We start from the raw sequence: 57,671 nt of genomic DNA on the forward strand, positions 1-57,671 counted from the left end.
GGGACGATCAAGATGGAAAGTCCACTTTTTGGCATTCTTCGGCACACTTAATGGCTGAAGCTGTTGAATCGCTGTTTCCCGGAGTGAAATTCTGGGTAGGACCGGCAATTGAAAAAGGGTTTTACTATGACATGGATCTGGGAGATAAGAAACTATCAGAAGAAGATTTGGCTGCATTGGAAAAGAAGATGAACGAACTAGCCAAACAGAACAATGCCTATGTTCGGAAAGCGATGCCTAAAGCAGAAGCGATTCAATTTTTCACTGAAAAAGGAGACGAATATAAATTAGATCTTCTTCAAAATTTGAATGACGGCGAAATCACTTTTTATACTCAAGGGGCTTTCACTGATTTGTGTCGTGGGCCACATATTCCTGCAACCGGAGCTATCAAAGCCATTAAATTAATGAGCATTGCCGGCGCCTATTGGAAAGGGGATGAAAAGAATAAAATGCTGACACGTGTGTATGGTGTTACATTTCCTAACCAAAAGGAATTGGATGAATACCTCCAATTATTGGAAGAGGCCAAGAAACGAGACCATAGGAAACTTGGTAAAGAGCTAAGCATTTTCACTATGGATGACGATGTAGGGCCCGGTCTACCTTTATGGTTGCCCAATGGTACTATTATTATCGAGGAGTTAGAACGTTTAGCGAAAGAAACTGAGGAAGATGCGGGTTATAAGCGCGTGGTAACCCCTCACATCGCAAAAGAAAGCATGTACCTAACTAGCGGTCACTTGCCATATTATCAAGATAGTATGTATCCTCCAATGGAATTGGAAGGTCAGAAATACTACTTGAAAGCGATGAACTGCCCGCATCACCATAAGATTTTTGCTGCAGAACCCAAAAGCTACAAAGACCTTCCCCTTCGTTTAGCAGAGTACGGTACATGTTATCGTTACGAACAAAGTGGCGAATTGTTTGGATTGATGCGCGTTCGCTGTTTACACATGAACGACGCTCATATCTATTGTACCAAAGAACAGTTCTACGAAGAATTCAAGGCTGTGAACGATATGTACTTGAAATACTTCAAAATTTTTGGAGTAGACAAATATGTGATGCGCCTCAGCCTTCACGAACCTTCGAAATTGGGTAAGAAATATGTAGACGAGCCTGAATTATGGAAAGAAACAGAAGCCATGGTTCGCGATGTGTTGATTAAAACCGGCACCCCATTCGTAGAAGTACAAGACGAAGCTGCGTTTTATGGACCGAAAATTGATGTTCAAATTTGGAGTACCATTGGTCGTGAGTTTACCCTTGCCACCAATCAAGTAGATTTCGCGCAAGGTCGTCGTTTCAAGCTCGAATTCACAAATCAGGAGAATAAACCAGAAACGCCACTTATTATTCACAGAGCGCCTTTAGGAACACACGAACGTTTTATTGGCTTCTTGTTAGAGCATTATGCAGGCAAGTTCCCGGTTTGGTTAGCGCCGGTTCAGGCAAAAATTCTACCTATTAGTGACAAATTCCTCCCTTACGCTAAAGAGATCGTAAAAGAACTCAAGAAAGTAGGGGTGAGAGCTGAAGTAGATGATAGAAATGAAAAAATTGGGAAGAAAATTCGCGATACCGAGCTCCTTAAAGTACCTTACATGCTGGTTGTAGGTGAAAAAGAAATGAACGAACAGGCAGTTTCTGTGAGAAGACAAGGAAAAGGTGATTTAGGTATCAAATCCTTACGTACTTTTATAGAAGAAATAGTGGATGAAAAGTTCCACCGTAAATCCGATTAATTAAATCCTCAAAATCCTGGAAGAGGAAAAGAAAAAATGCCCTGCCAGGAGGGCCTAACTTAACATAACTAAATGGCATTACCACAAAGACCCTTTAACAGACCTCCAGGAAGTGGAGGTGGTGGTTTTAACAGAGGTAGATTTATACCTAAAAAAGAAGCTGAACACAGAATCAACAATTACATCAGAGTACCCCAGGTGCGTCTGGTGGGCGATAACGTAGAAGTAGGAGTGTACTCTACGCAAGAAGCGCTTCGAATGGCTCAAGATCAACAGTTGGATCTGGTGGAAATTTCACCAAATGCAGATCCTCCCGTTTGTAAAATCATCGATTACAATAAATTCTTATACGACAAGAAGAAGAAAGAAAAAGAAATGAAGGCGAAAGCCAAAGTTTCTGAGGTAAAAGAAATTCGATTCACTCCGAATACCGACGATCATGATTTTGATTTCAAATCACGTCATGCTGAAGGATTCCTAAAAGACGGCAATAAAGTGAAAGCCTACGTCCAATTCAAAGGACGTGCTATCCAATTTAAGGAAAGAGGAGAGCTACTTCTACTGAAATTTGCCGAGCGTTTGCAAGAAATTGGACAAGCCGAATCCCTACCTAAATTGGAAGGTAAAAGGATGTCAATTATGCTGGCTCCGAAAGGCAAGAAGAAAAAAGAAAAAGAAGGTGAATAATAGCAAAAGCCCTCGGTTAATTCCGGGGGCTTTTCAGTTATAAAAAATACAGGTCAAGTTTTCAGCATATTTTGTAACCTTGTTGTCTCAAAGCTTAGCAATGAAAATTTTCAACCTCATTTTTACAATACTTTTTCTGCTCTTTGCAGCACTTCAATACAATGACCCTGATCCTTATGTTTGGATCCCTATTTATGTTTATGGAGCTATCTTATGTTGGATGGCTTTTAATGGCAGGTATTACGTTAAAGCTTACTGGATCGGAATAGTTGTATACCTCGCCTATGCGGTGTTTCTTGTGTTTACCAAAAACGGAGTGATTGATTGGATCACCATTCATAACTCTGAGAACTTGGTGCAAACGATGAAAGCTGAAAAGCCATGGATCGAAGATACCAGAGAGTTTGGTGGGTTAGTGATATTGATCGCAGTGCTCTTAATTAATTTGATATATGCAAAAAGAAAAGCGCGCTTCGATGATTAGCGCGCTTTTCTTTTTCTACTTAAGTCGTTTTACTTGTTGAATATTATATTAAGAAGGATGATTTGCTCTCCTTCCTTGCTGTCTTTCGGTTTGGTAACTATGTAGAATTTGTGGAGCTTTCCATCAGTAACCTTGCTCATCTTTATAGGAACCACGGTTTGTCCAAATTGACCGTTAACCGGTAGTCCGGCACCTACAGAACTTTTACCAACCTCGGTTCCTTCAGGGCTATCGATTCTTAAACTGATGTCGTATCCAAACATGCTAGCTTTTTGAAATCCTACAACAATAGCTGCTGATGAAATACCCGATAAATCAATTGAGCCTATTGAGAAGGAACCCAATGCTTTTGGAGCAATCATTAAATGCATTCCATTGAAATCGGCTGAGGTGAAGTCTTTAATATCAGAAGCGCCATTAAAAGCCACTTTCGAGTTACGAAGCGTTGTACCTGTTATGCCCGTCATTGGTTTTGAACCATTGCTTCCTTTGTCGGTATAGCTCGCATTGATATACAAAACTCCATTGTCTTTTACAGGCTTGTTCATAGTTGCAGCAATACTTCCTTCTGATGGCAACGATTTTTTCTTTTCAGTAGATCCCAAACTCATGATCCATGTTACAATTTGTTTTGCATCGTCTAATTTCAAGTTTGGATGCGCACTCATCGCTGTTTCGCCCCAAACACCACCGCCACCTTTGATGATCTTTTCTGATAGATAGGTCATCGCATTGGGATCCTTTTGATATTTTTTAGAAACATCTGTAAAAGACGGACCAATCGATTTTTGATCAATTTGATGACAGTTCTTACAATCGAGTGCTAACATCGTATTCTTACCCATTACAACAGTACTCAAAATTTGATGCCCCATTGGAGCTGCAGCCATGTCTGAACCTTCGATATAATCTGCAGACACTACTAAGTTAGACAGGTCTTTTGTTTTAGAAGTATCATCTTTATCATTGATGATAACTTTATAGCCTACTTGTTGCCCTGCGAAATAGAAGCTCTTGTTTCCGGCAATTTCAATTGAAAGCTCCGGAGTTTCATTACCCGCATAAACAGAGGTAGGTGTTCCTTGTGCGCTCAGCTTTTCTTCATCGCTTACGGTCACTTGAACATTGTAATCCCCCATTTTGGTATACGTGTACTCAAGAGTAGGTTCGGTAGATTCTTTCTTTTCACCATTTCCAAGATCCCAAACATATTTCAATTGCTTTTTCTCGGGATCTTTTGCCTCCACTGTAAACGTAACTTTAAATGGAAGAGCACCGGAACTTCTATCAGATTTCACCGTTCCAACTACAGGCGCTCTGTTTCCGCCATTGAAATCTATTCGAGACAAGCCTGCATCGGGGTTCTTACTAAACCAACCGCTTCCATATTCTAAAAGATAAAGTTTCCCGTCGGGCCCAACTTCCATGTCAATAACAGCGGCAAGTTTTGTTGAAGGCATAAAGGGTTCCATCTTTGAAAAATCCCCATTCTTGTCGAGCGTTACCACTTTAATGAAGTTCCGCATCCAATCATAAATGAAAACTTTATTATTATAATAGTCAGGTAAGCGGGTTTCTTTCGGAAATAGATCGGTATAATAAGCAGGACCCGCCATGGCGTTTCTACCTCCGGTTCCCATTTGTGGGAAATCGGGAGAAGCGGCATAAGGATACCAAATAAATGCAGGTGAAACAGCCGGTAACTCAGTGAGGCCGGTGTTATTCTTCGACTTGTTGAGAGGCTTTGCCGGGTCATATGTAGGACCAGTTTTCCCTGTTGAATAATCGTATTCATTGTAAGGATAGTTGTTCCCTACAAACAAGGGCCACCCGAAGTAACCGGCCTTCTTTGCTTGGTTCAATTCATCGTATCCTCTTGGGCCTCTTGTTCCAATGCTGTCTGCGCCTGCGTCTGGGCCAACTTCACCCCAATATAAATATCCATTCTTTTTGTCAACTGAAATACGGTAGGGATTTCGATTGCCCATAACATAGATTTCAGGCCTTGTTTTTGCTGTTCCTTTTGGAAATAAGTTACCCTCCGGAATGTCGTAACTGCCATCTTCCTTCACCTTAATACGCAAAATTTTTCCTCTCAAATCATTGGTATTGCTACTACTCCTTCTGGCATCATATTGTTCGAAACCTTCACGGTTATCAGTAGGACCAAATCCTTTATTTGCGAAGGGGGTAGGAGAGTCGAAAGGGGTTGAATTATCGCCGGTACTTAAGTATAAAGTATGATCAGTGCCAAAAGCAATGGAGCCCCCTGTGTGACAACAAATTTCCCGTTGAGAATAAAATTGCAAAACTATTTTTTCACTAGAAGCTACCAACGTATCGTTTTCGAATTTGAAGCGCGACAAACGATTTACTGAAGTGTCGGTTGGACTGTAAAACAAATAAACATAATGATTCTTCTCAAAATCAGGATCTGCTTGCAGACCCAATAAACCCTCTTCCGCATTTACACCCTCGGTATGTGTTTTCCAATATACATTCAAAAAGCCCACTTGCTTAATTGTCTTGGTTTCATTTTTATATAGCATCAATTCACCACGACGTTGCGCGATCAGCACATCTAAGTTTGGCAACACCGTCATTTCTGTTGGTTCAAACAAAGTGCCTGTTGTAAGTGGAACTTTTGTAAATCGATCTTCCTCCGGAACTCGAAGGGTAGTAGCTTTTTCGTATTTAAGCTTTTTATTATCGCCGATTGCATATTCAATACCCCCTAAAATGTGTTTAAGGTAATTATCATCTGCAAAACTTTCTTCAGTATGTCCCAATTCGGTATACCATGCACGGCCACCATCATAATCGTGGTACCAAGCCATTGGATGGTAGTCTCCGTTTTTACCTCCTTCATACGATTTCTCGTCGATGGAGATCAGAACCTTCACATCTTTTGATAATTTCTTAAAATTGTACCATTCGTCCTTTCGCTTCCAGCTATCAGGTAGATGTTTAGTGGAGCCATGCGTTTTGTCTTTAATCTGAAGGACAGCTTCTTGTTGTGCGGGGTGACTTTCAAAATACCCTCCCACAAGGCCTCCGTACCAGCCCCAATCGTACTCCGCATCACTGGCAGCATGAATACCAACGTATCCGCCGCCGGCTTGTATATAGCGTTCAAAATCAGCCTCTTGATAGTTGTTTAAGAGATCTCCGGTAGAATGCAGGAAAACTACGGCTGAGTAGTTTTTCAAACTGTCTTCATTGAAATAAGAGGCATCTTCTGTTGTGTCTACCAGAAAGCCATGCTCTTGACCAAGTTTCATGATAGCGGCTTGACCAACGCCAATCGAGCTGTGTCTAAATCCGGCGGTTTTTGAAAATACGAGGATTCGGGGTTTCCCGCTTCTCGAATTGCAGGCACTCAGAATCAATGTACTAAGTGCCAATAGGGAAAGCAATTGTTTCAGTTTCATACGTTTAAGGTGATAAGGCTCTAAAGATAAGTTCTTTGAGGAGTATTTGGGTATTTTTGGGCTGAATGGCGGTTTCTATGGATGGAATCTTTTTCTAATCTGACACGTAAAATATCCTTTGAATTTCAAGAAAATAGCCTACCTTTGCACTCCATTTGCAAGAATGGTGACCTTTAACTAGGTCAATTTTATTCCGAATGAGGTCTGATAAGGGTTCCACCGGTGTGGAAACACCTCCAAGGGTAAACAAATAAACCAGGTAAAATGCCTAAGGTAAAAACAAACTCAAGCGCGAAAAAGCGCTTCAAGGTGACTGCTACAGGTAAAATCACTCACCAAAAATCGTTCAAACGTCACATCCTTACTAAGAAGTCTAAGCGTCGTAAACGCGCGTTGGCTAAAGACGGTGTAGTTCACAAATCAAACATGGATTTTGTAAAACGTTTATTGCGTTTGAAATAATCCAAACTCGTCACAACATTCATTAATACTCAAATTATTACAATATGCCTCGTTCAGTAAACGCCGTAGCCTCTAGAGCTCGCCGTAAAAGAATTCTTAAGAAAGCAAAAGGATATTACGGAAAACGTAAAAACGTATATACAGTTGCGAAAAACATCGTAGAAAAAGGTCAAACTTATGCTTACGTTGGTCGCAAATTGAAGAAAAGAGAATACCGTGCTTTGTGGATCGCTCGTATCAACGCCGCAGTTCGTGAAGAAGGAATGACCTACTCTGAATTCATCCACAAATTGAATCAGAAAGGAATTACCCTCGATCGTAAGATGCTCGCTGACATCGCAATGAACAATCCAGAGAGCTTCAAGTCATTGGTTGCTTCTGTTAAATAAGCAATTGAGAAGATATAACAAAAAAACCGGCAGAATTCTGTCGGTTTTTTTGTTTTTAAGACATGCAAAAAATATACTTTTGTACCCTTAAACAAGGTTCATTCATTTAACCCCATTTTCAGCTTAATGAATAATACGTACACCGATCTGGTGAAACAAACCTTTAACTTTCCTCAGGAAGGTTTTGAAATACGTGATAGTCATCTACAATTTAATGGCCTAGACATCAAAGCGCTGATCGATAAATACGGCACTCCCATGAAGTTGACCTATTTACCGAAAATTGGTATGCAAATTCGAAAGGCCAAAAAAATGTTTGCAGATGCTATCAAGAAGCACAAATACGAAGGAGAATACAACTATTGCTATTGCACCAAAAGTTCGCATTTTTCTTTCGTAGTTGAAGAAGCTTTGAAACACGATATTCATCTTGAAACTTCATACGCTTACGATATTGAGATCATTAAGAAACTATACCAGCGTAAAAAGATTACTAAAGACACTTTTATCATTTGCAACGGCTACAAGCAAAAAACTTATACCAGTAGAATTGCAGGTTTATTGAATACAGGCTTTAAAAATGTAATACCGGTACTTGATAACAAAGAAGAACTTCAACAATACAAGAAGTCGGTGAAAGTTCCCTTTAAGTTGGGCATCCGCATTGCCGCAGAAGAAGAGCCTACTTTCCCGTTCTATACATCTCGTTTGGGTTTTAGAGCACGCGATGTACTTGAATTTTATGTAGACAAAATTGAAGGCAACGAAGACCGTTTTCAATTGAAAATGCTGCATATCTTCTTGAACAAAGGAATTAAAGATGATATCTATTATTGGAGTGAGTTGAACAAGGTAATCAACCTTTATTGCCAATTGAAAAAGATTTGCCCCGAGTTGGATTCTATCAATATCGGTGGCGGATTCCCGATCAAACACTCTCTAGGATTCGATTATGATTATCAGTTCATGATCAATGAAATTGTACGGAATATTAAGAGTGTTTGTAAGAAAAACAAAGTACCCATGCCCAATATCTTCACAGAATTTGGCAGTTATACAGTGGGTGAAAGCATGGCGCATATTTACAGCGTGATTGGCCAGAAAGTACAGAACGATCGTGAGATCTGGTACATGATCGACTCTTCCTTCATCACAACACTTCCCGATACTTGGGGTATCGGAGAGAAATTCCTTATGCTGCCCATTAATAAATGGGATCAAGATTACCAGCGGGTAGTTCTTGGTGGAATTACTTGCGATAGCCACGACTACTACGATTCAGAAGAACACGTAAACGAGGTGTTTCTGCCAAAAATAAACGATGGTGACCCTCTCTATCTTGGCTTCTTCCATACCGGTGCTTACCAAGATCAAATCAGTGGATACGGTGGTATTAAACACTGTTTGATCCCTTCTCCCAAACATATTATTGTTGGGCACGATAAGAATGGTAAACTCACCGACTGGGTGTATGCCAAAGAACAAACCGCTCAAAGTATGCTGAAAATACTTGGATATATGTAAATTTAAATCGGGGATACAAAAAAGTATCCCCGATTTAGTTATGAAAAACATATTCTTATCATTGGTATTCTTCTTGATCTTTGCTTTGAATGCGTCCTCTCAAACTCCCGTTGATTCAGTAAAAGCCACTGTGAACCAACTATTTGAAGCGATGAAAACGGCTAATCCGGCAATGCTACTAGATTGTTTTGCGGATTCGGCAATTCTTCAAACCATTGGATCAAAAGCAGGTCAAATTATCATTCGAAATGAAACCAAAGATGCATTTGCCAATTCTATCAAACAATTGAAAGCCGGCTCGGCTGATGAACGCATTGAGTTTGCCTCCGTTTTAGTAGACGGAAACCTCGCGAGTGTATGGACTCCTTATAAATTCTACTTCAATGGAAATTTTAGTCACTGTGGCGCCAACTCTTTCCAATTGGTTAGAATAGGCGGTAAATGGAAAATTCAATATTTAATTGATACACGCAGAAGAGACTGTAACTGATCTATCGTTTTACTCGGTACTTCTTGTTCACTTTTGGACTGTTGAAATACTTTTTAATATCTTCTTCCGACATGCCGTTGGTTAATTCCAGCGGTATGTCTATTAATTGAATTTGAATCTGCTTCAATTCTTCTTTCAATTTGTTGGTCTTCTTAATGATGTCTCCATCTTTTTCTCCAATCAACACATTGTCGCGAAGCATATAATCGAGGCGCTTAATGGAAGTGCGTATCAATGAAGCTTGGTTCTGGTCGAATACCTTTTGAGGAGCCACGGCTTCTTTGATGGGTACTAAACTAACTCCTACACTTGGTAACACTTGACCGGTTTTTTTGGTGCCGTCATTAGTAGATGTAGACAACATGGTGCCGGTCAAAGCCGTAGTGGAACCAGTAATATCAAAAGTTGTTCTAGTGCTTTTTGTTTTCTTCACATTTTTATCCAATTGGAAGAAGGTATACTGCAACTGAACAATATAAGTGCTCACATTTTTTACTACTAAATTGTAATCTTGTTGTGCCAAGGGATAATTCAAAGCATCTCTTACTATCAGTTTTACAGTTGCGGTGTCTCTCGCCATGAATTTGTTGGATCCTATGAAATTGAGAAGTACAATCTTAACTCTACCTGAATCAGTCTCTTTTACAAAATCATAAGGCGGCGTCCATGTAAATTCATCATCGCAATGCCGAACCAAAGTGAAGTTCTTCATTGGCGTATTTGCATAAAAAGTAATGCCTTCAATTGGGAAGCTTCCGTTTTCACACTGTACTTTGAAAGATATCGTATCGCCTTCATCAGCATATAACACACTGCTTACCGTTGGTTTTACTTTTGAAGGGATGATTTCGGTGTTGTAGAACATGATTGAGAACATCGTGTCTACCTTATCTTTTGGATTATCAAGATTCTGAACTCCCACGGCTACTTTATATTCGTTGTCATACTTCAACTTGCCGGATAAAAAGAAAGACTTGTCTGCTTTAAAAGTAAGCAAGCCATTGTCTTTATTGATCTTTAAGCCAATAGGAGAATTTCTTAAATACCAATAGTATTTCGATTGATCTTTGTTGATCTCTAGTTTGTAATTTAAGGATGAATCTACATGGAGCGTAAAATAAGGGTTGATATTCTTGATTCGGAGTACCGTGTCTGTTGATGTAGGTATAGAGTCAACAGTTTTATGGGTTGTATCCGAAGGATTAACAACTTGTGCTTCTGCATTTATGAAAAAAACAGAAAAAAATACGATCAGAATATTGAGCCGGATAAAGGAAGGATGTATTCTCATGTTGATATTTAACGGTCGTAAAGTTAACACATACCAAACAAAAAAAACCGTTCTTTTATTAAAAGAACGGTTAAAACAAACACATCTGCATGAAACTAGCGCAGCTCTTTAAGTATTGTAAATACTAATTTTATTAAAAACTATTGCACATTAATTTGTGTAACCTGTTGCGCAATCGGTTGTTTTTTGGGTAACAGAAGTTTTAGAACACCCTGCTCGTATTTAGCTTGAATTCCATCGGTAGTAATACTGTCATCCAAATAAAAGCTACGTTTGAAGCTGTTATAAGTAAATTCTCTACGAATGGTTTTGTAGTTCTCCTGTGTAGCTTCTTGTTTTTTCTCAAACGAAACAACTAATTGACCGTTTTCGATCCTAATTTGAAAATCTTCTTTGTTTCTACCGGGTGCGTTCAATTCCAAATGATAAGCTTCTGGGGTCTCATGAATGTTTACTGCCGGAAATGATCTTCCCTTATCGGAATAGTTTCCGGGAAAGCTGTTGAAAAACTCATTGAAAAATAAATCGAAAGGTTTCTGGTTTTTGTTTTGAACTGATACGTGTGACATAGTATTAATTTTTTATGTTTTTAATGTTTACGGTTCTATTCGATCAACTTGCATACCATGCCATTTTATTTACCAAATTGCGTCCATTTTGACTGTACAAACCTAATCTCGAGTGTCATTATGACGTAAACTAACATAAGGGGGTGTCGTATTGGCGTTATGATTGATAATTTTCCTTCGGAATTCGAAAACAATGAATTGATAATATCGATTAACTTTGCCGTCTAAACTATTAAAAATGTATCCAGAAGAAATAGTAATCCCAATGAAAGAGGAGTTAACCGAGCACGGTTTTACGGAATTATTGACTCCACAAGAAGTAGATGATCAGTTGGCAAAGAAAGGAACCACCTTGGTGATGATCAATTCTGTTTGCGGATGTTCAGCAGGAACAGCCCGCCCGGGTGCGATCATGGCAGTGCACAATGCTACTAAAAAACCTGACTTCATTACTACAAGTTTCGCGGGATTTGATATTGGTGCTATCAACAGATTACGCGAGCATTTGCTTCCATACCCTCCATCTTCACCTGCAATTGCTTTGTTTAAAGATGGACAATTGGTGCATTTCATTGAACGCCACATGATCGAAGGTCGTCCGGCACAAATGATCGCCCATAATTTAATCGGAGCATTTGAACAGTATTGTTAATAATGGAAGTTTATTCTAGATAAAAGCCTCTGTAATATACAGAGGCTTTTTCTGTTGTATAAATGGTGATTTCCAGCATACTTAAATTCAGTATCTTGTTGCCTTAAATTAATTGTTGTCATGTATCCCAACCTGTACTTTGCTTTTCGTGATATGTTTGGTGTTGAATGGAAAGGATTACGATTCATTAACTCTTTCGGTTTTTTTGTAGCGATAGCCTTTATTGTGGCAGCATTCTTTCTGATCAAAGAACTGAAACGGAAAGAAGCAGCCGGTCTTCTGAAATATACAGAAGTAAAAATCACTTATGGTAAGCCTGCCAGCTTCTTAGACCTTGCAATCAATTTTGTATTAGGCTTCTTATTGGGGTATAAGTTTATTGGATTGTTTTTCGCAGAACCTGAAGCTGCTGCAGATCCACAAGCATTTATTTTTTCTTCACAGGGCAATTGGGCGATCGGTTTTTTATTGGCGATTGTATTTACCATTATTAAATGGTGGGAGAAAAATAAATTCAAACTGGCTAAACCTGAAGTGCGAACCATTCGAATTTGGCCGCACGATAGAGTAGGAGATATAATCATCTTTGCAGCACTCTTCGGATTTTTAGGCGCAAAAATTTTTCACAATCTTGAAAACTTAGATGAATTCACAAAGAACCCCATTGAGGCCCTTTTGAGCTTCAGCGGGTTAACGTTCTATGGAGGATTGATTTGTGCAACAGCTGCAATTTGGTTTTATGCCAGAAAACACCAAATTTCCTTCAAACATCTGTGTGATGCAGCAGCTCCGGCTTTGATGATTGCTTATGCAGTGGGAAGAATTGGTTGCCAAGTGAGTGGAGATGGAGATTGGGGTATCCTCAACAGCGCATATATCGTAGATCAAGAGGCAAAAGTAGTACCGGCAGATTCTTCCAGTTTCAAGAAGAACCTACTTACCAATGGACATTTTTATAGCCTCGAGTTTAAAGTGAATTCTGTGGAAGAAATACCTCATAAGCATGTTAAGGCGCCTTCATGGCTTCCGGTTTGGATGGTTGCCTATCAATATCCAAACAACGTGTTGAGCCACGGAACACCTATCCCTGGATGTAAAGACGAACAATATTGTAATAAACTGCCTTCACCTGTTTTCCCAACACCTTTCTATGAAACACTAATGGCGTCCCTGCTATTTTTGTTGCTGTGGAGTATTCGAAAAAAGTTCGCAGTTCCAGGCGCACTGTTTAGTATATATCTGATTGTAAATGGAATTGAACGATTCCTGATTGAATCGATTCGGGTAAATACTACCTATACTATCGGAAATTTTCATCCAACTCAAGCTCAGTTGATCTCCTCCGGGTTAGTTATTACAGGTGCTTTTCTCTTTTGGTGGTTGAATAAAAAGAAATAATCATAGCATATTATTTAAACAGAAGCGCGGTCAATTGGCCGCGCTTTTTTCGCCTTTTATACCAAAGATTTCACCTTTCATACCCAAATCCATCTTTTCACTGTAACATAATTCCTCCCATTTCGTCCAACTATCAAATTTCCCAATTAAGCCATTTATCAGATTTGACAGCCTTCTAACACATTAATATGTACTATACAAAACATAGTACCTAGTTTTGGGTTGTTATTGATAATGCAAAGTATTTTAAATTTTATTTATGAAACAGCCATGGACCTTGCTAACCGCTCTACTTTTAACCTTATCAGCGTTTAGTCAAGAAGCAAACAAAAATTATTCAATTAAAGGATCCGTTACAGAAGGTAAGAACCCTATTGACGGAGCCACTGTCAGCCTTTTAAGGATCAAAGACTCTTCTTTGGTAAAGATTGTAATATCAGCTAAAGACGGCAGCTTTGGTTTTGAAAGCTTGCAACAAACATCTTATTTCATTACAGTATCGGCCGTTGGCTTTGAAAGTAAGATGATCAAAACAGACCCTCTATCAACCTCTTATTCCATTGAGCTAGAAAAAAAATCAGGGAATCTTTCAGCAGTAACAGTTGTATCTAGAAAACCACTTGTTGAGCAAAAGATCGACAGAATGGTAGTGAATGTTGAGGCTGCTACAACAAATGCAGGAACCACAGCTCTGGAGGTTTTAGAAAAGTCTCCCGGTATATCGGTTGATAAGGATGGTAATATTAGCCTTAAAGGTAAGCAGGGTGTTGTAGTGTATATTGATGGACGTCCATCTTATTTATCTGGTTCTGATTTGGCCAATTTGCTGAAGAATATGCCTTCAGGACAATTGGAACAGATTGAAATTATGACCAATCCACCGGCTAAATACGATGCCGCCGGCAACAGTGGAGTGATCAACATCAAAACAAAAAAGAACAAGCAAATGGGATACAATGGAAGTATTTCTACAGGATATACTCAAGGCTGGAATCCCCGCTTCAACGAGAGCCTCACCTTCAACTATCGTAAAAATAAAGTCAATCTCTTTACAAATATCAGTTACAACCGATACGTAAATGTAAACAAGCTTTCAATTCAGCGCCGATTCTACAATGGGCAAACAAAAGAAGTGGTATCAAATTTTGATCAAGTGTCTAGAATGAAAGATGTTGATAATTTTACGAATGCAAAAATTGGGTTAGATTATTCAATCAGCAAAAAAACAACTGTTGGATTTGTTGTGAGTGGCTTCACAAGCCCTAGCAAATTCACAAACAATAGTGTTGTAAATATTGCAGACAATCAAATGAACCCTATCGGTGTAACAAAGGCTTTCACAATTAATAATAAAAAATGGCAGAACATTACTGCAAACATTAATGCTCGTCATCAGTTTGATACAACCGGTCAGGAAATTAGCTTTGATGCCGATTTCCTTACATACGATGCTCGGAACACACAGGAACTAATAAATGCATACTACAATCCTAATGGTTCGGTAAGTAGTAAGGCAGATACTTTGAATGGCAATTTACCTCAACAAATTGCAATTTGGTCGGCAAAAGTTGACTACATATTGCCTTTGAAGAAAGGCGCGAAAATTGAAGCAGGATTGAAGTCTAGTTTCGTTAATACCGACAACAATGCGATCTACGATAGTGTAAACAATGGAGTTTTGGTTAGAGATTACAACCGCAGCAATCATTTCGTGTATACAGAAAATATCAATGCAGCCTATATCAACCTGAGCAAACCATTGAGTAAAAAGTGGACAGCACAACTCGGTTTGCGCGTTGAAAACACGAATGCAAAGGGAGATCAAAAAACAACCAATATTGTTTTTAATAGAAACTACACACAACTCTTCCCAACAGCATTTGTTCAGTATACAGCGAGCGAAAAGCATGTATTTGGAGTGAACTATGGCAGAAGAATAAATCGACCAGATTATGAGGCAATGAATCCATTTATCATGTTTCTAGATCGCTATACATACGAGCAAGGTAATCCAAATTTGAAACCTCAATTCAGTCACAATATCGAATTGTCGCACACTTTTAAAGGATTCATGACTACTACCTTGAACTACTCAAATACAACTGATATTATTACTCAGGTAATAGAACAAAATCCCGACAAAAACGAATCGGCAGTACGAGCAGCCAACGTAGCTTCTGAAAAACAGTTTGGTATTTCTGTTGCTGCAGGTTTTCCGGTTACCAAATGGTGGAATGCGAACTTGTACGGAAATCTGTACAATGTGAAATATGCAGGTATCATCAATAATGAATTTGTGACTTTAGAAGGTACTACAGCCTTGTTTAATATGTCGAACCAATTCAAATTCGCCAAAACATGGGGTGCGGAATTGAGTGGATGGTTCAGAACACCGGGCCAAGAAAGTATCTTCAGAATTGGATCCTTGGGTCAATTAAATGCCGGAATTAGTAAGCAAGTAATGAAAGGCAAAGGAACACTGCGTTTAAGTGTTCGCGATGCTTTAAGAACTCAAAATGCTAAGGGAACAAGCAGGTATAGCACCATTGATGCTCGTTTCTCTCAAGTAAGAGATACACGAGTAGTTTCTTTCAATTTTACGTATCGATTCGCAAAAGGAAAGGCCGGAGCTGCAAGAGTTAGAAATGGGGCATCAGAAGAGCAAAGCCGCGTAAAAGGAGCTAACTCGAACTAGTTTAAAGCATTTTGAAATTTTTAACATAGTTCCATATAACTTTTTAGTCAGTTAAGAGTCTTATATATATGAAAGCGCACAACATCCATAAAATGATTCTTGTAGGGTTGATCCTTGTGTACTTGGCAGGTTGCAGCGTTTCTTATGTAAGCAATTAAAAGTCATACAGTTTTCTCATAAGCAGTTAGTTTTGGTTAGCGAGCCCCGTTTCTACGGGGCTTTTTCGTGTTGGAAACTGTTGTATTTTTGCCTTCTTAAATTAAGTTTATGCCTTCATTCGATATCGTAAGTAAAGTGGACGCACAGGCATTGGACAATGCCGTAAACGTAACCACAAAAGAAATCACCAATAGATTCGATTTCAAAGGTTCACATGTGAAAATTGACCTTCAAAAGAAAGACTTCAAAATTTTAATTGAAACAGAAGACGATATGAAAATGCGCCAATTGATAGACGTATTGATCAATCGCGCACATAAGCAAGGTATTTCCCCCGAAGCGTTCGATACTAGCAAAGAGTCGTACCAGAGTGGAAAATTGACCAAACAAGAGATACAAGTGAGAAATGGCTTAAAACAAGAGGATGCCAAAAAGATCGTAAAACAGATCAAGGATAGCGGCTTAAAGGTACAAGCTTCTATTAACGATGATATTGTTCGCGTTACAGGCAAGAAAATCGATGATTTACAACTAGTTATACAGGCTACCAAGTCATGGGAGCTTGGAATTCCCTTGCAATTTGAAAATATGAGGAGCTAATTTGAAAAGCTTACCGGGCTTTCATTTGAAAAGATTTTGCAAAATTCTTTGGTTTTGATACCTTTGCGCTCCGAATTATATTTTATCATCCATACGGCAAAATCCGTGTGGCCTTTTAAAAAATAGAAAATGAAAAAAGGCATCCATCCTGAAGCATACCGCTTCGTAGTGTTCAAAGACATGAGTAACGGCGTATCTTTCCTCAGCCGCTCTTGCGCAGCTTCTAAAGAAACTGTGACCTGGGAAGACGGAAAAGACTATCCGGTTATTAAATTGGAGATTTCAAGCGCTTCTCACCCTTTTTACACTGGTCAGAATGTATTGGTAGACACAGCAGGTCGTATCGATAAATTCAAAAAACGTTACGAGAAGAAAAAATAAAAAAAGTTGTAACTTCGGTTTAACATTTTTGTTTTTCATGGCTATACATCCCTTTCCTGTTCACAGGAAGGGGATTTTTTTTTCGGCGAAATATTGCCTAAATTTATCCTATGTTATTGATTATCAGAGATACAGAGTCTGTCAAAAGCGAAATTTATCCCCTTGCACAAACGTATGAAGCTTGGGATCTTCGCTTTGGAATCTTTACCATTCGGGAGAAGTGGGAGTTGATTTTGGGCCAAAATGCCATTGAAACTGAAAAAGGACTCGAATTTTCGAATTTTCCCGAAAATAAATCGATACCCGGCTCAAGCATTCCATCGCTTGAAATGAATACTGCCGAATTAGCGGCAATTGAACAATACCTCACTCCTATAAATTCTGTAACTGATATACTCGATCATCAAACCAATTCTTTTCTTTCTGATTTTGCTTGGATTCAAAAGAACCGAACCTCGCAAACAATTTCAACTACCTGTCAGGTAATAAACGAGGCAGCTATTTTTATTGAAGAGGGAGCTGAACTTACGTATGCAATTTTAAATGCTGCAAACGGACCCATTTATATCGGCAAGAATGCGAATGTAATGGAAGGAACATGTATTCGTGGGCCCTTTGCAATGGGCGAGAGAGCCGTGGTGAAAATGGGAACAAGAATTTATCCAAACACATTTATTGGTAATGAAACAGTAGTGGGAGGGGAGTTAAAAAATACCACCATTCAAGATTATTCAAACAAGGGGCATGATGGATATTTAGGAGATGCAATAATAGGACAATGGTGTAATCTTGGAGCCGGTACTTCGGCTTCTAATGTCAAGAACAATGCAGGCGATGTTCGAATTTGGAGTAAGAAAGATCAACAGTTTGTTTCCACCGGATTGAAGCGTGGGTTAATCATGGGTGATTATTCTAAGGCGGCTATCAACACCTCGTTTAATACCGGAACACTGGTAGGAGTTGCTTGCAATGTTTTTACTTCGGGATTAACTCCAAAATACATTCCTGACTTCAGCTGGGGGGTATCAAATGAACAACTTTATGATATTGAAAAACTAACAGTTGATATTGAATCTTGGAAAAAATTTAAGAATAAAACCCTTACAACTAAGGAAAAACAAGAACTCGCGCGTATTTTTGAAAGGAATTTAAATCATTTATGAGACAACAATTAGCCGCTGCCAACTGGAAAATGAATCTAACCCTTCAGCAAGGTGAAACGCTTTTAAACGAAATTACAAGCGCAAGCATTGAATTATTAGCACATCAAAAAGCAGTATTTGCTGTTCCTTTTCCATATCTAAGTTTTGCTCAATCAAAACTTATTGGTAGCAAAGGGTTTGAAGTGGCAGCTCAAAACTGTTATCATAAAAAATCGGGTGCGTTTACAGGTGAGGTTTCAGTAGAAATGTTGAAATCAATCAACGTTAATTATATTGTAATTGGACATAGTGAACGCCGCGAATATTTCAATGAGAGCAATCAACAGTTAGCAGATAAGATCAACTTGATATTAGAAGCTGGTATTACTCCAATTTTTTGTTGTGGTGAACCATTAGCTATAAGAGAAGCGGGAACACAGAATGATTTTGTTGCGGTTCAATTAAAGGAATCATTGTATCATTTGTCAGCCGAACAAATTTCAAAAATAGTTATTGCATATGAACCAATTTGGGCGATCGGAACCGGCTTAACGGCTAGTTCTGCTCAGGCTCAGGAAATGCATGCACATTTGCGTGCGGCTCTTTCAGGCCAATATGGAAGTGCTGTAGCCAATACAATCCCAATTTTATACGGGGGAAGCGTGAAAGCTGCAAATGCCGCTGAATTGTTTTCGCAACCCGATGTAGATGGGGGATTAGTGGGAGGCGCTTCTTTAATTGCCACCGAATTTGTTACTATTATCAAGAGTTTGAAATAGCATTTGTGCTATGGAGCCGGTAGAGTAGCCGGCTCCATAGCATTCAAATGATCGATATTCATAATGGTTTCATCTGTATTATCGCTTCTTTGGTACATCGGAATAAATTTGTAACCTTCTAGAAGTTCGTCTCCGATATAAGAAGTTCTTGAAACTACTGTGTTAGAATAGGTTTCATCAAAGGCTTTCAATAGTACCATCACTTCAATATTGGAAGCCTTCATGTCTTGCAAACTGAGACCTTTCAATGGACTCTTTTCATCAATAGGGTGAACTATTGTCCAGCTCAGGTTAAGTGAATTTAACTTCGATAACTGAAGATCTAAATTATAGAACCGGTTTTCACTGATCCCATTAACATCTACCATTAGCCCTACCGTAATTTTAACTTCAGCATCAGTTAAGTTTGTGTTCTTGTAAGGAACCAATCGAAACATCAAAGCTTGCCCACCTTTGAATGGCGCTATTATTGCATGTTCCGAGTATCGAATGAATGCAGTGGGTCTGGAAAAACGGCCGTAAAAAAGACCGGTAGCAATCGCCAAATTTAATACCCCTAAAAACGCTTCCAGAGCTGCCACACTGCTCATTAAAATGCCATGAGGGTTTACTCTTCCATAACCTACTGTTGTAAAAGTCTGTGCACTGAAAAAGAAGGCCTCTAGCCATTGTTCCCATTTTGTTTCGCCAACCATTCCTCCCAATTGGTCTAACCCTATAGAAACATAAATGACAGTAAAGAGAATATTCACAAGAAAGTAAACCGAAAGTATAACAATGTAAAATTTCCATCGAGGAAGATGAATCATGGTGTGATACCAGCTTAATCTTGACAAGACATCAGCACCGGTTCTTTTCAAATTTGGCGTACCATCTTTTCGAAACAAACGTCTGCCGTAAAGTTTAGTATTACTACCAAAACCGGTGTTCTCATCTGATTTTAATGTATTTAATATTTTTGATCGGATGCTCATTTTCAAGTTTTAAAGATGTTTTCAATTGAAGCTACCCATTTTTCAGGAACATAATCCATACTTGCATTAAGTGCTTGAAGCTGGTAAACTGCATATTGTTCAGGGTGCGAAGCAACAAACTGCAGAATACTGCAAATATCTGTAACACTTCTATAAAAGATTCCTGCTTTCAAAAGTGGAGAATCCACCACATAATGATCAGGAAGAATTAATGGTCGACCTACCCTAATAGCATCGTAAACTGAACCTGATATTTTTGTTACACCGTATGTCTCCCAGCTTTCACCGTCATTGTCGAACACTTTTTGAACTGGTGACCAAATGAAATGCGCTTTGCGCAAGTATTCAAAAAAAACATCCGTTGGAACCTGTTCTTCAAAAAAATCAATTCTGCCATTTTGTGTTGAGCGAATGCTATTTACTCTAGCACGAAATGTTTCAAGTTGGTCAACAGGGGGTGCACCAAGTATTACGACTCTTGCATTTAGATGTAAGTTTTCAGCTTCTTCAATAAAAGCAAAAACCTCTTCATAGTTTCTTCTTTTGATATCAACTGAACCAGGAATTACCACTAAAAGCTCTTGCCCTTTACTGTAAGAACGTGGCAAAAATTGAACAGAGTGGAACAAAGAAGGTGGAATGTGATGAACATTCTTTTTAGTTTCAGCCTGCAATGTCAGCGCTTGCTTATTAGAAAACACCAAATATTCATCGGCGCTATTGAATAGGATCTTTTTTGAAAAATGCCGTATCAAGCCTCGCAAACTGAATTTTATTTGCGGAATCAAATAACTATTGATGTCATGAATACCAAGAACAACCTTGATTCCTTTTTTTTTCAAACGGCTGTAGAAAAGATGGTTGTTTGAAACAGTTAAGAGTAGAAGTCGATCAATGTTCAGTGATGCAATTACTTGCTTGAATTGTAGGAGTTGTTGTCTGGGACTAATTTCCGATTGGTTAAAATGCCAATTCAGTCGACTATCTAACTTAAACTCCGAAAACTTGTTCACCTGTCTGCTGCATAAAACATGGATTTCTGCACCTATTTGTAACAATAGATGTATAACCGGGTCTAGTACCTCAAAATGTTCAGTTTCTATTACAGCAATTCTTAGGTTCATAGATACCCCAATATTACTGAAAAATAAGCGCTTTAGTTTATTCGTTGCTAGCTACTTATCTACAGAACCGTTACCTTTATATGTCACTATGCCGCTAAAGCAAAATTTAGTCTATAATTTTCTACTTTCTGTAAGTCAGGTGTTATTTCCCCTGATCACCATCCCTTATGTATCTAGAGTTTTGGCCCCAGATATGATTGGAAGGGTTGGCTTCATTGATTCTTATACTTATTTTTTTACCGTATTGGCTGAATTTGGAATCATTACTTATGGAGTGAGAGAAATTAGTAAGAAAAAAGGGATGGGAGAGGAAATAGACGGCTTGGTTTCTGAATTGTTAGTCATTCAGTTTATTTCCGGGTTGGTGACTTTGGTTCCATTCTTCCTATCCCTGTTTTATTTGAAAAAATCGTTTACTGAACCAGCTCTTTTAATTTGGGCGATTGTGTTTTACCTATCCAATCTCTTCTATTCTGAGTGGTTTTTTTGGGGAACTGAGCGCTTTAAATTTGTAGCCATTCGATCTTTTGCGGTTCGATCATTTGCCACTGTTTGTGTATTTCTAATGGTTAAAGCAGGGGAGGATTATATATACTACTATGCAATTATGTCGGCAGCAGGTATTTTGAACCTGTTCATCAATTTCTTACAACTGTCGAAATTAGTTAACATCCGACTTAAGAATGTAGCAATTAAAAAGCACTTCAAGCCATTGTTGGCTATTCACGGAATTACGTTGTGTTATGCAGCGTTTGGAATGTTAGACACTCCTTTGCTAAGATTCAGTAGTCACAGTGAATACCAAACCGGTATTTATGTCTTTTCTATCAAGCTCATTCGAACCGCATCATCACTTATCACCGATTTCTTATTGGTACTGTTTCCCTTTTCAATTGCAGTACAGCAAAATAATAGTAGTTTATGGAAGTCAAAAATTAGAGAGTCTTCCTCTTTGATATTGATGTTCAGTATTCCAATGACTGTCGGTATTTTTACAGTAGCTCCTGTATTAACAAGACTCTATTTCGGACAAGGCTTCACTGAAATTGCGATTAGTTTAAGATGGTTGTCTTCGCTGGTATTTCTCGTAAGTTTAGAATTGTTTTTGAACAAGCAGTTGCTATTGGCCAATCATTTAGAAAATGCGACACTAAAAGTTGCAGGGTTCTGCTCTTTGATCTTTATTGGCAGCGCAATTTTTTGGGGCGCACGCTGGGGTTACAAAGGTGCAGCAATGGCCATGATAACTGCAGAAACAGCATTGTTGCTTGGATATGTTCTACTTAAAAAAAGGTTCATTCCGGGTGTTTCGATTTTTAATGTAGCCGATTTTCTTAAAATAATTCTTGCCTCTGCGGCAATGTATTTCCTAATCTACCTCTTTCCAAATCAAGAGTATTGGAATTGGCCAATGCTTTTGCTCTTTGTTTTCTGTTCAATACTCACGTATTTCTTCATAGTTTTAATTGTATGCAAAATCAGTTTGAAAGCCTATATTGAAGCTTTTCTTTTTGAAAAATTAAATATTAAGAAGTGAAGAATCTGCCGTTGAAATATTTTCTTTTACTACTGCTGTTACCGCTTTTTTTCTTGGTAACAAATTTGGCAGAAAACTATGGATTGGTTTCAGGGAGTGATTTAGGAGTTGTTTCATTGGAATTAATAGCATTAACCTGCTTGTGTTATCTTGTTACATTGATCTTTATCAGGCAATCATCAGTTGCATTTGTTTATGCATTGATACTTCTTGTGTTTATTTTGTTTTACGGAGCGATGGTAGATTTCTATCATCATATTGTGAAATTAAAAAACACGGTTTCTTACAGCATCTTAATTCCTATTTGGTTGCTCGTTATTATTTTAGTAATGATCTTTTTTCGTAAGAAATCAGAAGTGATCGAGCGGTTGGCTCCATGGAGTATTCGCTTTCTACTATTTTTGAATGGTGTGGCAATTGTTCAACTTCTAATTGCCGTTTATCAGGGCCCCACTAAAAACGAATTTGGTGATACGTCACAATCTTTGTCAGATTCTGTTGTTTCGAAGTTGCAAACGCAAGTTGAAAAGCCAGACCTGTTTTGGATTGTTGCCGATGAATATCCGTCTAGTAGGGTACTTAACGAAGTATTTCATTATCAAAATTCTTTGGACTCCAGCTTGAGAAATCGTGGATTTGAAGTATTTCAAAATGTCAAGAGTGCTTACAACTACACCCACTATTCGCTTACTAGTGAATTGGATATGCAGTACCTAGATGAATTAAAGGACGGTCAAGTAATTAGCGGAAAGGATATTGCTAAAGGTGTCCGCTCCTTGAACTCAACTAACACAACTACAATTCTCAAGTCGCTTGGATACACAATTTCTAATCATGCCATTTATCCAATTGACGATACAAAGTTCAAAGGCTACCAACCGTTTCCTGCATTAGGGGTTCAACTACTGAATCATCAGTTATTGTATCACAGGTTATGGAAAGATATTGGCTGGTTGTTTAGAGGTGGAAGTTTCAATAACAGGCAGAAATTGGCGGCATCCGTTAATGCGGAAGTAATGGCTATCGACCAATCATACAAGACTCAACTGCATTCTTGGAATGAAAGTCTCAGTAATAGGGATAGGAACAAACCTACATTTTCGGCGCTGCATCTGTACCTCCCTCATGAACCTTTCATTTATAATGAAGATGGTTCGCTTCATTTGCAAGCCGGCTTGCAAGCAAGCGCAGATACTTTTTTTGTGAAGCAAGTGCAGTATACCAACAACTTGTTGGAAAAACTGGTAGATGAGATTATTCGACATGAGAAGAATAGGCCATTTGTAATTCTTATACAAGGAGATCATGGCTTTAAATTTGAAGAAAAGGATCCACTGTTTGAAAAAGAAAGCTGGAGTACCTATTTAGCAATCTATTCATCTAACAAAAAATCCCATCGAATGCACGATGGGATGAATCTTGTTAATACGTACCGGAATCTTTTTTCTGACTTGTTTGGGATGGACTTGAAACCACTTCCAAGCAAACAGTATCTTTTAAGATATCGTTAGCCTTTCAACTTGTTGATGAGATCAATATATTCTTGCATCGCACCTTCTTTTGCTTTTCCTTTTAAAGCATTCCAGGCTTCATATTTTGCTTTAGAAACAAAATCGAATGGGTTTGCCGGCGGATCTACGTTTACATCGCCTTCTGTTGCTTGTTTATAGAGAGAATACAACTGAAGTAATGTATCATTGCTAGGACGTTCAGATAATAACTTACTACTGCTTACTGCTTCTTCAAATAATGCTTTAAGATCCATGTTTAAGGGGGTTGATTTGTTCAAAATTACTAAAAAACAGCATATAAGGACTGCTTAACTGTTGATAGTTTTATTTAATACGATGAACTCGAGGAATTGTTTTGGCAGCCCGAAAGCCGGATTATCCATTGGGAAAGGGCGTCGTTCGCCGGTTTTCGAATATCCGTGACGCTCATACCAAGCAATTAATTCTTCTCTTATTGAAATAACCGTCATTTCAATAAAGGTTTTATTGTTTGTCTTAGCAAATGAATCAGCTTCTGCTAAGAGAAACTTACCGATACCACCTCCCTGTAGTTCAGGATCAACTGTAAGCATTCCTAGATACAATCCATTTCCTTTGAGCTGGAGATTTACACAACCATACAAAGTTCCATTGGTGTCTTTTGCCAACAAAACATTCGAATTGGGATCTGAAAGTAGTTCAGTTAAAGACTGTTCAGTTGTTCGAACACCGTCTAATAGATCAGCTTCTGTAGTCCACCCTTTTTTACTTGATTCGCCTCTGTAAGCACTGTTTACAAGCACATTGAGAGCAGATACATCAGAAAAATCAGCTTTTGTAATGAATAATTGGGGTTTTGACATTCTTCACAAATTATTATGACAAAGATCAGCTTTTTACCGCTTATTTAGGACGAATTTAGGGTAGCAAAAAACAATAATATGAGAACAGCAAAAGATGTATTGCAACAGAAAGAAAAAAGTTTTCTGACTGTGAAGCCTGATGTAAAAGTGCTGGATGCTCTTCAGCTGATGAATTCGGTGAATTTGAGCTATTTAGTTGTAATGGACGATTCCGGTTTCAAGGGTATTTTTTGCGAACGAGATTATAGTAGAAACGTAATATTAAAGGGCAAATCGAGTGACCAAACCTCAGTAATAGAGGTAATGACAACCGACTTGCCAATGGTAGAGTTAACTACAACTGTTGAGCAGTGTATGAACATTCTCAATACTAGGAAAGTCAGGTATTTGCTTGTTTTTGATGATCAACTATTTCAGGGGGTGATAACGATTAATGACCTTTTAAGACAGGTTATCCATAGTAGAGAAGAAGTTTTTGACTAGGCCTGTCTTACTAACCAAGTTCTTAAAAGCGTCTATTTCCTAATAGGCGCTTTTAATTTTGTTATAGAAAATTGATAATCAGAGTATTGTGGTTATAAACAATCCTTTCAGATACGCCTAAAATGTACTAGCTTTGCAGTCCAATTAAAGTGGAGCATTTACACATGAAGCAAATCCGGAATTTTTGCATTATCGCCCATATTGACCACGGAAAATCTACCTTGGCCGATAGACTGTTACAAGTGACCAATACCATTAGTGATCGTGATATGATGGATCAAGTGTTGGATGACATGGATCTGGAACGTGAAAAAGGAATCACTATCAAAAGCCACGCAATCCAAATTAATTATAAACACAAGGATGGTCAGGAATACATTCTAAACTTGATTGATACTCCTGGTCACGTTGACTTTAGTTATGAGGTTAGCCGCGCCCTGGCCGCTTGTGAAGGAGCTTTATTGTTGGTAGATGCAACACAAGGTATCCAAGCACAAACAATCTCAAACCTATATCTGGCAATTGATAATGATTTGGAAATCATTCCTGTTATTAACAAGATTGACATGGATGGTGCCATGATTGAAGAAGTGGAAGATCAAATTGTAGATCTAATTGGTTGCAAGCGCGAGGATATATTGCATGCTAGCGGTAGAACAGGATTGGGTGTAGAAGCTATTTTGGAAGCAATTGTAGCTCGAATCCCTGCTCCTGAAGGGAATCCTGATGCACCTTTACAAGCGTTGATCTTTGATAGTGTTTTCAACTCTTTCCGAGGCATCATTGTTTACTACCGTATTCTGAATGGAAAAATCAAAAAAGGCGATATCGTAAAGTTTGTTTCTACAGGTCAGGAATATGAAGCAGATGAAATTGGCATTTTGAAGCTGAAGATGACGGAAAAGAAAGAAGTAGGATGCGGAGATGTTGGCTATATCATTACCGGTATTAAAAATGCTAAAGAAGTAAAAGTAGGTGATACCATTACCCTGAAAACAAACGAAAATCCAGAAGCGATTAAAGGATTCGAGGAAGTGAAGCCAATGGTATTTGCCGGTATTTATCCTGTAGTAACGGAAGATTTTGAAGAATTAAGAGATTGCATGGACAAATTGCAATTGAATGATGCTTCGCTCACCTATGAGTTGGAAACTTCTCAGGCATTGGGTTTCGGTTTTCGATGCGGTTTCTTGGGACTTCTTCACATGGAGATCATCCAAGAACGATTGGAGCGGGAATTCAATCAAACCGTAATTACTACGGTTCCGAACGTGAGTTTTATTGCTTACAATACAAAAGATGAAAAGGTAATCGTGAACAATCCGAGTGAAATGTTGGAACCTACCAATATGAACCGAATTGAAGAGCCCTTTATCAGAGCGCAGATCATCACGAAGCCAGACTATATTGGGAATATCATGACCCTTTGCTTGGGTAAGAGAGGAATTTTAATTAACCAGAGCTACTTGACCGCTACAAGGGTTGAGTTGATTTTTGAAATGCCATTAACGGAGATCGTATTCGATTTCTACGATAAGTTGAAAAGCCAGACACGTGGTTACGCCTCATTCGACTACCATCCAATCGGGTACCGAGAGGCAGATATTGTGAAGATGGATATTTTGTTGAACAGTGAAAAAGTAGATGCGTTGAGTGCTTTGATACATAGAAGCCGTGCTCAAGATTTTGGAAGAAAGCTCTGTGAAAAATTGAAAGAATTATTGCCTCGTCAACAGTTCCAAATTGCCATTCAAGCAGCAGTAGGAGCGAAGGTGCTGGCAAGAGAAAATATTAGCGCCATGCGTAAAGATGTAACCGCTAAATGTTATGGTGGTGATATCAGCCGTAAGCGTAAGCTATTGGAGAAACAGAAGGAAGGTAAGAAGAGAATGCGTCAAATTGGAACAGTCGAAGTTCCGCAAGAAGCATTCTTGGCCGTTTTAAAATTGGATGATTAAAAAAGTAGGAGATGATGCATCGTTTTTAAGAGATGCATTGTCTTGTTTACAGTGAAAATTGATTTTGAGGCTACTACCATTTGCGGCGAAAGCCGCCTTCAAGCCATCACTACTTGCTTATTTTGCCAGAATAGTACGAATATTCTGGCATTTTTTATTTTTGAGCACCGCCGCCTGTCTTTTTCTTAGGCGGAACAGGGGCTGGAGTAGGAGTTGTTTTTTTAACCGGCTGCGGATTTGTTGTTCCTTTCTTATTTGTGTTTTTGTTACTGTGTTCCTCTAGCTTCGACTCGTCGGCATTCCCATTTTCATCATAAAGCAAGCTTTCTTGTGGGAACTCCCCATCTTTCAATTTCTGATTAAAGATCTTATCAACGTGCACCCACTGACCTTCTTTCCATTTAAACGCTTCGTAATCGCCGTCGGGAACATAGGTGAATTTTTTTTCAGGCTCATCCGATTCTGAAATGAGATGATCAACAATAATCAGGTCTAGTTCAGGATCGTAATTAAAATATGTTTTAGCCTCTTTTTTATATTCAACGGAGTATCTAAACTGAGTAGGTTTCTTAATAGAATCCTCTTTGAAGGAAATGAAAGGACCTCCAAAAACAGGTTGGCCTGTTTCGTCAAAATGCATGACTTCCATCCATTTTTTATTGCTGTTTACGGTGAAGTCGTCAAATCCAAGAAGCGTGTAGTATTTTTTACCTTTATGTTCTTTAACCACCGCCTTGTAATAAATAGCACCTATCCAATTCCTCGCTGTTCGCACGGAATCTAAAGGTCTGGGAGTGTACATTGAATAGTCGAACAACGGATGACGAACCAATGCACCGTCTTTGGTATTCATTTGAATGACGCCTTTTTGGATCAGTACATACTCGTCTTTTTTCAATTGCCATGTAAAAATTCTAAACGCACTATCAGGCGAATACAATTTTGCAACGTTCATTGAATCAAAAGGGAAATAATAAGAATAGGGCGTTTTTAAAGCACGCATTAGCACTCGCACAAAAGAGCTGTCGGCTCTAAACCGCTCAGCAGGATTCTCACTGAATACCATTTTTTGAGAAAGCAACTTCAACGAATCGTCATAGGCAGTAAGCAGGGTTTTATCTGCCGACGAAAGTTTAGAAGGTTGGGCTTGCGCCGTACCAGCGAATATTAATAGGATAGCTAAAAGACGTGTCAACTTCATGTTTTAAGGATCATTGGTGGTACAAAACTATCTTGTTATTTCAAGAAACGGTGCTACAGGTCTAAAATTTTAACGAGATTCTAAAGCTTTTGCTAAATCGAGTAAAGAATCAGCCCTGTAATCAACGGTTTCGTCTTTTGGAACTTTGTCTTCACGGTTGTGAATGTACACTGAAAAAGCACCGATGTTTCGAGCAAATTCCATGTCTCCTTTTGTATTTCCAACCATGATTGATTTCGAAAAATCGATTTCAGGGAACTGCTCTTTTGCCTTGAAAGCCATGCCCGGGTTGGGTTTTCTGCAGGGGTCGCTACTTTCTGTTCCTTTGCAATAAAGCATTAAATCCATGCGGCCACCGGCTTCTTCCATAGTACTTTTCATATTACTATGAATCCTAAGCAACTCCGATTCGGGCATTAAACCACGGCCAACCCCACGTTGGTTGGTAACTAGCACAATTCTCGGAAATAGTTTAGAAAGCAATTTAATCGCCTCTAAAACACCGGGATAGAACTTAAATTCTTCCCAATTCATAATATAACCATGAATATTGTCTACGTTGATCACTCCGTCTCTATCCAAAAAAAGCGTCCATTGATCATCGATTGCAGGTAGGGGTTTACTCATAGATTTGGTAGTTCAATTTGTGCTTTTTCGAAGTCGGACGGAATTCCAATGTCAATAAAATAACCATTTTGGATGGCTCCGGTAAAGTTCAACACTTTATAGAATGCTTCATAGTACTCCTTTTCAAAAGAGAACTTCTCGGGTAGGGCTTGCTCTAATAAGCGGGGGATATTGATTAAGTACACCCCACCATTGATCAAGCCTTCCTCATAATATTGCTTTTCCTTGAATGCTACTATACGAAAGTTTCCATCTATCGATACCGCTCCATATCTATCAAAATCCTTCATAGGCTTTAACGATAGCGTAGCATCGGCTTTTGCTTTTTCGTGCAATGCAGCAATTTCAAGCAAATCAATTTGAAAAAGCGTATCACCATTCAGTACTAGTACGTCGTTAGTATAAGCCGCTTTCGCTGCCAATTGAATAGCACCACCTGTACCTAAGGGCTGCTCTTCTACTACCACGGTGTATTCTAATTGCGGAAATTCTTTTTCTAAATACCCTTCTATTATTTCATGTTTGTATCCTAGTGAGAAGATAAATCGACTAATTCCCTGTTTTTGGTAATAGTTGATCACGTACCACAGAAATGGCTTTCCTGCTACAGGAGCCATGCATTTAGGCAGGTCGGGTACGGCCGATCTCAATCGAGTTCCTAAACCACCGGCCAATACAATTGCTTCTGTAATTTTCATACTAGGATTGAGTTGTTTTGAAGTACTGCTCTTCAACCAACTGGCAAATAATATGGCCTAACATGATATGACTTTCCTGAATACGGGGTGTATCAGTAGATGGTACATTGATCAGAAAATCACTATTGTCTTTCATTTTACCGCCGGTAGCTCCTGTAAAACCAACAGTAGTGATGCCTTTGGCTTTGGCTACATCGAAGGCGTGGAGGATGTTTTTAGAATTTCCTGATGTAGACAAGCCCACTAGAAAGTCGCCGGGAGTACCGATGCCTTTGATTAGGCGAGCATATACCACATCATAACTATAGTCATTCGCTACAGCTGTTAAATACGACGTATTGCAATGAAGGGCTTCTGCAGGTAAGGCATCTCTGTCTGTATAAAACCTGCCGCTGAATTCAGCAGCCAAATGTTGTGCGTCGGCGGCACTGCCACCGTTACCACAAAAATAGATACGGTTTCCTTTTTTTAGTGCGGCAACCATCAGATCAGCAACCTGTTGGGTAATGCTCAACAATTCACTATTCTGGAGAATCTGTTGCTTCACGTCAATGGAAGCTTGAATTATATTTTTAATTGAAGTAGCCATCTCTTATATTATGATTATGAGTTAATTAAATAGTCCAACTTGTAAGCCCGTGATCTACAAATTGATAATGTTTTACGTACCCGCCGAATTGATTTAAGGCTTCCATCACAGCGTATTTTGTATTATCAGGGCAGTAGAAAGTCATAAAGCCACCGCCTCCGGCACCGGATATTTTTCCACCGGTAGCACCATTTCGCTTGGCAGTTTCATAAATTTCATCGATCAGTGAATTGGAAATACCTTCGGCCATTTTGCGTTTTTGCTGAAAACCGAAGTCTAAGATTTCACCGATTTCATGAATACGTCCTTTTAGCAAAGCCTCTTTCATCATTTGCGCCTGACTTTTGAGTTGATGCATTGCTTCAATTGACTTCTCTTTTTTCTCTACCACATTTGCACTTTGTTTTTCAATAATTTTAGCTGATTCTCTGCTTGTTGCAGTATAATACAACACTAAATTATTCTCCAATTCAAACAAATAGTGTTGTTTGATTCTTAGTGGGTTTACGATTACTTTGTCGCCTGCAAGAAATTCCATGAAATTAACACCACCAAATGTAGCAGCGTACTGATCTTGCTTTCCTCCGGCCATTGAAAGATCTTTTCTTTCAATTTCATAAGCTAAATGAGCAATATCGTATTCGCCTAATGGAAGTCGAAGCATTTCAACAAACGCGCCAATAATGGCCACAACTAATGTAGAAGATGTTCCTAGACCACTTCCAGCCGGGGCATCAACATAAGTAGACAATCTAAAGCCTGTAAGAGGCATTCCATATTCTTTTTGAATGCGATTGTATACTCCTTTTAATAAGTCGAGTTTCCCATTAATGGGGAGGGATGAGTTCCACTCGTATCTTTCTTCTTCTTTACGGTCGAGCGTTTGAAGAATGATAGCATTCTCTTTGAGGGGTTCTATATTGGCATAGGCATAGAGGGATACGGTAGCATTAAGGATCGCACCTCCATATAAATCACTGTACGGACTTACATCGGTGCCGCCACCGGCCAAGCCTATTCGTAAAGGTGCTTTACTACGATACATCATTTCGAATGGTTTTATCAGGAACGATCGTGGTTAAGGTGTTCATTAACTGCGACCAAGAATATTTCGATTTTTCTTCACGAAGATGCGGCAAAAAAAACTCTTCGCCTAATTCAAAATAGCGAATGATAGCGTCAGCAATGCTCTCCGCATTGGGTTCACAAACCAATCCCACTTTATTGTGTGGAACTAGAGATGGGAGTCCACCAACATTGGTTACAATCATGGGTTTTTCAAAGTGATAGGCAAGGGGAGTTACTCCGCTTTGAGTGGCATTTCTGTAGGGTTGAACAACTAAATCTGCCGCACTTAAGTAATACCGTACCTCACTATCTGGTATAAACTCAGTTCGTTGAATAACATCATTTTCAATACCCAGATCTTTAATTTTATTTAAATAGAATGCCGACTCTTCATAGTATTCCCCGGCAACCAAGAGCTTGAAATTCAATTGACCTTTTTGTTTCAAAAGTGAAATTGCATCCAAGAGCAGATCAAGACCTTTGTATTTTCTAATAAATCCGAAGAATAGGACTATGGGTTGATTTACATCGATCCCTAGTTGATTCTTTGCAGTAGATTTTAAAACTGCTTCTCCAAAATTATCGTAAAGGGGATGTTTTACTTCTTTAGCCGGTTTGTTTTTCTCGAAGCTTCGAAGATCATTCAATACCTTGGTACTCATGGTTACGAATCCATCACAAGATTTCAAAAAGTAACGAGTGAATGGACGATCGCCGGGACGCTTTTCGTGCGGAATAATGTTATCGGTTATTGCAACAATTTTACTGTGCTTGTTTCCTTTCAATAATCGCAAAATGGATCCAAGTGCAGGCCCCATAAGCGGAAGCCAGAAACGAACCACTACTAAATCGGGCTTTAGCTGCTTCAATTTCAATCCAACTTTAATCCAATTAAAAGGATTGATGGAATTGATGGCGGTTACGATTTTTATGTCAGAGGGAGCGGGGTCTGACGAATATTGAGTTGTACCGGGAAACAAAAAATCCGGGTATTGCAGTGAGAACGAATAGATGCTAGCATCATAGCCGGCATTCTGGAACTCCAAACAGAGCCGCTGATCAAAACTCGCCAAACCGCCTCTTAACGGATGCGCCGGACCTATGATAATGACTTTTTTCAAAAGGAAAACTGGACTGAATTTTATTAGGACAAATTACATTTCTTTTCAACTAAGTACTGGTTTCTGCCTGATGCATTTCGCGCCACCAATTCACCAATAAAACCTGCAAGAAACCATTGTGAGCCTATGATCATGATCATGATAGCAAAGAAAAATAAGGGTCGTTGGGTTAATCCGGTAGCGTCAAACAAAAATTTGGATATTGTTAGATATGCGAAAATCCCAAAGCCAATCAGGAAAAACAAGGTTCCCCAAAAACCAAAGAACTGCATGGGTTTCTTACCGAATTTTCCGAGAAAGGTGATGGTGCCTAGATCTAAAAATCCATTGATGTATCGTTCCCATCCAAATTTCGAATAGCCGTACTTACGAGCTTTGTGTTCAACTACTTTCTCTTCAATTTTTCTGAACCCCGACCATTTAGCAATCAATGGAATGTAACGGTGCATCTCACCATATACCTCAATGCTCTTTACAACCTTTGATCTATAGATTTTTAATCCGCAGTTGAAATCGTGCAACGGAATTTTTGAAATTTTTGAAGTTACCCAGTTAAAAAACTTAGAGGGAATGCGCTTTTCAAGGGGGTCGTGTCTTCTTTTCTTCCAACCACTAACTAGATCGAGTTTGTTATCTAGGAGCATGCTTCTCAACCCGGGGATTTCATCCGGACTGTCTTGTAGGTCGGCGTCCATAGTTACCACTACTTCTCCAATGCAGGCTTTGAATCCTTCATTCAAGGCTGCCGACTTCCCATAATTGCGTTGGAATTTGATTCCTTTAACTTCAGCGTATTTTGCTGAGAGTTTTTCGATCACCTCCCAGGAATCGTCGGTACTGCCATCATCGATCATGATTACTTCGTAGGACAAATTTTCTGCTTTCAACACACGATCGATCCAATCTGCCAATTCTGGCAGTGATTCTTCTTCATTAAAAACGGGAACAATTACCGATATATCCATAATTATCAAAATCAAGTGTTTTCAAAAGGCGTTTCAGCGCCGTCTTTTTTGGCGATAGCCGCACCAAGAAGAGAAGCCACAAGCCCCCCCACTAAATACCAGAAGAGAATCAGGATGATCACAAACACTGTATAGTTCTTGCTGAACATCTCCATACTTTGTTCAATTTGTTGTTCTGTGGCTTGGCCTGGGTTTTTCAATGCATTTTCTCTTGCGATTTCAATGATTTTTTCTTTAACATCCGGAAACAATGCGTTGAACAGAAGCGTGTAGGCAATCATCATTAAGGTGATTATAGCTACAGTTTTGAAACCGAACGCGAATAAGTTTCCAAAAGTTACTTTATGATCTCTTTCTTTACTGTTATTAATTATGGCAAAAATGATTCCACCGCCGAGTAACAAGACACCTACCCATTGATTCCAACTTTCGGTATATAAACCAGTGAAATAGGTAATTAAGGCAAAAACGATCAAAATAAGGCCGATAAAAAAGCCTGCTAAAACGGAGCTGGTAACTTTGTTTTCTGACATGATTCGTTAGTTTAGGTGAAGTTTTGAACCGTTAATGATTCCCAATACTTTACCCTTTAAGTTTCGATTCAAAAACGGTGTGTTTTTCGATTTCGAATGAATAGCTGCCGAAGTAAAATTTTGGTAATCGTTTGATTTATATATTGTTAAGTCTGCTTTTGCTCCTATAGTTATGGATGCAGCCGGCAATCCAAAGATCTTCCTCGGATTAATGCTCAGTAGTTCAGTCCATTTCGAGTTCGGCAAATCCTCCAGTACTGTTTGAAGTACGGAATAACTGGTTTGTAAACCAATAATTCCAAACCCGGCATATTCGAACTCCACCATTTTACTATCGATTTCATGTGGTAAGTGATGGGTTGCGAAGCTATCAACCGTACCATCAAGAACAGCAGCTTTTAAAGCTGATACTTCTTTTTCAGTTCTTAATGGGGGGTACACTTTAAGGTTACTATCATATTCCCACAGGTCTTTATCCGTAAAAAAGAGGTGATGGGGCGTTACAGAACAGGTTACTTGAGCACCGCTTTCTTTCGCTCTGCGGATGTATTCCAAAGATTTAGGAGAGGTAACACCTGTAAAATGGATCTTAGACTCTGCGTATCTGGCCAATTTAATGTCACGGGCCACTATCAATTCTTCCGCTAACATTGGCTTTCCGGGCATTCCCAATTGTGTGGAAACCAATCCCTCGTGCATTTGTCCGTGGCCTCCCAAGCTGGTATCATCGGGAATTTGGATGATCACTCCATCGAAAGCCTTTACATATTGGAGCGCTTTTACGAGGATTCCGGACGACTGAATAGGGTGGGTTCCATCACTAAAAGCTACTGCGCCACTGTTTTTCATGTCATGCATTTCCGCTAAATCTTGGCCGGCTGCCTTTTTAGAGACCGCCCCGATCGGAAAAATAGTAGAAACCGCACTGGAGGACTGATGCAGTAAGTATTCAATTTGTGTTTTATTGTCAATTACCGGATTTGTGTTTGGGATGCACATTACACCAGTGTACCCACCTGCCGCGGCGGCCTTTAATCCGGTAGCGATGGTTTCTTTGTGTTCGAGCCCTGGGTCGGCTAAATGGGCAAAGATGTCAACCCATCCGGGGCTTACAGTTGCTTGGGCAAAATCTAGTACTTCGCAGTTTTCTGCGGAGATGGAATCGCCAATTTCATGAATTACCCCATTTTGGATCAGAATGTCAACCGTTTTACCATTAAATGGTGATTGAGGATCATTAATAAGTGCCTGTTTTATAAGCCTGTTCATTGCAAAAAAGGAATTGAGCGAAGGTACGTTTTGTTCTTCAATAAAATTGGAGCAAATTCGAATGTGGAAATGTGGATAAAATCATTACTATTGTATTAGAATTAATGACTTACGAATTTTTTTCCCGTGAAACATAGTTCTGTATTGGTTTTCACGGAACGATCAAAATAAGAGATTCTATTTATTATTCACATCGCACTAAATCGAGCGAAATATTAAGTTTAAATTCTTTGTTTTCAAGAGATTAAAGGTTTCCTAGATACTAGGGGCCGCTATTATTCCGTTACTACTATAGGAATACTACTAGGTGTTTTTAATTGTATTACCGGAATTGTTCTTGTTAAAGCGTTGAAACAGAAAAAACTGTAGGGTGTAAACTATTCTCCAAAATTTAAAATGGGGGGCTTGCACTTTCGGGAAATGGATAGTAACTTTACGTTCCTATTGGTTACTATCTATAGTTAAATGTGCTAACAAACTTCAATTACCCTGTTCCACAAATCCTGTTAAGAACCCATAGTACAATAGTTTTTGGTTAAGTGCTAACAGAATAAGTAGCTGTTACTAGGTAAATTATGTGCCTACTATACTAAACGGTGAAAATCCGTGTTTTAATAGTGGCCCCCTTTATATCGTTGATCGGGAAACTCTGGCACTTGATGTGACAGGGAGTAGCGAAGCTCTGCGGTGTTAGGGAAATCAAACAGAAAGCTATGAACTGGAATGTTGTTTATACCAGACCTTGTTGGGAAAAAAAGGTGTCGAAACTATTAGACATTAAGGGCATTGAGAATTACTGCCCAATGCAGAAAAAGGTTCGTCAATGGAGCGACCGAAAGAAAATCATCTACGATCCATTATTCAAATCCTATGTATTTGTTCGAATTGATCAAAAGCAGCGTAATGAGCTCTTTAGCACCGATGGCGTGTTGAAATTGGTTCAGTTTGAAGGGAGAGCCGCAGTTTTAACCGAAGAGGAGATTATACAGATTAAAACGTTTGTTGAAGCATACAAAGATATATCGGTTCAACAAATTGATTTTGAGATAGCGGATACAGTTAGAATCAAAAGCGGACCGTTTAACGACAAAACCGGAAAAGTTATCCAGATCAAGAAAAACACTGTAAAGATATTGTTACCAACACTTGGATTCACATTGGTAGCTGAAATTGAAAAACAACAATTAGAAAAATTAGCAACAGCATAAATTTTATCACCTTAAACGAAACCTTAAGAAACCACTCGATTAATTATGAAAAAGTATAAAATCGCAGTCATTGGACTTGGCTATGTAGGCTTACCTCTTGCAATTGAATTTGCTAAAAAGTATCCAACTATTGGGTTTGATATCAACAAACGTAGAATTGGCGAATTGAGAGAAGGTAAGGATGTTACATTGGAAGTTGAAGACAGACAATTGTTAGAAGTAAACAAAGCTTCTAATGACGACAACAATGGTTTCTTTGTAACTGATCAATTAGATGAATTGAAAACGGCTAACTTCTTTATAGTTACAGTTCCTACACCGGTTGACAAACATAACAAACCTGATTTAACTCCATTATACAAAGCGAGCGAGACTGTAGGTAAAGTGTTGAAAGCGGGTGATATTGTAGTATATGAAAGTACTGTTTACCCCGGTGTAACGGAAGATGAGTGCGTTCCTGTATTGGAACGTGTATCGGGTCTCAAATTCAACAAAGATTTCTTTGCAGGATATTCACCTGAGCGCATTAACCCAGGAGACAAAGAACATACTGTTACTAAAATCAAGAAAGTTACATCCGGTTCTACTCCAGAAATTGGAAAAGAAGTAAACGATGTTTACTCAAGCATTATCGTTGCCGGAACACATTTGGCAACTACTATTAAAGTAGCGGAAGCAGCAAAAGTAATTGAGAATGCCCAGCGCGATATCAACATTGCTTTTATTAATGAATTGGCTAAAATATTCAACGCATTGAATATTGATACAAACGAAGTATTGGCTGCGGCAGGTACTAAATGGAACTTCCTTCCATTTAAACCAGGCTTAGTTGGTGGTCACTGTATTGGTGTAGATCCATATTACCTAGCCCAGAAAGCTATGGAAGTAGGCTATCACCCGGAGATCATTTTGGCAGGTCGACGTTTAAATGATGGAATGGGAGCCTATGTTGCAAGCGAGGTAGTGAAATTGATGATTAAAAAGGGAATTCAGGTAACGAATAGTAAGATTCTGATCATGGGCTTTACTTTTAAAGAGAATTGTCCGGATGTTCGTAATACAAAGGTGATCGACATTATTTCTGCACTAAAAGAATACAACCTCAGTTTGGATATTGTAGACCCTTGGGCTAACCCAGACGAAGTTGAGCATGAATATGGAATTCGCACCATTCAAAAATTGGATGACGGTGCAGCTTACGATGCAATTGTTGTAACAGTAGCGCACAAAGAATTTAATTCAGCAATGGTGAAACATCATAGAAAGGCACACAGCGTTGTGTTCGATGTGAAATCGATCATGGAAAAAGAAATCGTTGACGCTCGTTTATAAACCGTACACAATATGTATACTACACAGTTTCACAATAAAGACATTAGTAATTCTAGCTTTTTGGTTACCGGTGGTGCCGGATTCATTGGATCAAACATCGTTGAATACTTGATTCGGTATGGCGCAGGTAAAGTTAGAGTGCTGGATAATTTCGCTACCGGCTCGCTCGATAATATAAAAACTTACATGTCACTTCCGAATTTTGAATTGATGGAAGGTGATATTCGTGACTTTGCTACTTGTCAGAAAGCGGTTGAGGGAATGGATTATGTTTCACATCAGGCTGCCCTTGGTTCTGTTCCTCGTTCAATTGCCGATCCAATTACAAGTAATGATGTGAACGTAAGTGGTTTCTTGAACATGCTTACAGCGGCGCGAGATGCAGGTGTAAAGCGAATGGTATATGCTGCCAGTTCTAGCACCTATGGTGATCATCCCGGCTTGCCCAAATTTGAAGACAGGATTGGGAATCCTCTTTCGCCTTATGCGGTAACAAAGTATGTAAATGAGTTGTATGCGAATGTATATTCAAAGACTTACGACTTCCATACCATTGGGCTGCGCTATTTCAATGTGTTTGGCCCAAGGCAGAATCCTAGAGGCCCTTATGCGGCAGTTATACCGTTATTTGTAGAGTCGGCATTGAAAAATGAGGCCCCCTTTATTAATGGTGATGGTTTAACAAGCCGAGATTTTACATTTGTTGAAAATGCTGTTCAGGCTAATATCAAATCGTTAATAAATTCTGAAATCACTAAACACGAGGTGTGTAATATTGCGGTTGGTGAATCTAATAACTTGAATCAACTATGGGGTTATATTAGTGAGATCCTTGGTGTTTCGAAGCCTCCTCAATACCGTGAAGAACGCAAAGGCGATGTTAAGCATAGCCTAGCCGATATCAGTAAAGCCAATAATTTAATTGGATATCAACCTGCTGTTAAGATGCGTCAAGGTCTTGAAGTTACGGTTCAATGGTATCAACAACAAGCTCAATCACCTATTGCCAAATAACCCATACAAATTGATCATATGAACATTAAACTGTGGAGAAACAACTTGTTTGTCTTAATTCTAGGAATTTTCGGTTTAACAGTTGCTTTTAGTTCTTGTACCAATGTGAAAAAACTTCATTATTTCACAGATTTACCGGAGACTACACTAGATACATTACCTATTCTGCAACAAGAGGAGCGAATTATTGAAGCCGGTGATGAAATTGAAATTTTTCTGAGTACGCCCGACACAGGGGTTATCGGCCCTTTTCTTAAGTTGCCTGCCAACCCTTCTACTGGTGGCGTATCAGTGTATAAAGTAAATCCTGATGGAAGAATTGAAATGTCTGGTATTGGAAGTATTCCAGCTTCCGGCTCTACAACAGCCGAGCTTAAGAAAAAGATATCGAACGCACTTTCTCCTTTTATTAATGTTAAGAAATTATTGATCGAAGTAAAGTTTACGACATTTAAAGTGACGATGATGGGAGAAGTAAGATCTCCGGGAACAGTAAACCTGCCCATCTCGAAAAACACCATTCTCCACGCATTGGCTGCAGCAGGCGACCTTCCTTCTACCGCGATGCGTTATGACATAAAGCTCTTCCGTGAATACAATGGAAAGAGAACTGTTAGAACTATTGACTTGAGAAGTAAAGAAGTATTGACCAATCCGGATATCTATTTACTGAAACCCAATGATGTAATATATGTGAAGTTGAGAAAAGCTTCTGTGTTCAAAGAAGATCTCACAATCTATACAACCATTTTCACTATTGTAGTATCAGGTGTTTCACTTGGACTCGCGTTAACAAGATAATAACCCGTATATTTTAAAGCTATGGAAGAAAAAGAATTGAGTACCGGATTTGACATTTCAAGATTGTTTAGAAGGATTCTAAGCAATTATTTCTGGTTTTTGTTTACCATTCCGGTATTGGTAGGAGGCGCCTATTTATACCTTAAATACTCGGTGCCACTTTTCCAAGTAGTTTCCTACTTGCAAATACAACCACCCAATGAAGGTCAGAGTTTAATTGGTGGATCGCCTTTCTCTTCTTCAGGGCAGCAAGCGAACAACTTGCCCGACATGAATGGAGAAGTCTTTAAACTTCAATCTACAGCTTTATTTGAGCAAGTAGTGGATTCACTTCGATTAGACATTGAGGTATCAGCCAAAGGTAAAGTAAAGAATCAACCCATGCAGGTAGACTCGCTTCCCTTTGTAATTACTACCAAAAGAACCAATGTTCATCAATCAAGTGAAGTTTTCGATTTGCGTTTGAATAAGTCCGGATTTGAATTGGTGAGTTCCAATAAGAAAATTTCCGGGATATACGACAAGCCCTTCGTTATTAATGGCGACTCTGTTTTGTTCCAATTAAGCGATTCTGCTGCAATTGGCCAAGCATACACCTTCCAATTGAAATCGAAGAAGGAAAAAGCTGCTGAGATTCTCGGTCGATTCACTGTAGGGCCTGTTCCTAAAGGTGGAAGTGGAATGTTGCAATTAACGTTGAAAGACGAAATAACTTCAAGAGCAAAAATGATTATTGAAGTTCTCATCGATAAATACGATGGTGCAAACCAAGACTTCAAAACGAAAAGCTTAAAAAGTGAAATGGCATTTCTCGACAATCGATTAAATGCCGTTGCTCGTGAATTAGAGACTCAGGAAAATACCGTGCGTGATTTCAAAGCAAGTAATAAAATCAATAACGTGTCAGCCTCAGCTGATCAATTACTGACCAGCTTAACGGATATTGACAAGCAAAAGAATGACAATAAGTATAAAGAGACACTTCTGTCAAATATTGAGAACTACATTCGTAATCGTCCGGATGAAAAGATACAAGTAGCAGGTGTGCAAGATGGTGAACTACTTGGGCTGGTTTCTGCCTACAACGGGAAACTCACCGAAAGAGCTTCTGTACTAGCTTATGGTGCGGCTCAAGATCTTCGTTTGCCTCCAATAAATACAAAAATTGAAGATTTAAAGCGTTCTATAGAAAATCGTATCAATAGCTTGAGAGAGGAGTTAGGTACTAGCAATTCCTATCTAGCCGAAAGAGAACGTTCTACGAACTCTCGCTTTGTTACATTGCCAGAGAAAGAAAAGAATTACATCGAAGTAAACCGCCTACTGAATGTAAAACAAACACTTTATGTATTCTTGCTTCAGAGAAAAGAAGATAAGAATATTGAATTTGCATCTTCCGGATTTGGTGGTTCAAGAATAGTAGATTGGAAATTTAGCAATATGCGAGAACCAAGACCTCTGTTCATTTATGCAGGGGCATTAGGTGCTGCTATTTTGCTACCCTTGTTAATCATTGTAATTGCGTTCATTTCAAATAGGAAAATTGACAGTTTTGAAGACATTTACAAGTCTACAGCAATGCCGGTAGCGGGCGAGATTTCATATTTGCCAAAGAATAAAGAGAATATTGTTATTACTGAAGATAATGTAAGCGCTGTTGCAGAACAATTCAGAACATTAAGAACTAATTTCTTCTATTTAAGTAAACAACTTGCTAATAAAGTGGTAATGGTTACCTCGAGTATTAGTGGTGAAGGAAAGAGTTTTGTGAGTCTGAATTTGGGAAACAGCATTGCTATTTCCGGCAAGAAAATCGTGCTACTTGAGTTTGACTTGAGAAACCCGACGTTGAGCGATAAAGTTAATCTTGAAGATAAAGTTGGAATACACAATTATTTGTCGGGTGAAGTTTCAATTGAAGAGATTGTAAATCCGGTAGAAGGGTATCCCAACTTATATTTTATCAGTGCAGGAACTCCTTTAACACCAAATCCGGGTGAAATAATCTTAAGCAACAAGATGCCAACAATGTTTGAGTATCTGAGAGCCAATTTTGACTATATTATCTTAGACACCCCACCAATTGAAGCGGTATCGGATTCGCTAACGATGTCGAAATATGTAGATAGCACTTTCTACATTGTACGACATAAGTACTCCAATAAATCGTCTCTTACGTTGATCAATCAATTGTATAAAGACAAAAAGTTGCCAAATCCTGTATTGGTAATCAATGGTATTAAAGCCGGAGATGGATACAGAAACGCCTATGGATACGGGTATGGGCAGAAGGCGAAGATTAAGAAAAAGAAAGGATTTTTAAGAATAGCATCAATATTTTAACTAGATACAACAGAACTGAAAACCAGTTCTGTTGTGTTTTAACAAAACTCGACTGTGCAGTATCAATACAAGAATAATTTTATTGGCTATTTCAAGTTCTACTATCGAATTGTAGGGAAAAGAATGATCTTCTTTTTCATGCTTACAATTTTGATAAGTTTTCTTGACGGCTTGGGTTTGGCAATGTTCATACCTCTGTTGCAAAGTGTTTCAGATGCTGGCAACACAGGTGCTGCTGATACCTCATCAATGGGTGAGCTACATTATCTTGTTGACTTCATTAGGTCTATGGGATTTGAGCTTACACTAAATACTGTTTTAGGGAGCTTGATGATCTTGTTTATTGCAAAGGGGATTATGAGATTCTTTCAATTGAGTTATTATGCAGCGCTCAGACAGTATTTTATTAAAAAGGTTCGAACTCAGCTAATTGATAATTTAAATGGCATTTCGTATAACTCGTTTTTGAAGATTGAATCAGGTAGAATTCAAAATACGTTGACAGTAGATGTACAAAGACTGTTTCAGACAATGAAGTTTTACTTTGATGCATCGCAAGCATTTGTGATGTTAGCTACTTACATGTTGCTTGCATTCTTAGCGAACTACCAATTCGCAATTTTAGTTGGCGTTGGTGCCGGATTATCGAATTTGATATACAGAAGAATCTACAAAGTTACTAAGAAGGCATCGATTGCTTTGTCGAGCAAAGGAAGTGACTTTAATAGTTTTCTTGGCCAATCAACAAACTACTTTAAATACTTGAAGTCGACGAATACATTCGCGCCGTATGCAAAGAAGTTGAAGAAAGTTATTACGGAGACTGAGTTTTTAAACAGGAAGATTGGTAATATGAATGCAATTACCACAGCTGTAAAAGAGCCTATGATTGTAACGATTGTTACAATTGTAATTTTTGTTCAGATCAGGTTCATGGGCGCTAGTTTGGGTGCTATTATATTGAGTTTATTATTATTTTACCGAGCTCTTAGTTTCCTGGTTATGATTCAAAATCATTGGCAAGGATATATTGAGAATATTGGCGGAATGAATGCAGTTGCCACTTTACTTGATGAAATGGCATCATTGAAAGAAGAAAATGGGCAAACGCAATTTACCAACTTAGAAAAAGGCATCACTGTTAGCAATGTTACTTTTAAATACGGAGACAAGACCGTAATAGACAATATCAGCATTCAAATTCCACGAAGAAAAACAGTTGCATTGGTGGGAGAAAGTGGCTCTGGAAAGACGACTATGGCGAATATGATTGTTGGATTGATCAAGCCTGAGTCGGGAACTATTTATATCGACGGAACAGCTATGGATCAGTACGATCTCAATTCTTATAGAAGTACTATCGGCTATATTTCTCAAGAGTCAGTTATTTTTAGCGACTCCATTTATAATAATATCACATTCTGGGCGGAAAAAACACCTGAGAATATCGAACGTTTCAAAGAGGTGGTGAAGATTGCTTTGTTAGAAGACTTTATCAATAACCAGCCTGAACACGAAGAAACGAAACTTGGCGATAATGGAATATTGATTTCAGGGGGCCAGAGACAACGAATCTCGATTGCCCGGGAACTTTATAAAAATACCAGCATCATTGTTTTTGATGAGGCAACATCAGCACTTGACTCTGAAACTGAGAAATCAATTCAAGAGAATATTGAGAAATTGTATGGAAGTTTCACTATGATTTTAATTGCACATCGACTGTCTACCATTAAGACTGCCGACACCATATTTTTACTTGAAAAAGGAAAAATATCAGCTTCAGGTACTTTCGAAGAAATGATAGATAAGTCACCTAGGTTCAAGAAAATGGTAAGTCTCCAAGGTTTTCATTAAATATTCCAGCATTACCCTATAATAAAATTGTCATGATTCCAGTAACGAAACCTTTTTTGCCACCAGTTGAAGAATACGAAGCATTCGTAAAGGATATTTGGACGAGGCATTGGCTAACGAATAATGGCCCGTTGGTGAACGAATTAGAAATCAGAGTAAAGAATTATTTGCAAACTCCCCATTTCTTGTTTGTTAATAATGGTACGATTGCACTTCAGATGGCCATACGAGCCCTACGCTTGGAAGGTGAAGTGATCACGACTCCGTTTTCGTTTATTGCAACAACAAGTAGTTTGATGTGGGAGCGTTGTACACCGGTGTTTGTAGACATTGATCCCGATACTTTCAATATTGATCCAGAAAAAATTAGAGCCGCAATTACGCCTAAGACAACTGGTATTTTAGCTACCCATGTTTTTGGTAATCCATGTGATATAGAAGCAATTACTGAAATTGCAAAAGAATACAACTTAAAAGTAATTTATGACGCGGCACACAGCTTCGGTGTGAAATACAAAGGGCAATCGCTTTTTAATTTCGGAGACATAAGTACAACCAGCTTCCATGCAACGAAATTATTTCATACAATTGAAGGTGGCGGTGTATTTACTGTCAATGCAGAGTTGTTAAAGGAAATGGCATATGTTAGAAATTTCGGGTTTGATGGGCCGGAGAATTTCGCTACAGTGGGAATCAACGGAAAGAATTCTGAATTTCATGCTGCGATGGGCCTTGCAAACCTAAAATACATAGAAGATATTCTGAACAGAAGGAAAGATACCTACGAGTATTATTTAGAGCATCTTCAAGACAAAAATATCAAGTTTCAAAAAATAGAAAAGAATACTACCTACAATTATTCCTATTTCCCTGCAATTTTCGAGTCGGAAGAAATTCTAAAAAAAGTAGAGAATTATTGTATGATGAACTTGATTGTTCCTAGAAGGTATTTTCATCCATCACTCAATACTATTAGAATACTTTCAGGTAACAAATGTCCGATAAGTGAAGATATAGCTTCTCGCGTTTTGTGTTTGCCGATGTATCATGTGCTAAGTAAGGAAGAGACCAATTTTATCCTTCGAATCATATTGCGAGCATTGAATTACTAGTATGAAAGTTGCAATTATGCAGCCCTATTTTTTTCCATATATAGGGCAATTTAACCTTATTCTTGCGGCAGATCGTTTTCTTTTATGTGATGAAGTACAGTACATCAAGAAGGGATGGATTAACCGAAATCGGATCATTACNTATTTTTTTCCATATATAGGGCAATTTAACCTTATTCTTGCGGCAGATCGTTTTCTTTTATGTGATGAAGTACAGTACATCAAGAAGGGATGGATTAACCGAAATCGGATCATTACACAGTTGAATACTGTTGATTATATTACTGTGCCCATTCAAAAGCACAGTAGTAAAGAAATAATCAAGAATATCTATATAGCGAATGAATTGCTTTGGCAAAAAGAAATTCTAAATAAACTAAAGGCGTACACGAAAGCACCATACTACAAAGAAGTTAGTGAGCTTGTTGAGTTCGTAGTGTATTCCAAGAAAGAAACTATTGCGGAATTGAACGCTATTTGCTTTGAAACGGTGTGTAAATACCTTGATATCCCTTTTAAAATTGAATTTACTTCGTCTTTGAATATCGATTATTCATCTGTAAAACGTGTGGAAGATTGGGCTATAACTATTTCGAAAGCAGTAAGTGCTACAGAGTATTTGAACCCTCCAGGTGGCATGAGTATTTACGAAAATGAGTATTTCAAAAATGCCGGAATTGAGTTAAAATATATTAAGCCTATAACGCAAGTTTACAAGCAGTTTTCAAATACGTTTGAAGCGAATCTTTCAATAATTGATGTTTTAATGTTCAATGGAAGTAAAGGTTCAAAAGAATTGATTTCTAAATACGAAGTGATATGAGGGAATACGGTGGATACATAGAACTGGAATCAGTAGGAAATCAATGTTCCGAATATCATAGTGGAATTAGAACCAAATGTGGTAGGGCTTCGTTGAATTATATTTTAGAATCAGTAGAGGTAAAAAAGATCTACTTGCCTTATTATTGCTGCATTCGAGTATTAGATCCTGTGTGGGATAAGGCAATTCCCTATGAATTTCTCGAAATAGATCAGAATCTAGAACTCAAGGAGTTGCCCAAATTAGCAGCAGGCGAGTACCTGATTTATGTGAACTTCTTTGGAATGAAGGAAGAGTATATTTCAAAGCTAGGGAATGAATTTAAAGATCAATTAATTATTGATAATACCCAAGCCTATTTTTTCAAGAAACAAACTGAATATTGGCATTTCAATTCATGTAGGAAGTTCTTTGGTGTGCCCGACGGAAGTTATCTTTATATGCCTCATTCATATAAACTAAGCCAACCAACAAAAATAAATTCAGAGTACAAGGTAGAGCATTTATACAAACGTATATTATACAACGCACCAGCCGGATATCAGGACTACAACGCCAATGAAATGTTGTTGGATCATCGGATTGAAGATATGAGTTCTTTCAGTCGTTATCACTTGCAACACATTGACCAAGATGCTTTGGCAGCAAAAAGACTCAGCAACTTTCAAGTAGCGCATTCTATCTTAGGAAATTCGAATCGATTTGATACGTCTGCGATAAATGCCGGCCTGTATTATCCTTTTTTCCCGAGCGTATTGGTAGATAAAAAGCGCTTTTTCCAGCGGAACATATTTATATCAACGCTCTGGGGAGACCTTTTTGAACGCCCACAAACTGATCAATTTAGTTTTGAGAAGGAAATTTCAACATATCTTATACCCATTCCAATTGACCACAGATACAATGCCGCTGACATCGAACATATTTGTTCTGTTGTTTTGGAATTAATCAACACTTAACCTATGAACGCTCCTTTAGTTTCTGTATGTGTAATTACATACAATCACGAACCATTTATCAGGAACTGTCTTGATGGAATACTACAACAAAAGGTCAATTTTCCAATTGAAATTATTATTGGAGAAGATTGTTCTAAAGATGGAACAAGGTCTATTATTGAAGAGTATGTTGACAAGTATCCTGATTTATTTGTACCTATCTTTCATAACAAGAATGTAGGTGGCGCACGAAATGGTTACGAACATTGTTTTAATAAGATAAGAGGGAAGTATGTTGCCGTTTGTGAGGGGGACGATTTTTGGACGAATGCTGACAAGCTTCAAAAGCAGGTTGATTTTTTAGAAGCTCATCCAGAGTTTTCTTTTTGCTTCCACAGAATTGATGCAGTGAATGAAAAAAATGAAAAGCTGGAAGCTCAAGACACTTTTGATGGAGTAAAAGTATATAGTCCGGAGGAAGTGATTCATACGTTTATTCCTACGCTTTCGGTAGTATTCAAACATAACTTTACCAGAATTCCCGAGGAAATATATAGTGTAAAGAGCGCTGATGCATTTCTATTTGCAATGTTAGCGAAATTTGGGCCCGGCGCGGATTTAGGGTTCATGGGAGCTTCCTATAGAAAGCATTCAGGTGGGGTTTTCAATAGTTTGTCTAAATACAAACAATTGCAGCAAGCAATTGAAACAAGAAGAACGATGCTAAAATCAGAGTTTTTCGACAAGCGCATTAAAAACGAGATTAAACGTGATATTTTCACTCGCAAGAAAAAGGGATTTCTACTTCTATTGAAAGAGTTCAAACTCAGTGAAATTCCAAGCTTGTTAACCCTATAAACCTAATCTTATGTCAACAGTGTACATTCGTCCAACAGTAATTGAAGATGCAAAAGTGTCTTACAAATGGAGAAACATTCCCAGATTATGGAAATACACAGCATTCAAAACGGACAAAGAAATCACCTATGAAGTCGAAAAGGCATGGCTCGAGAAGAAGCTTGAACAAAATAATGAATTTCGATTCTCAATTTGTTTAGTTGAAAACGATCAGTACATCGGGTACATGTTCATTAACAACATAACAGAAGATGAAGGTGAAATACACACTGTAATAGGAGAGATGGCCTATTGGGGTGGCGGAAGAGCGAAAGATGCGGCTAAATTGGTTTTAGATTCTATGTTTAAAAACACGTCTGTTAAACAGATCATAACCAAAGTTAATGTGAAGAACCTTGGTGCAATTAAACTTACTTTAGACATGGGATTTGAAAAAACACACGAAGAGTTTCATCAAGAAACGGGATTCGATTTAGTGGTTTTTAGAATGACTAAAGAGTCATTCTATGAGCAATTCCCTGATTTTAAATAAAAATATATTGCGTAGAATGTTGATAACCATTTGATTTGTAGAATTGTTTTTTTAGAGATTTATGAATAATTTGTAATTAGATTCAATTGTACCCCATGATAGCTACAGAAATTAATGCTCGAGTAGCAAAAAACGAAATTTCAGAAAAAGAAGTAGCCGTGAAAAAGCTTGCCATAATGCAACCCTATTTTCTTCCGTATATCGGATACTTTCAGTTGTTTAAGGCAGCAGATGAATTTATTATTTATGATAATATTGAGTATACAAAAAAGGGCTGGATCAATAGAAATCAATTTGTTTTGAACGGGAAAACACAATTGTTCAGTATACCTCTAGAAAAATCATCTGATTATTTAGATGTAGTTCAAAAAATCATTTCTCCAGAATTCGAGAAAGAAAGGAAAAAAATTCTAGCCCAAATCCATTCAGGTTATCGAAAAGCACCAGAGTTCAAGAATGTGTATCCCTTAATGGAAGAAGTTTTCATGTATGATAATAAGAACCTTTTTGAATTCACACTGCATTCTGTGCAAAAAGTAACAGCGTTCTTAGGAATAAACATTCCCATTAAAGTATCTTCAAAATTTGATGTAGATCACAACTTAAAAGGTTCAGCAAAAGTAAGGAGCCTTGCAAAGGCAGCAAATGCTGACTACTATATTAATCCCATTGGTGGGCAGTGCTTGTACAGTGTTGATGAATTCAAAGCAGATGGAATTGACTTGAAATTTCATAATTATCGACCTATACCATATACTCAAGTTGATGTAAGTGAATTTATATCACATATGTCAATAATTGATGTGTTGATGAATAATTCGCCCCAGCAAGTTCAAGTTCATTTACAATCATATGAAGTGCTTTAATTGAACCTCGTTAGTTGACACATTTTCCCCACATTTTTATATTAATAATTCTACCCTAAACCTAAATTAATTTTAGTATGCTTACACAAGAAGAATTTCATGATGAAATCAAAGACCGTGGTTGGGTTCATTTCAAAGGTGTTCTAAGTAGCGAATTTGTTGACGCATTGAATGAAGGAATGGACATTGCCTATCAAAATTGCCGTAATGTTCAAGTTCAGAATGGAGTTGACGTTAACACCGATGGAACAGTTCACCATTTACTAGGTCAACATGAGGTTTTTTTGGAGTTTATCAAAAAGCTCCCATTGCATGACTATATGAAAACCTTTTTCGGTATTCCTTATATTGTAAACGGATTTGGAGGTGTTATTAATCTACCTCACAAAGCCTCTTATGTATGTAATATTCATAGAGATATTAGAACATTCTATACCTTACCCATGATGATAAACATGTTGGTAATGTTAGATGACTTTACACTGGAGAATGGAGCCACCTATTTCTTGTCCGGGTCAAATAAAAAAGATGAGCGCCCTACAGATGAAGATTTTTACGCAAAATCTGAAAGAGCTGTAGGAAAAGCCGGAGATATCATACTTTTTGACTCTCTGGTTTGGCATGCAGCCGGAAAAAACACTACTGAAAAAATTAGAAGAGCCCTAACATTGACTTATTCCAGACCTTTCATGAAGCAACAGTTGGATTATCCACGTGCTTTAGGTTACGATAGAGGAGAGGAATTCGCAGAAGATGTTAGGCAAGTACTTGGGTATAATTCACGCGTACCTTCGAACCTAAGCGAATGGTACCAACCACCTGCTAAAAGATTTTACAAACCAGGCCAAGGTTAATTATATGAATAGCTACTATTTAAGGGAAATTGAAAAGCGTGACATTGGGCAAATTAATACTTGGCGCAATGATCGTTCTATAATTGAACTATTGGGCAATAATTTCATCTATATTGCGAATGACCTAGATGAAGCATGGTATGAAAACTATGTAGCCAATAGGGCTAGTGCAAAGCGTTTTTCAATTATTTGTCAAGATTCAGATCTCTTTATTGGAAATGTTCAGTTAACCTCCATACATCCCATTAACAAATCTGCCGAATTTTCAATTGTAATTGGCAATAAAGACTATTGGAGTAAAGGGGCCGGAAGATTTGCAACAAAAGAAGCACTCCGCCATGGGTTTCAAGATCTGAATTTAAACAGAATTTGGCTTACTGTATTGGATACTAATTCCCGCGCTATTCATCTCTATCAATCATTGGGTTTTGTAGCGGAAGGTATACAAAGAGAGGCGTTGTACAAAAATGGCGCCTACTGTAATCTTATGTTTATGTCTATTTTGGCGAAAGAGTACTTCTCCAAAAATTCTTAAAATTATGTCCACTAGCCTTAATAATGGTGCAGCAGAGGAGTCAATTCCACTGCTTTCTGTTTGTATTGTTACTTATAATCACGAAAAGTACATTCGTCAATGTCTTGATTCTGCTTTAGCACAGCAAACCAACTTTCCTTTTGAAATAATAATTGGTGAAGATTGCTCTAAAGATGCTACGAGGGCCATCATTCAAGAGTTTGAGCAACATTATCCGGAAACGATAGTCCCAATATATCATGACAGGAATGTTGGTGCAGCACGGAATAATTTTGAATTTGTATTTGGTAAAGCAAGAGGAAAATATTTAGCGATTTTGGATGGTGATGATTATTGGACTGATCACCAAAAATTACAAAAGCAAGTAGACTATTTGGAGGCTCATCCAGAAACTTCGTTTTGCTTTCACAGAAGTGATTCTGTAGATGATGATGGTAAATTAATTGAGACCGGCGTTCGCAGTGAGGCGATTACGGTGCACAATTGGAAAGATGTATTCCACATTTTCATACCCACATTATCTGTAGTATGCAGAAATCATTTTGCAAGTATTCCTCCAGAAATGTTGGTTACCAAAAGTGGTGATGCATTTATTTTTGCGATTCTTAGCGGATATGGCAATGCTGCTGATTTGGGTTTTGTAGGTTCCGCATATAGAGTTCACGGTGGTGGAACCTATTCTTCAAAATCGCAAGTGGACCGATTTATTCAGACAATCGAAAATCGAAAGTTAATGAGAAGTGCAAGTTGCTTTTCTGAGCTTCAGAAGCGGGAACTTACCATTGAAATCAAGAAACGCAAATCAACTTATACAAAACAGTTTATTAAGAAAGGGCAGATTATCAATGCTCTTAAAATTATTCTTACTTAATCAAAAAATGATGATTACTGTAATTACACCCACATATAACAGAGCCGAATTGGTACAAGCGACCATTAAAAGTGTATTAGCGCAGTCTTATACTGACTGGGAACTTGTTTTGGTTGATGATGGTTCAACTGATAATACCGAAGAAGCTATTCAACATTTTCTTTCCGATAAGAGAATAAGCTATCATAAAAAGCACAATAGCGGACAAGCTGATAGTTTGAATTATGGAGTAGCCAGAGCAAAAGGTGAGTTCATTGTATTTTTGGATTCGGATGATGAAGCTTATCCGAATTGGCTAGAAACTGTAGTAAAGGAAATAACGCCAGAACTAGGCGTTTTAAGCGTTGGTGCAATCCGTAAGTTCAGTGATGGTTCAACAATTGAAGAGGGAATGAATGTATTCCATTTATTTGGAGAGTCAATTAAACTAAAATTTACTTGTGGTTCTTTCTTTATTCGAAAGGAGGTTTTTGATGCAGTGGGTGGATATGATATTAGTTTGAATTCTAATATACAAACCGATTTGGGTTACCGAATATTAGCGCATTTAAGAAAGGTGAATTTGCATTATAAAGTGGTGCCTGGCTACCTGATGCAGATCAATGTTCACTTAGGTGAAAGAATTCGAACGAATTGGAATCGCCGAAGAGAAGGAGGGATGAAGTTCTTAAAAAAGCATTACGACTTTCTTTATCAGTACGACAAAAAGGAAATCTCAAATATTTATGCTGCAATTGCATTTTCTAGTCATAAACTTAGATTGAAGAAAGAAGCAGTTGGGTTGTTGCTAAAAGCAATACAGCACAATCCATTTAGATTTATTAACTATTTACGCGTTGTTCGTTACGCTATATCTTAAACAATACCCAACATGTCTGATACTGTTTGTGCTGTTATTGTAACATATAACAGAATTGATACTTTGAAAACTGCCTTACAACACATTCTGGATCAAAACAAAGTTCCGGAACGAATAATTATTGTTGACAACAATAGTACAGATGGCACAATTGATTATTTAAGAACACTCGAGGGACATGCAATTGTTCATCCAATGTATTTGCCTTCGAATGTTGGATCAGCTGGCGCTATTGCAGCTGCTATGAAAGAAGGAATTAAGAATGGTAAATTCGACTATTTCTGGATTCTTGATGATGATACTTTCTATGAGAAAAATGCATTAAACGAGCTACTCGATAACATGCATAAAACTGATTTTGCAATGATCGGTCTTCATGGTGCTCATATAAAGTTTGGCAGAAAAATTATGGTATCGGATGATGCACCACTTACTCAAGTAGATTATTCTTTAATAGACGGTTCATTGATCAAAACTGAGGCTATTGAAAAATCGGGAGTGGTAGATGAACGCTTTTTTATGATGTGTGATGATCATGAATACAGTTTGCGGCTTCGTCAGAATGGATTCAAGATTGGCGTATTGAAAAATGGGGCAGACAACCGCTTGTACTTGGGTGGCCATGGTAGTTTTACTCGTGCCACCCTTTGGAGAGGATATTATTCTGCACGAAATCATATGTTGATCATCCGGAAATATTTTTCAATTCCAAATTTACTTGCTTATATCTGGATGCAGATCAAGTTGTTAACAGCAGCAGCACTATTTGCTCCAGACCGCTTCAAAAGAGTTCGGTACCGCTTGAAAGGAATTTGGCATGGGATCAGAGGAATTGGTGGTAGAACATTGGATCCCGGTACATTGGAGTTTGACATGAAAAACAGAATGTAATTCTATTGTTAATTTATTAAGGATATTTTAAGGTGTTCTGATTTTTCGTGAAGTTTAGCCATGTTTGGCGCAAAATTCCGTAAACGAACCATCAGTAACCTTAAACTAATATACAAAGCGGGGATATTAAAAACCCTCTTTATATTGTTTTCTTTCACAGGTTCAGCTGAAGAAATTGATGTTGAATGGAAAGGTCGACATGTTTACATTAGAAAACGTTCTAGTGATTTCATGGTGTTTCGACAAATTTTCATCAATGAACAGTACGCGATTCGAGAATTACCTGAAAAAAGCAGTGTTAAAAACATAATTGATCTCGGCTCCAACATTGGATTATCGGTCGAATATTTTAAGATGCGTTTTCCGAATGCACGAATTATTGCAGTGGAACCCGAATCCGAGAATTTCAAACAACTCCTGAAAAATACACAACAGTTCGAAAATATTATATGTCTCAATAGAGCTATATGGAATTCAGAAACTGTTCTGAATATTGCTGATGAAGGAATGGGTAATTACGGATACATGACTGTTGAAGGTTCTGAGCATACCATCCAACGTATTTCGACTACAACCATTCCAACAATTATGCGAGAGTATTCAATCGATTTTATCGATATTCTCAAAATAGATATTGAGGGTGCAGAAGTTTCATTGTTCAAAGACAATTACACTGAATGGCTTTCAAAAACCGGTTGCATTATAATTGAACTTCACGATTGGGTTAAGCCAGGATGTGCTGAAGTTTTTTTCAAAGCACTTTCTAATTATCACTATAATTTCTCTTATAAAGGGGAAAGTGTGGTCATCAATCTTATACACTCATAAGTTAATTCACTCAGGTTATTATGAACGATATACAGGTCGACAATAAGTCGGCCCTTACTGTTTTATTCGTAATCGATTCGCTTGAAATTGGCGGTGCAGAGCAAAGCTTGTTTGAAAATCTACGCAGATTTAATAGTGTAAAGCCTATTGTTTGTCACTTATACAAGGGTGAGACTTTAAAATCATCGTTTGAAAAAGAAGGAATCACAGTTTATTCGCTTAATGTTTCAGGCAAATATGGTTTTATCGAAGCAACAAAGAAACTTACAAAAATAGTTCGGGAAACCAAGCCTCAAGGTTTGGTCGCCTATTTAACACGTTCAGAACTGGTTTCCAGGTATGTTGCAAAGAAACTAAAAATACCTGTTTTCGGAACATTCGTAAGTGATTTGTACTCGAACGAATACAATAGAAAACTAAGTGCAAAAGCACGAGTACTGGTAACGATATTTAAAAAAATCAATCGATATACAGCCCAATACTGTCGTGGTTTCATCGCAAATTCTGAAAGCACGAAAAAGATTAATTGCATACATCTGAATGTGGAACCGGAAAAGGTTGTAGTGATCAATAGAGGAAGAGACGGGTCAAGATTTCATTTCCATAATAATCGACTTAATTCGGAGCGAATAAAGCTAATAAGCGTCGGCAGGCTTGTAGGTGTAAAAGGACATCAAGATTTGATTCGAGCTGTTGCAGTGGAACGTGAACAAGGTCGCTCCTTTGAATTAGATATTGCGGGTGAAGGACCGGAGCGATTATCATTGGAAAAACTGATTAGTGAATTGAACCTAAATGAGGTGGTACGTTTATTAGGGAGTCGTAAAGATATACCGGAATTAGTTCAAGAGTACGACGCCTTCTTTTTCGGGTCGCACAGTGAAGGATTTAGTGGGTCTGTAGTTGAAGCAATGATGGCCGGGCTGCCGGTTATTGTAAGTAATATCCCGGTAAACAAAGAAGTAGTTACACATTTAGAAACAGGATATATTTTTGAAAAGGGATCCATTGAAAGTGCGGCCAAGGCTCTTGAATGGTTAAACTCAAATAAGCAAGAGGCCTTAAAGATGGCTGAGAAAGCAAATCAAATTGCTAGAGAACGTTTCGAATTAAATACAATCGCAAAGGAGTTTGAGTCGTACTTGCTCCAACAATTACAATAATGAAGATTCTACAGTTGGTTCAGAAGCCTCAAATGCGAGGTGCGGAGATGTTTGCTTCGCAGCTTTCTACCCACATTAATACATTAGGTCACGAAGCTCAATTGGTGTTCATTTATCCCGGTGAAGCACCATTGCCTTTTTCTGGTAAAAAGCATCATATCTACGGACATTCAAAAAAGAAGTTCTTTGATATTGCTGCTTGGAAAAGACTTGCAGCGATAATAAAAGCAGAAAAGCCGGATATTATACAGGCTAATGCCGGAGATACTTTAAAATATGCTGTTTTTTCTAAACTGATCTTTCGTTGGAAACAGCCAATTGTGTTCAGAAACGCAAGTACGATCAGCCTTTATATAAAATCAAGTTCTGCTAAACTTCTGAATGGCTTTTTCTTTTCTTTCTGCAAAAAAATTATATCGGTAAGTCATTTGTCTGCAAAAGATTTCAAGGCTTTGTATCCAAAATTTACCAATCGAACTGTTGTGATTCCTGTTGGTATTGATTCGATAGAAAAGCTACAATCGGACGAAAAATTGACTGGTGAGCCCGCTATTTTGCATGTGGGTGGATTTAGCTTTGAGAAAAACCATCGTGAACTCATTTCAATATTTGAACTTTTTCTTAGAACATACCCGAAAGCTCAACTGCACTTAGTGGGAGATGGACCATTGAAAAATTCGATTGAAAAGTTGGTTAACGAAAAGAATTTAGAAGCCTGCGTTCATTTCTACGGTTTTAGAAAAGATGCACCTGTTTTTATGCAAAAGGCCGATTGCCTCGTATTGCCGAGTGTAATTGAAGGATTACCAGGGGTTATTTTAGAAGCTTTTGCATGTTCGCTTCCTGTAGTCGCAAACGATGTGGGCGGAATTCATGAAATCGTTAGGAACAAGGAAACCGGCTTTTTAGTAGCAAAAGGTGATATCAACGCTTTCTGTGAGGCCATGGTACAACAGGTTGCTAGCCCTAATGCTCTAATGAAGGAAAAAGCACTGAATTTGGTCAATAACGAATATCAGAACAATAAAATAGCGGAAAAATTTATCATAGAATACAGAAATCTATTGTAAATCATTGACTTATTCTTTGAAAAGTAGTAATTATGTCCCCAACTGAAAAAAACTATTTGAGAGTGAAAACTTCAAGTAATCAATCGAAAATACCGGTATTGCACATTATCAAGTCTCTTGGTAGAGGCGGTGCCGAAATATTGCTTCCCGAAACCTTGCGTAAACATGATAAAGAGAAGTATGAATTTCACTATATCTATTTTCTTCCTTGGAAGAATCAAGTGGTAGGTGAAATTGAAAAGGAGGGAGGGAAAGTAATCTGTATTCCTGCAAAGAATAATCTGGAGATCTTTTTGAGAGCAAGAAAAATAGCTGCCTATGTAAAAGAGCATAAGATTCAATTGATCCATTGTCACTTACCTTGGGCCGGAATTGTTGGTCGCTTAGTAGGAAGATTAACAAAGGTTCCGGTTGTATACACAGAACACAACAAATGGGAGCGTTATCATAAACTCACTTATTTCTTGAATAAGTTCAGTTTTGCCAGTCAGGAAACAGTAATTGCTGTTTCGGGTGAAGTTGCTCAATCAATTAAAAGTCACTACAAAGGGTCTAAGCCAAATGTTACCGTTGTAATGAATGGAATTGATACAGATAAGTATTCACCACAACAAGCAGGAGCGCTAAACGTGCGTGAACAACTTAAAATACCTGTTGACGCTCCGGTTATTGGAATTGCATGTGTTTTCAGAGCACAGAAAAGATTGACTACCTGGGTGTCTATTGCAGCAGAGATTCGTGCACAAATTCCCAATGCCCATTTCATAGTAGTAGGCGATGGAATTTTGAGAGAAGAAGTATTCAAGAAAGCGAAAGAACTTAATACAGAGAATTACCTTCACTTTGTAGGCCTCCAAACAGAAACACGTCCATATTTTAAAGCCATGGACATCTTTATGATGAGTTCTGAGTTTGAAGGACTGCCGATAGCAATGCTGGAGGCAATGAGTATGGGTTGTATGCCCGCATGTACTGCCGCAGGTGGTATAGGCGAAGTTGTAAAAGATGGATTGAATGGCATTTTAGTACCTGTTCATGAACCAATGAAACTATCAACAGAAATCATTGAATTATTAAACAATAGCGAAGAACTTAATAAACGCAAAAAGGCCGCCCAAAAAACCGTGATTGATTCATTTAGTATGACAAAGATGGTGGGTGAGCTTGAGGACATCTATTCAAATGTTCTATAACTAATTAATTTATTTTACTGTGATTGGAGCTTTCATACTTCTTATTGTGATTTACGCTTGTACCATTCCAATTCTCAATGGAATGCGCAAGAAGTTTTCTTGGTTCGATGTGAGTTTGATGCAAAAACTGTTTTGGTATCACGTCCTCTTTTTTCTGATCTATTATATTTTTGCACTATACAGCCCTTCAGATTCAAAAGGCTATTTTTCAAGACCTCAAGTTGCATTAGATGGTTGGCTTGAAATTTATGACACCGGTACTCCATTTATTGACTTCCTGGGCTATCCATTTATTGTAAAGTTTGGATTCAGTTATGAAATGATGATGTTATTGTTTTC

The 57,671-nt window shown here is 38.2% G+C and carries 56 protein-coding genes (2 of these 56 running past the window's edge); 40 read left to right on the forward strand and 16 right to left on the reverse strand.

The annotated features are described in order from the left end of the window. The 3 genes from thrS to ACQ2HE_RS13790 form a co-directional block, all read left to right on the forward strand. A protein-coding gene (gene thrS / locus ACQ2HE_RS13780; RefSeq protein WP_430895891.1) for a threonine--tRNA ligase crosses the window boundary here: on the forward strand, window positions 1-1,751 show its 3' portion. The gene continues 181 nt to the left of window position 1, outside the view; only the last 1,751 of its 1,932 coding nucleotides appear in the window; its start codon lies beyond the left edge, outside the window; its stop codon occupies window positions 1,749-1,751. Between the two features lie 72 nt (window positions 1,752-1,823). Beyond that, the gene (infC, locus tag ACQ2HE_RS13785; RefSeq protein WP_430895889.1) at window positions 1,824-2,438 is read left to right on the forward strand and encodes a translation initiation factor IF-3; all 615 of its coding nucleotides are present in this window, start codon (window positions 1,824-1,826) and stop codon (window positions 2,436-2,438) included. A gap of 100 nt (window positions 2,439-2,538) precedes the next feature. Beyond that, complete coding sequence (locus ACQ2HE_RS13790; protein WP_430895887.1) at window positions 2,539-2,922, forward strand: transmembrane 220 family protein; 384 nt, start codon at window positions 2,539-2,541, stop codon at window positions 2,920-2,922. Window positions 2,923-2,951: 29 nt separating this feature from the next. Here the strand turns inward: ACQ2HE_RS13790 and ACQ2HE_RS13795 are convergent, their stop codons facing one another. Further along, window positions 2,952-6,353, reverse strand: coding sequence for a ThuA domain-containing protein (locus ACQ2HE_RS13795; RefSeq protein ID WP_430895885.1), 3,402 nt, complete (start codon window positions 6,351-6,353; stop codon window positions 2,952-2,954). Between the two features lie 264 nt (window positions 6,354-6,617). On the opposite strand from ACQ2HE_RS13795, the gene rpmI reads away from it, so the two are divergent. From rpmI to ACQ2HE_RS13815, 4 genes are all read left to right on the forward strand, one after another. Then, complete coding sequence (gene rpmI / locus ACQ2HE_RS13800) at window positions 6,618-6,815, forward strand: 50S ribosomal protein L35 (RefSeq protein ID WP_430895883.1); 198 nt, start codon at window positions 6,618-6,620, stop codon at window positions 6,813-6,815. Between the two features lie 44 nt (window positions 6,816-6,859). Further along, window positions 6,860-7,204, forward strand: a complete 345-nt coding sequence (gene rplT, locus ACQ2HE_RS13805) for a 50S ribosomal protein L20 (protein WP_430895881.1) — start codon at window positions 6,860-6,862, stop codon at window positions 7,202-7,204. A gap of 126 nt (window positions 7,205-7,330) precedes the next feature. Beyond that, entirely contained in the window at window positions 7,331-8,728 is a 1,398-nt protein-coding gene (locus ACQ2HE_RS13810; protein ID WP_430895879.1) for a type III PLP-dependent enzyme domain-containing protein, read from the forward strand. Between the two features lie 40 nt (window positions 8,729-8,768). Continuing rightward, window positions 8,769-9,218, forward strand: a complete 450-nt coding sequence (locus tag ACQ2HE_RS13815; RefSeq protein WP_430895877.1) for a nuclear transport factor 2 family protein — start codon at window positions 8,769-8,771, stop codon at window positions 9,216-9,218. Between the two features lies 1 nt (window position 9,219). On the opposite strand, the gene ACQ2HE_RS13820 is transcribed toward ACQ2HE_RS13815, so the two are convergent. Together ACQ2HE_RS13820 and ACQ2HE_RS13825 are read right to left on the reverse strand one after the other, a co-directional pair. Then, window positions 9,220-10,509 carry a hypothetical protein gene (locus tag ACQ2HE_RS13820; RefSeq protein WP_430895875.1) on the reverse strand — a complete coding sequence of 430 codons (1,290 nt, stop codon included), beginning with the start codon at window positions 10,507-10,509 and terminating at the stop codon, window positions 9,220-9,222. 140 nt (window positions 10,510-10,649) lie between these two features. Next, a complete protein-coding gene (locus ACQ2HE_RS13825; protein WP_430895873.1) occupies window positions 10,650-11,078 on the reverse strand; it encodes an Hsp20/alpha crystallin family protein in 429 nt (142 codons plus the stop codon). Window positions 11,079-11,316: 238 nt separating this feature from the next. On the opposite strand from ACQ2HE_RS13825, the gene ACQ2HE_RS13830 reads away from it, so the two are divergent. The 7 genes from ACQ2HE_RS13830 (at window position 11,317) to tpiA (ending at window position 18,884) form a co-directional block, all read left to right on the forward strand. After that, a complete protein-coding gene (locus tag ACQ2HE_RS13830) occupies window positions 11,317-11,730 on the forward strand; it encodes a BrxA/BrxB family bacilliredoxin (protein WP_430895871.1) in 414 nt (137 codons plus the stop codon). 120 nt (window positions 11,731-11,850) lie between these two features. Next, window positions 11,851-13,128 carry a prolipoprotein diacylglyceryl transferase gene (locus ACQ2HE_RS13835; protein WP_430895869.1) on the forward strand — a complete coding sequence of 426 codons (1,278 nt, stop codon included), beginning with the start codon at window positions 11,851-11,853 and terminating at the stop codon, window positions 13,126-13,128. A 259-nt stretch (window positions 13,129-13,387) separates the two neighbouring features. Continuing rightward, complete coding sequence (locus ACQ2HE_RS13840) at window positions 13,388-15,823, forward strand: TonB-dependent receptor domain-containing protein (protein WP_430895867.1); 2,436 nt, start codon at window positions 13,388-13,390, stop codon at window positions 15,821-15,823. A 267-nt stretch (window positions 15,824-16,090) separates the two neighbouring features. Further along, complete coding sequence (locus tag ACQ2HE_RS13845; protein WP_430895865.1) at window positions 16,091-16,582, forward strand: YajQ family cyclic di-GMP-binding protein; 492 nt, start codon at window positions 16,091-16,093, stop codon at window positions 16,580-16,582. A 129-nt stretch (window positions 16,583-16,711) separates the two neighbouring features. Then, window positions 16,712-16,963 (forward strand): type B 50S ribosomal protein L31, encoded by a 252-nt coding sequence (locus ACQ2HE_RS13850; protein WP_430895863.1) that lies wholly within the window; start codon window positions 16,712-16,714, stop codon window positions 16,961-16,963. 110 nt (window positions 16,964-17,073) lie between these two features. Next, the gene (locus tag ACQ2HE_RS13855) at window positions 17,074-18,126 is read left to right on the forward strand and encodes a glucose-1-phosphate thymidylyltransferase (protein WP_430895861.1); all 1,053 of its coding nucleotides are present in this window, start codon (window positions 17,074-17,076) and stop codon (window positions 18,124-18,126) included. After that, window positions 18,123-18,884: a triose-phosphate isomerase gene (tpiA, locus tag ACQ2HE_RS13860; protein ID WP_430895859.1), complete on the forward strand. Its 762-nt coding sequence runs from the start codon at window positions 18,123-18,125 to the stop codon at window positions 18,882-18,884. Before ACQ2HE_RS13855 ends, tpiA begins: the two co-directional genes overlap by 4 nt. A gap of 8 nt (window positions 18,885-18,892) precedes the next feature. Here the strand turns inward: tpiA and ACQ2HE_RS13865 are convergent, their stop codons facing one another. Both ACQ2HE_RS13865 and ACQ2HE_RS13870 read right to left on the reverse strand, forming a co-directional pair. Next, window positions 18,893-19,858 (reverse strand): ion channel, encoded by a 966-nt coding sequence (locus ACQ2HE_RS13865; protein WP_430895857.1) that lies wholly within the window; start codon window positions 19,856-19,858, stop codon window positions 18,893-18,895. 2 nt (window positions 19,859-19,860) lie between these two features. After that, entirely contained in the window at window positions 19,861-20,982 is a 1,122-nt protein-coding gene (locus tag ACQ2HE_RS13870; protein ID WP_430895855.1) for a hypothetical protein, read from the reverse strand. An 88-nt stretch (window positions 20,983-21,070) separates the two neighbouring features. Between ACQ2HE_RS13870 and ACQ2HE_RS13875 the strand changes: the two genes are divergently transcribed. Both ACQ2HE_RS13875 and ACQ2HE_RS13880 read left to right on the forward strand, forming a co-directional pair. Continuing rightward, a complete protein-coding gene (locus ACQ2HE_RS13875; RefSeq protein WP_430895853.1) occupies window positions 21,071-22,519 on the forward strand; it encodes an oligosaccharide flippase family protein in 1,449 nt (482 codons plus the stop codon). Further along, window positions 22,516-24,030 (forward strand): sulfatase-like hydrolase/transferase, encoded by a 1,515-nt coding sequence (locus ACQ2HE_RS13880; protein ID WP_430895851.1) that lies wholly within the window; start codon window positions 22,516-22,518, stop codon window positions 24,028-24,030. Before ACQ2HE_RS13875 ends, ACQ2HE_RS13880 begins: the two co-directional genes overlap by 4 nt. On the opposite strand, the gene ACQ2HE_RS13885 is transcribed toward ACQ2HE_RS13880, so the two are convergent. Continuing rightward, window positions 24,027-24,284 carry an acyl-CoA-binding protein gene (locus tag ACQ2HE_RS13885; RefSeq protein ID WP_430895850.1) on the reverse strand — a complete coding sequence of 86 codons (258 nt, stop codon included), beginning with the start codon at window positions 24,282-24,284 and terminating at the stop codon, window positions 24,027-24,029. The genes ACQ2HE_RS13880 and ACQ2HE_RS13885 overlap by 4 nt on opposite strands. A 54-nt stretch (window positions 24,285-24,338) precedes the next feature. Continuing rightward, on the reverse strand, window positions 24,339-24,872 hold the full coding sequence (locus ACQ2HE_RS13890; protein WP_430895849.1) for a GNAT family N-acetyltransferase: 534 nt from the start codon (window positions 24,870-24,872) through the stop codon (window positions 24,339-24,341). 78 nt (window positions 24,873-24,950) lie between these two features. On the opposite strand from ACQ2HE_RS13890, the gene ACQ2HE_RS13895 reads away from it, so the two are divergent. Continuing rightward, window positions 24,951-25,355, forward strand: a complete 405-nt coding sequence (locus ACQ2HE_RS13895) for a CBS domain-containing protein (protein WP_430895848.1) — start codon at window positions 24,951-24,953, stop codon at window positions 25,353-25,355. Window positions 25,356-25,519: 164 nt separating this feature from the next. Next, a complete protein-coding gene (gene lepA / locus ACQ2HE_RS13900; RefSeq protein ID WP_430895847.1) occupies window positions 25,520-27,313 on the forward strand; it encodes a translation elongation factor 4 in 1,794 nt (597 codons plus the stop codon). A 154-nt stretch (window positions 27,314-27,467) separates the two neighbouring features. On the opposite strand, the gene ACQ2HE_RS13905 is transcribed toward lepA, so the two are convergent. The 9 genes from ACQ2HE_RS13905 to ACQ2HE_RS13945 all read right to left on the reverse strand — a co-directional run bounded on the left by ACQ2HE_RS13905 (window position 27,468) and on the right by ACQ2HE_RS13945 (window position 35,384). Continuing rightward, window positions 27,468-28,514: a hypothetical protein gene (locus ACQ2HE_RS13905; protein WP_430895846.1), complete on the reverse strand. Its 1,047-nt coding sequence runs from the start codon at window positions 28,512-28,514 to the stop codon at window positions 27,468-27,470. 69 nt (window positions 28,515-28,583) lie between these two features. Continuing rightward, window positions 28,584-29,141, reverse strand: coding sequence for a D-glycero-alpha-D-manno-heptose-1,7-bisphosphate 7-phosphatase (locus ACQ2HE_RS13910; protein WP_430895845.1), 558 nt, complete (start codon window positions 29,139-29,141; stop codon window positions 28,584-28,586). After that, complete coding sequence (locus tag ACQ2HE_RS13915) at window positions 29,138-29,839, reverse strand: nucleotidyltransferase family protein (RefSeq protein WP_430895844.1); 702 nt, start codon at window positions 29,837-29,839, stop codon at window positions 29,138-29,140. Before ACQ2HE_RS13915 ends, ACQ2HE_RS13910 begins: the two co-directional genes overlap by 4 nt. 1 nt (window position 29,840) lies before the next feature. After that, window positions 29,841-30,428, reverse strand: a complete 588-nt coding sequence (locus tag ACQ2HE_RS13920) for a D-sedoheptulose-7-phosphate isomerase (RefSeq protein WP_430895843.1) — start codon at window positions 30,426-30,428, stop codon at window positions 29,841-29,843. A gap of 25 nt (window positions 30,429-30,453) precedes the next feature. After that, on the reverse strand, window positions 30,454-31,476 hold the full coding sequence (locus tag ACQ2HE_RS13925) for a GHMP family kinase ATP-binding protein (RefSeq protein ID WP_430895842.1): 1,023 nt from the start codon (window positions 31,474-31,476) through the stop codon (window positions 30,454-30,456). After that, on the reverse strand, window positions 31,463-32,617 hold the full coding sequence (locus tag ACQ2HE_RS13930) for a glycosyltransferase (RefSeq protein ID WP_430895841.1): 1,155 nt from the start codon (window positions 32,615-32,617) through the stop codon (window positions 31,463-31,465). The genes ACQ2HE_RS13925 and ACQ2HE_RS13930 overlap by 14 nt, the downstream gene beginning before the upstream one ends. 23 nt (window positions 32,618-32,640) lie before the next feature. Beyond that, a complete protein-coding gene (locus ACQ2HE_RS13935; RefSeq protein WP_430895840.1) occupies window positions 32,641-33,582 on the reverse strand; it encodes a glycosyltransferase family 2 protein in 942 nt (313 codons plus the stop codon). 11 nt (window positions 33,583-33,593) lie between these two features. Next, a complete protein-coding gene (locus ACQ2HE_RS13940; RefSeq protein WP_430895838.1) occupies window positions 33,594-34,115 on the reverse strand; it encodes a DUF4199 domain-containing protein in 522 nt (173 codons plus the stop codon). A 6-nt stretch (window positions 34,116-34,121) separates the two neighbouring features. Then, window positions 34,122-35,384 carry a dihydroorotase gene (locus ACQ2HE_RS13945; protein WP_430895837.1) on the reverse strand — a complete coding sequence of 421 codons (1,263 nt, stop codon included), beginning with the start codon at window positions 35,382-35,384 and terminating at the stop codon, window positions 34,122-34,124. Between the two features lie 713 nt (window positions 35,385-36,097). Here ACQ2HE_RS13945 and nusG point away from each other — a divergent pair. The 22 genes from nusG to ACQ2HE_RS14055 form a co-directional block, all read left to right on the forward strand. Next, window positions 36,098-36,592 carry a transcription termination/antitermination protein NusG gene (gene nusG, locus ACQ2HE_RS13950; protein ID WP_430895836.1) on the forward strand — a complete coding sequence of 165 codons (495 nt, stop codon included), beginning with the start codon at window positions 36,098-36,100 and terminating at the stop codon, window positions 36,590-36,592. Between the two features lie 45 nt (window positions 36,593-36,637). Continuing rightward, window positions 36,638-37,924, forward strand: coding sequence for a nucleotide sugar dehydrogenase (locus ACQ2HE_RS13955; protein WP_430895835.1), 1,287 nt, complete (start codon window positions 36,638-36,640; stop codon window positions 37,922-37,924). A 12-nt stretch (window positions 37,925-37,936) separates the two neighbouring features. Then, window positions 37,937-38,938 carry an SDR family oxidoreductase gene (locus tag ACQ2HE_RS13960; protein WP_430895834.1) on the forward strand — a complete coding sequence of 334 codons (1,002 nt, stop codon included), beginning with the start codon at window positions 37,937-37,939 and terminating at the stop codon, window positions 38,936-38,938. An 18-nt stretch (window positions 38,939-38,956) separates the two neighbouring features. Continuing rightward, on the forward strand, window positions 38,957-39,739 hold the full coding sequence (locus ACQ2HE_RS13965) for a polysaccharide biosynthesis/export family protein (RefSeq protein ID WP_430895833.1): 783 nt from the start codon (window positions 38,957-38,959) through the stop codon (window positions 39,737-39,739). A 21-nt stretch (window positions 39,740-39,760) separates the two neighbouring features. Next, a complete protein-coding gene (locus ACQ2HE_RS13970; protein WP_430895832.1) occupies window positions 39,761-42,082 on the forward strand; it encodes an exopolysaccharide transport family protein in 2,322 nt (773 codons plus the stop codon). Between the two features lie 54 nt (window positions 42,083-42,136). Continuing rightward, complete coding sequence (locus tag ACQ2HE_RS13975; RefSeq protein ID WP_430895831.1) at window positions 42,137-43,939, forward strand: ABC transporter ATP-binding protein; 1,803 nt, start codon at window positions 42,137-42,139, stop codon at window positions 43,937-43,939. A gap of 32 nt (window positions 43,940-43,971) precedes the next feature. Then, the gene (locus tag ACQ2HE_RS13980; protein WP_430895830.1) at window positions 43,972-45,051 is read left to right on the forward strand and encodes a DegT/DnrJ/EryC1/StrS family aminotransferase; all 1,080 of its coding nucleotides are present in this window, start codon (window positions 43,972-43,974) and stop codon (window positions 45,049-45,051) included. 16 nt (window positions 45,052-45,067) lie between these two features. Beyond that, window positions 45,068-45,874, forward strand: coding sequence for a WbqC family protein (locus ACQ2HE_RS13985; RefSeq protein WP_430902460.1), 807 nt, complete (start codon window positions 45,068-45,070; stop codon window positions 45,872-45,874). After that, the gene (locus tag ACQ2HE_RS13990; protein ID WP_430895828.1) at window positions 45,871-46,833 is read left to right on the forward strand and encodes a hypothetical protein; all 963 of its coding nucleotides are present in this window, start codon (window positions 45,871-45,873) and stop codon (window positions 46,831-46,833) included. The genes ACQ2HE_RS13985 and ACQ2HE_RS13990 overlap by 4 nt, the downstream gene beginning before the upstream one ends. A 3-nt stretch (window positions 46,834-46,836) precedes the next feature. Continuing rightward, on the forward strand, window positions 46,837-47,670 hold the full coding sequence (locus tag ACQ2HE_RS13995; protein ID WP_430895827.1) for a glycosyltransferase family 2 protein: 834 nt from the start codon (window positions 46,837-46,839) through the stop codon (window positions 47,668-47,670). A 10-nt stretch (window positions 47,671-47,680) separates the two neighbouring features. Continuing rightward, complete coding sequence (locus tag ACQ2HE_RS14000; protein ID WP_430895826.1) at window positions 47,681-48,202, forward strand: GNAT family N-acetyltransferase; 522 nt, start codon at window positions 47,681-47,683, stop codon at window positions 48,200-48,202. Window positions 48,203-48,297: 95 nt separating this feature from the next. Beyond that, window positions 48,298-49,068 (forward strand): WbqC family protein, encoded by a 771-nt coding sequence (locus tag ACQ2HE_RS14005; protein WP_430895825.1) that lies wholly within the window; start codon window positions 48,298-48,300, stop codon window positions 49,066-49,068. Window positions 49,069-49,145: 77 nt separating this feature from the next. After that, entirely contained in the window at window positions 49,146-49,922 is a 777-nt protein-coding gene (locus ACQ2HE_RS14010; protein WP_430895824.1) for a phytanoyl-CoA dioxygenase family protein, read from the forward strand. 4 nt (window positions 49,923-49,926) lie between these two features. Beyond that, window positions 49,927-50,457, forward strand: coding sequence for a GNAT family N-acetyltransferase (locus ACQ2HE_RS14015; protein WP_430895823.1), 531 nt, complete (start codon window positions 49,927-49,929; stop codon window positions 50,455-50,457). A gap of 4 nt (window positions 50,458-50,461) precedes the next feature. Next, on the forward strand, window positions 50,462-51,328 hold the full coding sequence (locus tag ACQ2HE_RS14020) for a glycosyltransferase family 2 protein (protein WP_430895822.1): 867 nt from the start codon (window positions 50,462-50,464) through the stop codon (window positions 51,326-51,328). Window positions 51,329-51,335: 7 nt separating this feature from the next. Next, window positions 51,336-52,187 (forward strand): glycosyltransferase family 2 protein, encoded by an 852-nt coding sequence (locus tag ACQ2HE_RS14025; RefSeq protein WP_430895821.1) that lies wholly within the window; start codon window positions 51,336-51,338, stop codon window positions 52,185-52,187. A 12-nt stretch (window positions 52,188-52,199) separates the two neighbouring features. Then, the gene (locus ACQ2HE_RS14030) at window positions 52,200-53,078 is read left to right on the forward strand and encodes a glycosyltransferase (RefSeq protein WP_430895820.1); all 879 of its coding nucleotides are present in this window, start codon (window positions 52,200-52,202) and stop codon (window positions 53,076-53,078) included. Between the two features lie 60 nt (window positions 53,079-53,138). Then, window positions 53,139-53,906 carry an FkbM family methyltransferase gene (locus ACQ2HE_RS14035; protein WP_430895819.1) on the forward strand — a complete coding sequence of 256 codons (768 nt, stop codon included), beginning with the start codon at window positions 53,139-53,141 and terminating at the stop codon, window positions 53,904-53,906. Between the two features lie 20 nt (window positions 53,907-53,926). Further along, a complete protein-coding gene (locus ACQ2HE_RS14040) occupies window positions 53,927-55,069 on the forward strand; it encodes a glycosyltransferase (RefSeq protein ID WP_430895818.1) in 1,143 nt (380 codons plus the stop codon). Then, a complete protein-coding gene (locus tag ACQ2HE_RS14045) occupies window positions 55,069-56,139 on the forward strand; it encodes a glycosyltransferase (RefSeq protein WP_430895817.1) in 1,071 nt (356 codons plus the stop codon). The genes ACQ2HE_RS14040 and ACQ2HE_RS14045 overlap by 1 nt, the downstream gene beginning before the upstream one ends. Window positions 56,140-56,201: 62 nt before the next feature. After that, complete coding sequence (locus ACQ2HE_RS14050) at window positions 56,202-57,332, forward strand: glycosyltransferase (protein ID WP_430895816.1); 1,131 nt, start codon at window positions 56,202-56,204, stop codon at window positions 57,330-57,332. A 118-nt stretch (window positions 57,333-57,450) separates the two neighbouring features. Continuing rightward, a protein-coding gene (locus ACQ2HE_RS14055) for a hypothetical protein (protein WP_430895815.1) crosses the window boundary here: on the forward strand, window positions 57,451-57,671 show its 5' portion. 898 nt of this gene lie beyond the right edge of the window; the window shows 221 of its 1,119 coding nt (coding positions 1-221); the start codon lies at window positions 57,451-57,453; the stop codon falls past the right edge of the window.

Source organism: Endoryza foliicola (genome assembly GCF_050589245.1).
Classification (GTDB): Bacteria; Bacteroidota; Bacteroidia; order Chitinophagales; family Chitinophagaceae; genus Endoryza; species Endoryza foliicola.

Coding starts and splice junctions, on each gene's coding strand:
- ACQ2HE_RS14040 (WP_430895818.1), top strand. CDS start 53,927: ATGAACGATATACAGGTCGACAATAAGTCGGCCCTTACTGTTTTATTC.
- ACQ2HE_RS13810 (WP_430895879.1), top strand. CDS start 7,331: ATGAATAATACGTACACCGATCTGGTGAAACAAACCTTTAACTTTCCT.
- ACQ2HE_RS14030 (WP_430895820.1), top strand. CDS start 52,200: ATGTCTGATACTGTTTGTGCTGTTATTGTAACATATAACAGAATTGAT.
- ACQ2HE_RS13955 (WP_430895835.1), top strand. CDS start 36,638: ATGAAAAAGTATAAAATCGCAGTCATTGGACTTGGCTATGTAGGCTTA.
- ACQ2HE_RS13890 (WP_430895849.1), bottom strand. CDS start 24,872: ATGTCAAAACCCCAATTATTCATTACAAAAGCTGATTTTTCTGATGTA.
- ACQ2HE_RS13795 (WP_430895885.1), bottom strand. CDS start 6,353: ATGAAACTGAAACAATTGCTTTCCCTATTGGCACTTAGTACATTGATT.
- ACQ2HE_RS13945 (WP_430895837.1), bottom strand. CDS start 35,384: ATGAACAGGCTTATAAAACAGGCACTTATTAATGATCCTCAATCACCA.
- ACQ2HE_RS13970 (WP_430895832.1), top strand. CDS start 39,761: ATGGAAGAAAAAGAATTGAGTACCGGATTTGACATTTCAAGATTGTTT.
- ACQ2HE_RS13940 (WP_430895838.1), bottom strand. CDS start 34,115: ATGTCAGAAAACAAAGTTACCAGCTCCGTTTTAGCAGGCTTTTTTATC.
- rpmI (WP_430895883.1), top strand. CDS start 6,618: ATGCCTAAGGTAAAAACAAACTCAAGCGCGAAAAAGCGCTTCAAGGTG.
- ACQ2HE_RS13960 (WP_430895834.1), top strand. CDS start 37,937: ATGTATACTACACAGTTTCACAATAAAGACATTAGTAATTCTAGCTTT.
- ACQ2HE_RS13935 (WP_430895840.1), bottom strand. CDS start 33,582: ATGGATATATCGGTAATTGTTCCCGTTTTTAATGAAGAAGAATCACTG.
- ACQ2HE_RS14035 (WP_430895819.1), top strand. CDS start 53,139: ATGTTTGGCGCAAAATTCCGTAAACGAACCATCAGTAACCTTAAACTA.
- ACQ2HE_RS13990 (WP_430895828.1), top strand. CDS start 45,871: ATGAGGGAATACGGTGGATACATAGAACTGGAATCAGTAGGAAATCAA.
- ACQ2HE_RS13830 (WP_430895871.1), top strand. CDS start 11,317: ATGTATCCAGAAGAAATAGTAATCCCAATGAAAGAGGAGTTAACCGAG.
- nusG (WP_430895836.1), top strand. CDS start 36,098: ATGAACTGGAATGTTGTTTATACCAGACCTTGTTGGGAAAAAAAGGTG.
- ACQ2HE_RS13910 (WP_430895845.1), bottom strand. CDS start 29,141: ATGAGTAAACCCCTACCTGCAATCGATGATCAATGGACGCTTTTTTTG.
- ACQ2HE_RS13865 (WP_430895857.1), bottom strand. CDS start 19,858: ATGAGCATCCGATCAAAAATATTAAATACATTAAAATCAGATGAGAAC.
- ACQ2HE_RS14025 (WP_430895821.1), top strand. CDS start 51,336: ATGATGATTACTGTAATTACACCCACATATAACAGAGCCGAATTGGTA.
- ACQ2HE_RS14010 (WP_430895824.1), top strand. CDS start 49,146: ATGCTTACACAAGAAGAATTTCATGATGAAATCAAAGACCGTGGTTGG.
- ACQ2HE_RS13815 (WP_430895877.1), top strand. CDS start 8,769: ATGAAAAACATATTCTTATCATTGGTATTCTTCTTGATCTTTGCTTTG.
- infC (WP_430895889.1), top strand. CDS start 1,824: ATGGCATTACCACAAAGACCCTTTAACAGACCTCCAGGAAGTGGAGGT.
- ACQ2HE_RS14045 (WP_430895817.1), top strand. CDS start 55,069: ATGAAGATTCTACAGTTGGTTCAGAAGCCTCAAATGCGAGGTGCGGAG.
- ACQ2HE_RS13875 (WP_430895853.1), top strand. CDS start 21,071: ATGCCGCTAAAGCAAAATTTAGTCTATAATTTTCTACTTTCTGTAAGT.
- ACQ2HE_RS13790 (WP_430895887.1), top strand. CDS start 2,539: ATGAAAATTTTCAACCTCATTTTTACAATACTTTTTCTGCTCTTTGCA.
- ACQ2HE_RS13855 (WP_430895861.1), top strand. CDS start 17,074: ATGTTATTGATTATCAGAGATACAGAGTCTGTCAAAAGCGAAATTTAT.
- ACQ2HE_RS13965 (WP_430895833.1), top strand. CDS start 38,957: ATGAACATTAAACTGTGGAGAAACAACTTGTTTGTCTTAATTCTAGGA.
- ACQ2HE_RS13905 (WP_430895846.1), bottom strand. CDS start 28,514: ATGAAGTTGACACGTCTTTTAGCTATCCTATTAATATTCGCTGGTACG.
- rplT (WP_430895881.1), top strand. CDS start 6,860: ATGCCTCGTTCAGTAAACGCCGTAGCCTCTAGAGCTCGCCGTAAAAGA.
- ACQ2HE_RS13820 (WP_430895875.1), bottom strand. CDS start 10,509: ATGAGAATACATCCTTCCTTTATCCGGCTCAATATTCTGATCGTATTT.
- ACQ2HE_RS14000 (WP_430895826.1), top strand. CDS start 47,681: ATGTCAACAGTGTACATTCGTCCAACAGTAATTGAAGATGCAAAAGTG.
- ACQ2HE_RS13885 (WP_430895850.1), bottom strand. CDS start 24,284: ATGGATCTTAAAGCATTATTTGAAGAAGCAGTAAGCAGTAGTAAGTTA.
- ACQ2HE_RS14015 (WP_430895823.1), top strand. CDS start 49,927: ATGAATAGCTACTATTTAAGGGAAATTGAAAAGCGTGACATTGGGCAA.
- ACQ2HE_RS13925 (WP_430895842.1), bottom strand. CDS start 31,476: ATGATGTATCGTAGTAAAGCACCTTTACGAATAGGCTTGGCCGGTGGC.
- ACQ2HE_RS13850 (WP_430895863.1), top strand. CDS start 16,712: ATGAAAAAAGGCATCCATCCTGAAGCATACCGCTTCGTAGTGTTCAAA.
- ACQ2HE_RS13995 (WP_430895827.1), top strand. CDS start 46,837: ATGAACGCTCCTTTAGTTTCTGTATGTGTAATTACATACAATCACGAA.
- ACQ2HE_RS13870 (WP_430895855.1), bottom strand. CDS start 20,982: ATGAACCTAAGAATTGCTGTAATAGAAACTGAACATTTTGAGGTACTA.
- ACQ2HE_RS13835 (WP_430895869.1), top strand. CDS start 11,851: ATGTATCCCAACCTGTACTTTGCTTTTCGTGATATGTTTGGTGTTGAA.
- ACQ2HE_RS13845 (WP_430895865.1), top strand. CDS start 16,091: ATGCCTTCATTCGATATCGTAAGTAAAGTGGACGCACAGGCATTGGAC.
- ACQ2HE_RS13825 (WP_430895873.1), bottom strand. CDS start 11,078: ATGTCACACGTATCAGTTCAAAACAAAAACCAGAAACCTTTCGATTTA.
- ACQ2HE_RS13980 (WP_430895830.1), top strand. CDS start 43,972: ATGATTCCAGTAACGAAACCTTTTTTGCCACCAGTTGAAGAATACGAA.
- ACQ2HE_RS14005 (WP_430895825.1), top strand. CDS start 48,298: ATGATAGCTACAGAAATTAATGCTCGAGTAGCAAAAAACGAAATTTCA.
- ACQ2HE_RS13840 (WP_430895867.1), top strand. CDS start 13,388: ATGAAACAGCCATGGACCTTGCTAACCGCTCTACTTTTAACCTTATCA.
- ACQ2HE_RS14020 (WP_430895822.1), top strand. CDS start 50,462: ATGTCCACTAGCCTTAATAATGGTGCAGCAGAGGAGTCAATTCCACTG.
- ACQ2HE_RS13895 (WP_430895848.1), top strand. CDS start 24,951: ATGAGAACAGCAAAAGATGTATTGCAACAGAAAGAAAAAAGTTTTCTG.
- lepA (WP_430895847.1), top strand. CDS start 25,520: ATGAAGCAAATCCGGAATTTTTGCATTATCGCCCATATTGACCACGGA.
- tpiA (WP_430895859.1), top strand. CDS start 18,123: ATGAGACAACAATTAGCCGCTGCCAACTGGAAAATGAATCTAACCCTT.
- ACQ2HE_RS13920 (WP_430895843.1), bottom strand. CDS start 30,428: ATGGCTACTTCAATTAAAAATATAATTCAAGCTTCCATTGACGTGAAG.
- ACQ2HE_RS13915 (WP_430895844.1), bottom strand. CDS start 29,839: ATGAAAATTACAGAAGCAATTGTATTGGCCGGTGGTTTAGGAACTCGA.